The organism is Streptomyces sp. NPDC000594 (assembly GCF_040299965.1).
Classification (GTDB): Bacteria; Actinomycetota; Actinomycetes; order Streptomycetales; family Streptomycetaceae; genus Streptomyces.
In genome coordinates, this window is sequence record NZ_JBEPCY010000011.1 from 115,343 (window position 1) to 171,948 (window position 56,606).

Annotated in this window: 51 protein-coding genes (2 of these 51 running past the window's edge); 28 read left to right on the forward strand and 23 right to left on the reverse strand. The window is 73.4% G+C overall.

Annotated elements, in window-relative coordinates:
* The 3 genes from ABT354_RS17855 to ABT354_RS17865 form a co-directional block, all read right to left on the reverse strand.
* Positions 1-435, reverse strand: the beginning of a protein-coding gene (locus ABT354_RS17855) for a helix-turn-helix transcriptional regulator (protein ID WP_351494673.1). The gene continues 792 nt to the left of window position 1, outside the view; 435 of the gene's 1,227 nt are visible here — the first part of the coding sequence; it begins with the start codon at positions 433-435; the stop codon falls past the left edge of the window.
* 131 nt (positions 436-566) lie between these two features.
* Positions 567-842, reverse strand: coding sequence for a DUF4190 domain-containing protein (locus tag ABT354_RS17860; protein WP_351494675.1), 276 nt, complete (start codon positions 840-842; stop codon positions 567-569).
* A 144-nt stretch (positions 843-986) separates the two neighbouring features.
* Positions 987-1,868, reverse strand: coding sequence for a universal stress protein (locus tag ABT354_RS17865; RefSeq protein WP_351494677.1), 882 nt, complete (start codon positions 1,866-1,868; stop codon positions 987-989).
* A 319-nt stretch (positions 1,869-2,187) separates the two neighbouring features.
* Between ABT354_RS17865 and ABT354_RS17870 the strand changes: the two genes are divergently transcribed.
* Both ABT354_RS17870 and ABT354_RS17875 read left to right on the forward strand, forming a co-directional pair.
* Positions 2,188-3,207, forward strand: a complete 1,020-nt coding sequence (locus ABT354_RS17870) for a polyprenyl synthetase family protein (RefSeq protein ID WP_351494680.1) — start codon at positions 2,188-2,190, stop codon at positions 3,205-3,207.
* Between the two features lie 159 nt (positions 3,208-3,366).
* A complete protein-coding gene (locus ABT354_RS17875) occupies positions 3,367-4,527 on the forward strand; it encodes a terpene synthase family protein (RefSeq protein ID WP_351494682.1) in 1,161 nt (386 codons plus the stop codon).
* 70 nt (positions 4,528-4,597) lie between these two features.
* On the opposite strand, the gene ABT354_RS17880 is transcribed toward ABT354_RS17875, so the two are convergent.
* A complete protein-coding gene (locus tag ABT354_RS17880; protein WP_351494684.1) occupies positions 4,598-5,080 on the reverse strand; it encodes a GNAT family N-acetyltransferase in 483 nt (160 codons plus the stop codon).
* Positions 5,081-5,235: 155 nt separating this feature from the next.
* Here ABT354_RS17880 and ABT354_RS17885 point away from each other — a divergent pair, with 155 nt between their 5' ends.
* Positions 5,236-6,672, forward strand: a complete 1,437-nt coding sequence (locus ABT354_RS17885; RefSeq protein WP_351494686.1) for a PLL family lectin — start codon at positions 5,236-5,238, stop codon at positions 6,670-6,672.
* Positions 6,673-6,761: 89 nt separating this feature from the next.
* Here ABT354_RS17885 and ABT354_RS17890 read toward each other — a convergent pair whose 3' ends face one another.
* On the reverse strand, positions 6,762-10,052 hold the full coding sequence (locus ABT354_RS17890) for an ATP-binding protein (RefSeq protein ID WP_351494687.1): 3,291 nt from the start codon (positions 10,050-10,052) through the stop codon (positions 6,762-6,764).
* A gap of 261 nt (positions 10,053-10,313) precedes the next feature.
* On the opposite strand from ABT354_RS17890, the gene ABT354_RS17895 reads away from it, so the two are divergent.
* A complete protein-coding gene (locus tag ABT354_RS17895) occupies positions 10,314-10,481 on the forward strand; it encodes a hypothetical protein (protein WP_351494689.1) in 168 nt (55 codons plus the stop codon).
* Positions 10,482-10,597: 116 nt separating this feature from the next.
* A complete protein-coding gene (locus ABT354_RS17900) occupies positions 10,598-11,944 on the forward strand; it encodes an FAD-dependent oxidoreductase (RefSeq protein ID WP_351494691.1) in 1,347 nt (448 codons plus the stop codon).
* A gap of 594 nt (positions 11,945-12,538) precedes the next feature.
* Here ABT354_RS17900 and ABT354_RS17905 read toward each other — a convergent pair.
* Positions 12,539-13,375 (reverse strand): class I SAM-dependent methyltransferase, encoded by an 837-nt coding sequence (locus ABT354_RS17905; RefSeq protein ID WP_351494693.1) that lies wholly within the window; start codon positions 13,373-13,375, stop codon positions 12,539-12,541.
* Between the two features lie 181 nt (positions 13,376-13,556).
* Positions 13,557-14,183, reverse strand: a complete 627-nt coding sequence (locus ABT354_RS17910; RefSeq protein WP_351494695.1) for a TetR/AcrR family transcriptional regulator — start codon at positions 14,181-14,183, stop codon at positions 13,557-13,559.
* Between the two features lie 84 nt (positions 14,184-14,267).
* Between ABT354_RS17910 and ABT354_RS17915 the strand changes: the two genes are divergently transcribed.
* Positions 14,268-15,311, forward strand: a complete 1,044-nt coding sequence (locus ABT354_RS17915) for a saccharopine dehydrogenase family protein (RefSeq protein WP_351494697.1) — start codon at positions 14,268-14,270, stop codon at positions 15,309-15,311.
* Here the strand turns inward: ABT354_RS17915 and ABT354_RS17920 are convergent.
* Positions 15,308-16,024, reverse strand: a complete 717-nt coding sequence (locus ABT354_RS17920; RefSeq protein WP_351494699.1) for an NAD(P)-dependent oxidoreductase — start codon at positions 16,022-16,024, stop codon at positions 15,308-15,310. The two genes, ABT354_RS17915 and ABT354_RS17920, sit on opposite strands and share 4 nt — an antisense overlap.
* Before the next feature lie 103 nt (positions 16,025-16,127).
* On the opposite strand from ABT354_RS17920, the gene ABT354_RS17925 reads away from it, so the two are divergent.
* Positions 16,128-16,826: a TetR/AcrR family transcriptional regulator gene (locus ABT354_RS17925; RefSeq protein WP_502983441.1), complete on the forward strand. Its 699-nt coding sequence runs from the start codon at positions 16,128-16,130 to the stop codon at positions 16,824-16,826.
* Positions 16,827-16,889: 63 nt separating this feature from the next.
* On the opposite strand, the gene ABT354_RS17930 is transcribed toward ABT354_RS17925, so the two are convergent.
* The gene (locus tag ABT354_RS17930; protein ID WP_351494701.1) at positions 16,890-17,195 is read right to left on the reverse strand and encodes a barstar family protein; all 306 of its coding nucleotides are present in this window, start codon (positions 17,193-17,195) and stop codon (positions 16,890-16,892) included.
* Between the two features lie 92 nt (positions 17,196-17,287).
* Between ABT354_RS17930 and ABT354_RS17935 the strand changes: the two genes are divergently transcribed.
* The 14 genes from ABT354_RS17935 to ABT354_RS18000 all read left to right on the forward strand — a co-directional run bounded on the left by ABT354_RS17935 (position 17,288) and on the right by ABT354_RS18000 (position 35,419).
* A complete protein-coding gene (locus tag ABT354_RS17935; RefSeq protein ID WP_351494703.1) occupies positions 17,288-17,749 on the forward strand; it encodes a ribonuclease domain-containing protein in 462 nt (153 codons plus the stop codon).
* A gap of 763 nt (positions 17,750-18,512) precedes the next feature.
* Complete coding sequence (locus ABT354_RS17940; RefSeq protein WP_351494705.1) at positions 18,513-19,778, forward strand: hydroxymethylcytosylglucuronate/cytosylglucuronate synthase; 1,266 nt, start codon at positions 18,513-18,515, stop codon at positions 19,776-19,778.
* A 49-nt stretch (positions 19,779-19,827) separates the two neighbouring features.
* A complete protein-coding gene (gene blsE / locus ABT354_RS17945; RefSeq protein ID WP_351494707.1) occupies positions 19,828-20,853 on the forward strand; it encodes a cytosylglucuronate decarboxylase in 1,026 nt (341 codons plus the stop codon).
* Entirely contained in the window at positions 20,841-21,833 is a 993-nt protein-coding gene (gene blsF, locus ABT354_RS17950; RefSeq protein WP_351494709.1) for a CGA synthase-related protein, read from the forward strand. Before blsE ends, blsF begins: the two co-directional genes overlap by 13 nt.
* A gap of 11 nt (positions 21,834-21,844) precedes the next feature.
* Entirely contained in the window at positions 21,845-23,179 is a 1,335-nt protein-coding gene (gene blsG / locus ABT354_RS17955) for an arginine 2,3-aminomutase (RefSeq protein WP_351494711.1), read from the forward strand.
* Positions 23,176-24,354 carry a DegT/DnrJ/EryC1/StrS family aminotransferase gene (locus ABT354_RS17960; RefSeq protein WP_351494712.1) on the forward strand — a complete coding sequence of 393 codons (1,179 nt, stop codon included), beginning with the start codon at positions 23,176-23,178 and terminating at the stop codon, positions 24,352-24,354. Before blsG ends, ABT354_RS17960 begins: the two co-directional genes overlap by 4 nt.
* 59 nt (positions 24,355-24,413) lie before the next feature.
* Positions 24,414-25,655: an ATP-grasp domain-containing protein gene (locus ABT354_RS17965; RefSeq protein ID WP_351494713.1), complete on the forward strand. Its 1,242-nt coding sequence runs from the start codon at positions 24,414-24,416 to the stop codon at positions 25,653-25,655.
* Positions 25,656-25,780: 125 nt separating this feature from the next.
* Positions 25,781-27,013, forward strand: coding sequence for an MFS transporter (locus tag ABT354_RS17970; protein ID WP_351494715.1), 1,233 nt, complete (start codon positions 25,781-25,783; stop codon positions 27,011-27,013).
* A 75-nt stretch (positions 27,014-27,088) separates the two neighbouring features.
* Positions 27,089-29,008 carry a hypothetical protein gene (locus ABT354_RS17975; RefSeq protein WP_351494717.1) on the forward strand — a complete coding sequence of 640 codons (1,920 nt, stop codon included), beginning with the start codon at positions 27,089-27,091 and terminating at the stop codon, positions 29,006-29,008.
* A gap of 38 nt (positions 29,009-29,046) precedes the next feature.
* The gene (locus ABT354_RS17980; RefSeq protein ID WP_351494719.1) at positions 29,047-29,742 is read left to right on the forward strand and encodes a class I SAM-dependent methyltransferase; all 696 of its coding nucleotides are present in this window, start codon (positions 29,047-29,049) and stop codon (positions 29,740-29,742) included.
* A gap of 9 nt (positions 29,743-29,751) precedes the next feature.
* Entirely contained in the window at positions 29,752-30,789 is a 1,038-nt protein-coding gene (locus ABT354_RS17985) for a thymidylate synthase (protein WP_351494721.1), read from the forward strand.
* The gene (locus ABT354_RS17990; protein WP_351494723.1) at positions 30,786-31,313 is read left to right on the forward strand and encodes a nucleoside 2-deoxyribosyltransferase; all 528 of its coding nucleotides are present in this window, start codon (positions 30,786-30,788) and stop codon (positions 31,311-31,313) included. Before ABT354_RS17985 ends, ABT354_RS17990 begins: the two co-directional genes overlap by 4 nt.
* An 81-nt stretch (positions 31,314-31,394) precedes the next feature.
* Entirely contained in the window at positions 31,395-31,754 is a 360-nt protein-coding gene (locus ABT354_RS17995; protein ID WP_351494725.1) for an NUDIX domain-containing protein, read from the forward strand.
* Positions 31,745-35,419 (forward strand): CHAT domain-containing protein, encoded by a 3,675-nt coding sequence (locus tag ABT354_RS18000; RefSeq protein ID WP_351494727.1) that lies wholly within the window; start codon positions 31,745-31,747, stop codon positions 35,417-35,419. Before ABT354_RS17995 ends, ABT354_RS18000 begins: the two co-directional genes overlap by 10 nt.
* Positions 35,420-35,465: 46 nt before the next feature.
* Here the strand turns inward: ABT354_RS18000 and ABT354_RS18005 are convergent, their stop codons facing one another.
* A complete protein-coding gene (locus ABT354_RS18005; RefSeq protein ID WP_351494729.1) occupies positions 35,466-35,654 on the reverse strand; it encodes a hypothetical protein in 189 nt (62 codons plus the stop codon).
* 220 nt (positions 35,655-35,874) lie between these two features.
* On the opposite strand from ABT354_RS18005, the gene ABT354_RS18010 reads away from it, so the two are divergent.
* Positions 35,875-36,318 carry an NUDIX domain-containing protein gene (locus tag ABT354_RS18010; RefSeq protein WP_351494731.1) on the forward strand — a complete coding sequence of 148 codons (444 nt, stop codon included), beginning with the start codon at positions 35,875-35,877 and terminating at the stop codon, positions 36,316-36,318.
* Positions 36,319-36,339: 21 nt separating this feature from the next.
* Here the strand turns inward: ABT354_RS18010 and ABT354_RS18015 are convergent, their stop codons facing one another.
* Together ABT354_RS18015 and ABT354_RS18020 are read right to left on the reverse strand one after the other, a co-directional pair.
* Positions 36,340-37,368 (reverse strand): S66 family peptidase, encoded by a 1,029-nt coding sequence (locus ABT354_RS18015; RefSeq protein WP_351494734.1) that lies wholly within the window; start codon positions 37,366-37,368, stop codon positions 36,340-36,342.
* 112 nt (positions 37,369-37,480) lie between these two features.
* Complete coding sequence (locus tag ABT354_RS18020; RefSeq protein ID WP_351494736.1) at positions 37,481-37,912, reverse strand: DUF3291 domain-containing protein; 432 nt, start codon at positions 37,910-37,912, stop codon at positions 37,481-37,483.
* Between the two features lie 271 nt (positions 37,913-38,183).
* Here ABT354_RS18020 and ABT354_RS18025 point away from each other — a divergent pair, with 271 nt between their 5' ends.
* Positions 38,184-40,952, forward strand: a complete 2,769-nt coding sequence (locus ABT354_RS18025; protein WP_351494738.1) for an alpha/beta hydrolase family protein — start codon at positions 38,184-38,186, stop codon at positions 40,950-40,952.
* 107 nt (positions 40,953-41,059) lie between these two features.
* On the opposite strand, the gene ABT354_RS18030 is transcribed toward ABT354_RS18025, so the two are convergent.
* The 3 genes from ABT354_RS18030 to ABT354_RS18040 all read right to left on the reverse strand — a co-directional run bounded on the left by ABT354_RS18030 (position 41,060) and on the right by ABT354_RS18040 (position 43,766).
* Positions 41,060-42,139, reverse strand: a complete 1,080-nt coding sequence (locus ABT354_RS18030) for a HEAT repeat domain-containing protein (protein ID WP_351494740.1) — start codon at positions 42,137-42,139, stop codon at positions 41,060-41,062.
* A 90-nt stretch (positions 42,140-42,229) separates the two neighbouring features.
* The gene (locus tag ABT354_RS18035; protein ID WP_351494742.1) at positions 42,230-43,024 is read right to left on the reverse strand and encodes a tyrosine-protein phosphatase; all 795 of its coding nucleotides are present in this window, start codon (positions 43,022-43,024) and stop codon (positions 42,230-42,232) included.
* 97 nt (positions 43,025-43,121) lie between these two features.
* Positions 43,122-43,766 (reverse strand): dihydrofolate reductase family protein, encoded by a 645-nt coding sequence (locus tag ABT354_RS18040; RefSeq protein WP_351494744.1) that lies wholly within the window; start codon positions 43,764-43,766, stop codon positions 43,122-43,124.
* Positions 43,767-43,928: 162 nt separating this feature from the next.
* Between ABT354_RS18040 and ABT354_RS18045 the strand changes: the two genes are divergently transcribed.
* From ABT354_RS18045 to ABT354_RS18055, 3 genes are all read left to right on the forward strand, one after another.
* Positions 43,929-44,624 (forward strand): VC0807 family protein, encoded by a 696-nt coding sequence (locus ABT354_RS18045; RefSeq protein WP_351494746.1) that lies wholly within the window; start codon positions 43,929-43,931, stop codon positions 44,622-44,624.
* On the forward strand, positions 44,621-45,823 hold the full coding sequence (locus ABT354_RS18050; protein WP_351494748.1) for an aromatic ring-hydroxylating oxygenase subunit alpha: 1,203 nt from the start codon (positions 44,621-44,623) through the stop codon (positions 45,821-45,823). Before ABT354_RS18045 ends, ABT354_RS18050 begins: the two co-directional genes overlap by 4 nt.
* Positions 45,824-46,140: 317 nt before the next feature.
* Positions 46,141-46,875 (forward strand): polysaccharide deacetylase family protein, encoded by a 735-nt coding sequence (locus tag ABT354_RS18055; protein ID WP_351494750.1) that lies wholly within the window; start codon positions 46,141-46,143, stop codon positions 46,873-46,875.
* Positions 46,876-47,016: 141 nt separating this feature from the next.
* Here ABT354_RS18055 and ABT354_RS18060 read toward each other — a convergent pair whose 3' ends face one another.
* From ABT354_RS18060 to ABT354_RS18090, 7 genes are all read right to left on the reverse strand, one after another.
* Positions 47,017-47,991, reverse strand: a complete 975-nt coding sequence (locus ABT354_RS18060) for a GNAT family N-acetyltransferase (RefSeq protein ID WP_351494752.1) — start codon at positions 47,989-47,991, stop codon at positions 47,017-47,019.
* Between the two features lie 219 nt (positions 47,992-48,210).
* Complete coding sequence (locus ABT354_RS18065; protein ID WP_351494754.1) at positions 48,211-48,948, reverse strand: DJ-1/PfpI family protein; 738 nt, start codon at positions 48,946-48,948, stop codon at positions 48,211-48,213.
* A gap of 99 nt (positions 48,949-49,047) precedes the next feature.
* Positions 49,048-49,824 carry a hypothetical protein gene (locus ABT354_RS18070; RefSeq protein WP_351494756.1) on the reverse strand — a complete coding sequence of 259 codons (777 nt, stop codon included), beginning with the start codon at positions 49,822-49,824 and terminating at the stop codon, positions 49,048-49,050.
* Positions 49,825-50,026: 202 nt separating this feature from the next.
* On the reverse strand, positions 50,027-50,878 hold the full coding sequence (locus ABT354_RS18075) for a hypothetical protein (RefSeq protein WP_351494758.1): 852 nt from the start codon (positions 50,876-50,878) through the stop codon (positions 50,027-50,029).
* The gene (locus ABT354_RS18080) at positions 50,875-52,773 is read right to left on the reverse strand and encodes a GMC family oxidoreductase (RefSeq protein ID WP_351494760.1); all 1,899 of its coding nucleotides are present in this window, start codon (positions 52,771-52,773) and stop codon (positions 50,875-50,877) included. Before ABT354_RS18080 ends, ABT354_RS18075 begins: the two co-directional genes overlap by 4 nt.
* Positions 52,770-53,156, reverse strand: coding sequence for a hypothetical protein (locus tag ABT354_RS18085; protein ID WP_351494762.1), 387 nt, complete (start codon positions 53,154-53,156; stop codon positions 52,770-52,772). The genes ABT354_RS18080 and ABT354_RS18085 overlap by 4 nt, the downstream gene beginning before the upstream one ends.
* Positions 53,157-53,381: 225 nt before the next feature.
* On the reverse strand, positions 53,382-54,344 hold the full coding sequence (locus ABT354_RS18090; protein WP_351494764.1) for an alpha/beta fold hydrolase: 963 nt from the start codon (positions 54,342-54,344) through the stop codon (positions 53,382-53,384).
* Positions 54,345-54,625: 281 nt separating this feature from the next.
* On the opposite strand from ABT354_RS18090, the gene ABT354_RS18095 reads away from it, so the two are divergent.
* Positions 54,626-55,369, forward strand: a complete 744-nt coding sequence (locus tag ABT354_RS18095) for an alpha/beta hydrolase (protein ID WP_351494766.1) — start codon at positions 54,626-54,628, stop codon at positions 55,367-55,369.
* A 183-nt stretch (positions 55,370-55,552) separates the two neighbouring features.
* The gene (locus tag ABT354_RS18100) at positions 55,553-56,275 is read left to right on the forward strand and encodes a hypothetical protein (RefSeq protein ID WP_351494768.1); all 723 of its coding nucleotides are present in this window, start codon (positions 55,553-55,555) and stop codon (positions 56,273-56,275) included.
* An 8-nt stretch (positions 56,276-56,283) separates the two neighbouring features.
* Here the strand turns inward: ABT354_RS18100 and ABT354_RS18105 are convergent, their stop codons facing one another.
* Positions 56,284-56,606, reverse strand: partial view of a DUF5825 family protein gene (locus ABT354_RS18105; RefSeq protein ID WP_351494770.1) — the 3' end only. 328 nt of this gene lie beyond the right edge of the window; only the last 323 of its 651 coding nucleotides appear in the window; its start codon lies off the right edge, out of view; it ends in the stop codon at positions 56,284-56,286.

Here is a 56,606-nt window from a genome sequence, read left to right on the forward strand (position 1 = left end):
GAGCATCAGCGCGCCCCAGACCCCGTACCGGTCGCGCAGCAGGAAGCGCAGTTCGTCCGCGAGACCGAGGGGGCGCATGATGTCCCGGTACCGGGGGCTGCGCTCCCGTACCCCGCCGATCGCCTCGCCGAGCACCCCCACCGGCACCGGCCGCCGGGCCAGTTCGGCCAGCCCGTTGACATCGCCCTCGCGGTACTCGATGTCCAGCATGCGTGGCAGATACCGGAGGGGAACGGCCTGCCGGTACTGGCCGCCGGTGTTCATCAGGGTGTCGGGGTCGAGGGTGACCCCCGCCCAGACCTCGGAGCGGAGCACCGGGCGCATCGCCCGCAGGACCCCGTCGAAGAACTCGTCGACTCCGGCCGCCCCCGCCGCCGCCCGTACCGCCGCGTCCACGACCCCGCCGGGACCTGTCGCTCCCCCGTACCGCACCATGGCCGCACGGTAGACCGGGTTCCCCGGCGGCGCGGCATGGTTGGACGGTGTGTCGTCCCTGGTCGTCCCCGGTTGTCCCGGCCGGTGCGGCCGGGGGGCGGTCACCGGAAGCGGGCGGCGGCGCCGGGTGGTCAGGCGCGGGTGACCAGGAGCAGGGCGTAGATGACCAGGATCGAGCCGCCGAGGACGATCCCGGCCCTGGCCGCGGTGGTACGGCGGCGGTCCCCCGGGGCCGTCCTGTTCCCCTGGCGCAGGGCCAGATACCCCGTGAGGACGGCGAGCGGCGCCATGAGGAGGCTGAGGAAGAAGAAGCCCAGCACACCGCAGAACAGGCTGAGGAACGCGAGCCCTGTGGCGAGGGCGGGGGAGTGGGTACCGGCCCGGGGCAGGCTCTTGGAGGCGTACACGATCTGACTCCTGTCGTCGATGTGTGTCCTTCCACGGATGCGGCTACCCGCTCCCCGCGGGGGTACGCCTTTGCCGGGCCGGGTCGAGCCGAACGGGTGGAGCACGGATGGGCCGGCCGGTCCCGACCGGCCGGCCCGGGCGGATCAGGGCCTGTCGCCCCGTACCACCGCCACCGGGCAGTGCGCGTGATGCAGCAGCGCCTGGCTCACCGACCCCAGGAGCAGCCCGGTGAAGCCGCCGCGCCCGCGCGCACCCATCACGATGAGCTGCGCGTTCTCGGTCTCCGCGATCAGTGCCTGACGGATCCGCCGCTCCACCAGCCGCCGGTGGACGGTGACATCCGGGTGCCGGTCCTGCCACCCGGCGAGTGCCTCCGCCAGCAGCCGTTCCTCACCCGCCCGGATCCGGTCGAGCCCGTCGACCAGATTCTGCGGATGTCCCGGGTCGTCGTCCCCGCGCTCGGTCCAGGTGTTCCACGCGTGCACGGCGACCAGCTCCGCGCCCCGCGCCGACGCCTCGGCGAAGGCGAACCCGACCGCCGCGTCGGACTCCGGCGAGCCGTCCACCGCCACCACCACGGGCCCGGAGGCCCGTGCGTCGCCCCGGACCACCAGCACCGGGCAGCGCCCGTGCGCGGCCAGATGCACCGCCGTCGATCCGACCAGGAGCCCGATGAACCCGCCCATCCCGCGGCTGCCGACGACCACCAGGGACGCGTCCCTGGACTGCGCCTCCAGCACGCTCAGCGGCTCCCCGGTCACCAGATCCCCGGTGACCTCCACCCCGGGCTCGGTCTCCCGGGCCCGGGCGACCCCGTCGGCCAGCATGCGCTCGGCCGCGTTGCGCAGCCCTCCCTCGCGCGGGCCGGAGGGGGAGGGGCCCAGGGACACATGCATCGTCGGCCAGATGAAGGCGTGCACCACATGGAGCCCCACCCCGCGCAGCCGCGCCTCCCGGGCCGCGACCTCCACCGCGGTGAGCGCCGACTCCGAGCCGTCCACACCGACCACGACCGGACCGTTCATCACAGCACTTCCGTTCTTCCGCGTGCTTTCCACGTGTCTTCCGCAGGTCTTCCGCGTGTCTCGCGTGGGTGCGGTACCCGTGGCACCGCCCGCCCCCAGTCTCGGCCCGGGAACGGGGGCCCGCACGGGCCGAACGTCCATACCGCGCGGGACGAACAGCCCGGATGGCGGATGACGCAAGCAGTATTTCGGACAACGGGGACCTGTCGGTGGTGGATGCGGTGGGGTGACCCCGCCCGGCTTTGAGCCCGTCTCCCGTGTTGCGCGTGTATCCCACCGGGGGCAGTGGCATGGTCGAGACCGGCCGGGAGGGACTGGCGTGAGGGAAACACGTGACTGGACGACCATTCGGGACCAGGCCGCCGCTGTGTCGGAGCCCCTGCTCCGTTCGCTGGTGGGAAGCCTGCCCACGGAGATCCGGCATGCCTGCGGGGTGCACTTCGGCTGGTGGACCGAGCAGGGGGCGGCCTCGGCCGGTCAGCCATCGGGCAAGGCCGTCCGCCCCGCCCTGGCCCTGCTGGCCTGTAGGGCGGCCGGTGGCGCCGCACAGGCCGCACACCCGGCGGCGGTCGCCGTCGAACTGGTGCACAACGCCGGCCTGCTCCACGACGACATCATCGACCGCGACCCCGTCCGGCGGGGCAGACCGGCGCTGTGGAAGGCCATGGGCGTCCCCGCAGCGATCCTGGCGGGCGACGCGCTCTTCTTCGCCGCCGTACAGGCCCTGACCGAAGCGCCCCGGCCCGACCGTACGGTCCCCGTCCTGCTGGCGACCGTACGGGAGCTGGTGGAGGGCGAATACCTCGACACCCTGCTGGAGAGCGAGGCCGCCGCCGACGAGGAACAGGTGCTGGCGGTCGCCGCCGGCAAGACCGGCGCGCTGCTGGCCTGCGCCTGCGAACTGGGAGCCATCGCCGCCGACGCCACCGACGAGCGCGCCGCCCATCTGCGGGCGTTCGGCCACCATCTCGGTATCGCCTTCCAGTGCGCCGACGATCTGCTCGGCATCTGGGGCGACCCCGCCGTCACGGGCAAGCCCGCCCTGTCCGACCTGCGGCGGCGCAAGATCTCCCTCCCGGTCGCCGTCGCCCTGGCCGACCGGACCCCGCACACGGCCCGGCTGCGCGCGCTCTACCGCCGGGACGCACCGCTCAGCGACGAGGACTGCCGATCGGCCGCCGAGGTGATCACCCGGACGGGGGCGCGGCGGGTCACCGAACGTTGGGGCGACCGGCACAGCGCCGAGGCCCTCCGCCATCTCCGGCTCGCCGGACCCGAGCCGGGGCCCCGCGCCGAACTCGAAGCCCTCGTCCATCTGGCCACCCACCGCGACCACTGACCCACCGCGACCGCCGACCCGTCGCGATCACTGACCCACCCATGACTGCCCCACCCATGACCGCCGACCCACCCGCGACCGGTCACCGGCCGGGGACGCCCGGGGGGACGCCCGGGGCGGGCCCGCCGTCCCGGCCGGCGCAGGAAAGGACGCTCCACCATGACCAGCGGGATAGCCGGCTTCCCCACCGCCGACAGCCAGGAGACCACCGCCGTCGCGGATCTCTGGTCCAAGCTGCGGCTCACCGATATGAAGATCTTCTGTCCCGTGCCGCTGCGGATCCATCCGTACGGGGCCGCGGAGCTGGACGCCCACGGCACCCGGTGGCTGAGGTCGCAAGGGGTCCCCCTGCCCGAGGCGTCCGGGCAGGGGGACACCCGCCTGGGTCATCTCTTCAGCGCCGGGATGCCCTACACCACCGAGGACTTCCTCACCCGCTTCATCTGCTTCAACTACTGGGGCATCCTCTGGGACGACCATCTGGACGCCCTCGCCCCCGATCTGGCCGCCGTGACCGCCCATGTCGGCGAGGCCAGTCGTATCCAGTACGAACCGGGGGGCGTCCCGGTGCCGGACGACCTCCGGCTGCGGGTGCTGCGCGCCGCCCTGGAGGTGCTCCGGCCCGGACTCTCCCCCGAGGCCTGGCAGATGTTCTGCGCCGCCGCGCTCTCCTGGTACCAGGGCCAGGTGTGGAAGTACGCCCTCCAGCACCGCTCCACCCCGCCCGGCCTGGGGGAGTGGCTGCGTATGCGATGGGCGAAGCTGGGCACCTCCATCCTGGCCGCCATGACCTGCCCCGGCGCCGGGCAGCCCGCCTCCTCCGCGATGCTCGCCGAACCCGCCGTACGCGCGTTCACCCATGCCACCTTTCTCGCCCCCGCCATGCTGAACGAACTCGGCAGCCTCACCAAGGAGAGCCCCACCGGGCAGAGCACCAACCTCGTCCTGCTGCTCGCCCGGACCCACCGCGTCGGTGTCACCGAGGCGGCCCTCCAGGTCTGGGAACTCTACGAGCGCCTGGTGGGGCTCATGCTGCGGCTGCGGACCCGGCTCCTGGCCGATCCCCGTCCGGCCGTCGCGCATTACGCCAAGGCATTGCCCCACTGGCTGCCCGCCACCCTGGAGTGGCATCTCACCAGCTCCCGCTACCGGGCCGCCGCCCCCGCCGCCGAACCCGCCCCCGCCCCCGCTGCCGAACCCGGACCGGCCCCCGCGCCCCGGCTGGTCCTCACCGACACCCCCACCCTGTGGGACCCGGACGACCACACCCCGCCACCCGTACCGGAACTCGCCTGGATGTGGCGGCAGACCCAACCCTGACGCACACCCCCGCACTTCCGCCGGTGCCCCGGTGTCCCGCCCGGGGCCCTCGGGGTACCGGTGGCCCCGGCTACAGCGGGGTCCGCAGGGTCACCGACTGCGGCCCGAAGCCGTTGCGCTCATAGAACCGCACCGCCCCCGCGTTGCCCGCGTAGGCCGTCACCTCCGCCGCTTCGGCCCCGGTCGTCCTCGCCCAGCCGAAGAACTCCGCGACCAGCCGCTGTCCTGTGCCACCGCCGCGCAGCGCGGGCCGTACATACATGCTCACCAGGGTCGCGATCCGCACCGGCCGTATCGCGGACGCCTCCCCCAGCACCCCGGTGAGATGGCCCACGATCTCCCCGTCGCGCTCCGCGACCAGCAGCAGCCGGTCCGGATCGTCGATGCCCGCGGCGAAACGGCCGGGCCCGTGCTCCTGGGGCCAGCCGAGATCGATATACGGATCCCGGACCCCGGCGTCCTCGGCGAACAGCGCGCCGCTGCATGCGACAAGGCCGTCCACATCGGCGTGCCCGGCCCTGCGGACCACCGTGCTCTCCTGTCGATCGCTCATGGTCCGCGACCCTACCCCCGGGCACTGACAACGCCCCCGGAACCGGGGGCGGGAGGGCGCCGCGTGATCGCATCCGGCCGCCGCGCGTTCCGATCTCGCGCCTTCGGGGTACGACCCCTCGCAGCGGGCGAGGGGCCAGGCTGAAGGAGCCCGGTATGGCACCCACCGCACCCGACTTCGGTCCCGCGATCGATCCGTACGCGCCCTACGAACCGCAGCGGGACTGCGACCCCGACCCCAAACCCGGCCTGCTCGGCTTCCGTGACCTGGTGCTCGCCGCCTACCCCGGCACGACCAGCATGGGCATCAGCAGGTCCTGCGGCAGCGGCGGCCAGAGCGAGCACAAGGAGGGCCGGGCCTGGGACTGGGGTGTGAGCGCGCACAGCCAGGCGCAGCTCGCCGACGATCTGATCGGCTGGCTCCACGCCACCGACCGGCACGGCAACACCCATGCCCTCGCCCGCCGTTTCGGAATCATGTACATGATCTGGAACCGCCGGATCTGGATGTCGAGCCGGCCGGCCGACGGCTGGCAGCCCTACCGGGGCTCCAGCCCCCACACCGACCACATCCACTTCAGCTTCTCCTGGGCCGGCGCCCGCCAGGAGACCAGCTGGTGGAAGGCGCCGGTGGTGCCGGACCGGCGGCAGCGGCTCGCGGTCGGGATGTCGCACGACGGCCGTCTGGAGGCCTTCCACGGGGCCGTCGACCAGATCTACCACACCTACCAGCACCAGCAGGGCGGCAGTTGGTCGGGGTGGAAGGCGTTCGGCGGTCCGGCGTCGGCGACGGTCGCGCTGTCGGCCGCCCCCGACGGGCGGCTGGAGCTGTTCGCGATGAACGGCGAGACCTTCCTCCACCGTTATCAGGTACGGCCGTCCGCGGAGTGGGCCGACTGGTACCCCTTCGGCGGAGGCGGGGACCATCTCGCCGTCGCCCCCAACCACGACGGCCGGCTCGAAGTGTTCGCCTCGAACGCGTCGGGCGTGCACCACCGCTGGCACACCACACCGGGCGGCACCTGGCACGACTGGAGCCCCCTCGGCGGCCCGCCCGCCGCCCGGCTCGCGGCGGCCCCCGCGTCGGACGGCCGTATCGAGGTGTTCGCGATGAACGACGACATCTTCCGGCACGCCTGCCAGACGGACCTCTCCGGCACCTGGCGCCCCTGGGTCGACTTCGGGCTCGGCGGCGACCAGCTGGCCGTGGGCCGGAATCACGACGGCCGGCTCGAAGTGTTTGCCTCCAACCCGTCCGGCGTCCATCACCGCTGGCAGAACGTGCCCGCCGGGGACTGGCACGACTGGCGCCCGCTCGGTGGCCCCCCGGCCGCCCGGCTGGCGACGGTCGCCTCGCACGACCACCGGATCGAGGTGTTCGCGATGAACGATGAGATCCTTCAGCACACCTACCAGACCGACACCACCGGAGCCTGGCGGGCCTGGCAGGACTTCGGCGGCGGGGGCTACTTCGTCCAGGCGCTGCGGAACCCCGACGGCCGGCTGGAGATCTTCGCCAACAACCCCGGCGGTGTCCACCACCGCTGGCAGCACCGGCCCGGGAGCGACTGGCACGACTGGCAGCCCCTGTGACCGCCCGCCGCACCGGATCGGCGCGCCACCGTACCCGGCCGGCGCGCCGCCGCACCGCGATGGCGCGCCGGGCCGTCCGGGCGGGGGCGTCACAGCCGCCAGCGGATCTCCCGGTCCGGGGTGTAGCGGCACATCGTCCCCGTGGCCACCGCGCCCCGCAGATGGGCCGCCAGACCGGGATGCCGCTCGTCCAGCCTGCGCAGGGTGTCACGGATCCGGGCGGCGACATTCTTACGGGCACGCTCCCGTGGGTCGTCCGGCCGGCGGGGGTGGCGGCCCCCCGCACCCGTACAGCGGCGCACCTCCTCCAGCAGGGCGGCGCGTTCCCGGTCGTACGCCGCCGCGCGCTCCTCCTGGCCCCGCACCACCGCCCGGTCGATCTCCGCGTCCAGCCGCTCCAGACGGCGGCGGTACCGTTCGCGGGCCTCGGCGTCCAGCGGCCCGCCGGCCCCCGCCGGGTGCGCGGCGGCGGCCGTCCCGCCGTCCGGGTCCAGCAGCCGGACGGCCGCGATGTCCTGGCCGGGCAGGCTCAGCAGACGGTGCAGATCCCGCAGGCCCTTCGCGTCGGGCAGATGCACGGTGCGGTCCTCGTAGGTCAGCCGCCACACCTCGCCGACCCGGCGGAACTCGTACCCACCGGGCGGCCGGTCCGGCACGACGGATGCCACCGGCGGCCCCGCCACGGCCCGTTCGGCACAGGCGCGCGGCCGCGCCACACCCAGTCGGCGCGCCCGCTCCTCAGCCTCGCCGAGCAGAGCGGCGAGCCGGTCGTCATCCGTCCCCCGCGCGCGCAGCACGGCGGCCAGCTCCAGCCGGGCCCGCAGCGACCACGGCAGCGCGTCCATCCGGTCGGCCGACCGGATGGCCTCCCCGAGATGACGGACGGCCGGCTCCCACCGCCGCCGCGCGGCGTCCAGCACCCCCAGCCACAGGGCGGCGGGGCCACTGATGTCCCAGCCGAGGAGGGAGACCAGCCACTGCCCGGTGTACGGGGCCAGCGAGTCCCGGATGCTGTCGCACCACTCCGGATCACCCGACACGGCGGCCGCCTGCGCCTGATAGCGCAGCCACAGCGGAGTGACACTCCGGTGGAGCAGCGTGTCCCCGCCGGCCCCCGAGCCCGGGAGCGGGACGGGTACGCCCGGACGCCCGCCCGCCTCCAGCTCGGTGAGGGCCGCCACCAGCGCCGTGTACGGATACCGCTGACTCCTCAGCACCTCCACCTGCCGCCGCGCCTCGGGGAACGCGCCCCGCAGCATCCGAAGCGCCCAGCGGTGGTGGGAGACGAAGAACGCGTACGGGTCGGTGCCCACCGATCGCAGCGCCTCCGAGGCGTCGAGCAGCTCCTCGGCCTCGGCGAAGCCGCCCGTCACACCTCCCATGACACTGCGGTCCAGCAGGGAGGTCAGACGCAGCCGGGGGGAGCCGTCGGCGTCGGCCACCGAGGCCAGCGCGGACAGATCGTCCCGGCAGCGCGGATCGTCCGCCTCCAGTGCCGCGACCCACCGCATGGACATCGCCACATGCTCCGTCCAGCGGTCGCCCCGGCGCCGGGACTCCCCGATCAGCTCCGCCGCCAGTCCACGCCGCGCACCCGCCGACCCGGGCTCCCACTCCGTCTGGAGCCGCGCCCAGAGCCCGATGTACAGGGTGTCGTCGTCGCCCGCCGCACGGGCTCCGGCCACCACCGCCGCGGCGACCCGCCGGGCCGGCTCCCAGAGGGAGGCCCGCGGATCACCCTCGCGCTCGCCTTCGTCGGCGCCCGGGTCCGGGTCCGCGCCTGGCTCCGGCCCCGCGTCCGGCTCCGGCCCTGCCGCTGCCTCCGCCTCCGGGCGGTCCGTGGTGACCAGCCGGTCCCGCGCCCAGCCCAGGGCCCTCGATGTCAGCAGCGCCGTGTCCCCGCGTTCGTCGGCGCTGTACAGGGTCAGTGCCGTCCGCCCGATCAGCAGCGGGTCGCCCAGCTCCCGCGCCCCGGCGGCGGCTTCACCGAACACCTCCCAGGAGCGCCGGTGCTCACCGGAGAACTGGAGCGCCAGCCCCAGGTCGAGACCGATCAGCACCCGCCGCACGGGGGCGGTGTCACCGAGACGCTCCAGGGCGCGGCCGTAATGTCCCACCGCCTCCTCATGGGCGAGGCGGTTCTGCGCATGGCGCGCGGCGTCCAGCATCAGCGCCACGGCCTCCTCCGCCGCCAGCTCCCCGAGGGCGCAGTGGGCATGCCGGGCCAGCTCCACGGGAAGCGGTACGTCCGGCGCGGCAGCGGCCCCCGCCGCGCCGTCCCGCAGCGCCCGTACGGCGGCGGCGTGCAACCGCCGTACCTCCACCGGGTCCAGACCGGCGTAGAGCGTCTCGCGGACGAGATCGTGCTTGAAGACCACCCGCCCCGACGGCTCCGTCTCCACCAGCTGGGCGTCCGCGGCCCGCGCCAGCCAGTGGCGCACCCGCGCCGGCGCGGCGCCGCTGACGCCCGCCAGCGTGCCGGGGTGGAAGCGCCGCCCCAGCACCGACGCGGCACCGAGACAGGCCACGACCGCTCCGTCCAGCAGCTCCAGCCGCTGCCGCAGGGAGGCGTGGAGCCCCGGCGACAACCCGCTCATGGAGTGCCCGACCGCCCACAGCCGGGTCATCTCCTGGACGAAGAAGGGATTGCCACCGGTACGGCGCAGCACCTCGGCGGTGACGGTGTCGTCCGGTTCCCGGCCGGCGGTGCGCCGCATCAGTTCGGCCACATCCGCCGTGCCGAGACCCGGGAGCGGCAGGGTCGTGGAGCGGGTCATCAGCGACAGCAACCGGTCCCGCGCGGGGTGGTCCGGCCGGTCGATCTCGGTGTCCCGGCAGGTCGCCACGGTGAGCACCCGCTCCAGGGAGAGATGCTGCACCAGGAACCCCAGCAGGGCGACCGACGCGGGGTCGGCCCAGTGGATGTCCTCCAGCACGATCAGCACCGGCCGCCGCTGCGCGGCGGTGACCAGCATGGTCGTCACCGCGTCGAAGAGCTGGAACGGGTCGGCCTCCTCGGCGCCCGCCCCACCGTCCAGCAGGATCCGTCGCACCACTCCCTCCGTCCCCGCGGTGGCCGGAGCCGACCCGTCCGGCCCGGGAGCGCACAGACCGCGGATCACCTGGGTCCACGGCCAGTACCCGGGAGTGCCGTCGGCGCCCCAGCACGATCCGCGCAGCACCGTCATGTCCCGGCTCCGGGCCTCGCGGACCGTCCAGCCGGCGAGCGAGGTCTTGCCGATCCCCGCCTCACCGGTGATCAGCACCAGACCGCCCTGTCCGGCGCCGGCCCGTACGAGACGGGCGCGCAGGACACCCAGGACTTCGTCCCGCCCCAGCAGCGCCGAGGGGGTGCCGCCCCCGTGCGGTGCCCCGCTCATGTCCTCCACCGGTCCCGGCGGAAACCTCCCCGACTCCTCATGCGCATCCCCATCGGGGGAGCGTAGAGGCTGTTCGAAATATGGATCAACTTGGTTAAACACCTGAACGACACCGGCCCGGTCCGTTCCCTCCGGGTGTACGGGGCAGGGGGCGGCCGAGGCCCCTCGGAAGGGCTGTCGGTGACGGCGCCTAGACTGGCCGGATGATCGCTCGGTGTTTCCTACGCCGGCCCCAGGGCGGGGCGCGTAGGGAAGGAAGACATGGCTCACTCACCTCATCGCCGCCGCAAGGGCTGTGGTGTGTGCAACCCTCACAAGCTGCGGGGGTACGGACGTTCGGTCCGTGACCCGTGGCCGGTCCTGCGGAAGCTGGGCCGCAAGCGCCGCGTCGGCCGCGGTGACCTGGGCGACCAGGGCCGGGAGGGCTAGGAGCCGCCCCGGCGGACCGGGCACCCCTTCGACGGCACTGTCGCACGCACCCTGTCGCCCACTTCCGGTGTGCGACATGATGCGCAGCGCAGTCGTCGGCGGAGGGGTGCGCTTTGATGTCCGAAGGGTCCGAGGGAATCGACCATGCCGTGGTGGTGGGCGCCGGGGTGGCCGGGCTGCTGGCCGCCCGGGTGCTGGCGGAGCGCTTCGCGCGCGTCACGGTGATCGAGCGGGACGACCTCCCGGAGGGGGCGGCGCCCGCGTTCCGGGCCGGGGCGCCGCAGACGCGGCATGTGCACATTCTCTGGTCGCGGGGTGTCGCGGCGCTGGACGCGCTGTTACCGGGCGTCGTCCAGGAGCTGGCGGCGGCCGGGGCGGTCCGGGTCGACGCCCCGGAGCGGATGCGCTGGCTCTCTCCGGCGGACTGGTTCACCGGTGTGCGGGGAGCGTTCTATCTGTCCGTCTCCCGCGAACTGCTGGAGACGACCCTCCGCCGCAGGGTCCTCGACCGGCCGTCGATCACGCTGATGGACCGTCATGAGGTCACCGGGCTCGTCCCGGCGCCGGGCGGAACCGCGATCGGCGGTGTACGTCTGCGCCGGCGGGGCAAGGACGGCCAGGAGTCCTCGGTGCGCGCGGGGACGGTGGTCGTCGCCACCGGCCGGGGCTCCCGCCTCGCGGACTGGCTCCCGGGGATCGGATGCCCCGCCCCGGTCACGGAACGGATCGACGCGCACCTCGGCTACTCCTCCCGCTACTACCGCCGCCCGGCCGCCGATCCGGGCTGGCAGGCGATGTATGTCCAGGGCAACCCCGGGACGCCGCGCGGCGGGGTGATCGTCCCGATCGACGGCGAGCGCTGGCTGGTCACCCTGATCGGCCAGGGCGACCATGTGCCACCGGTCGAGGAGAAGGCATGGCTCGCCTTCGCCTCCTCGCTCCGCTCCCCGGAACTGGCGGACGCGCTCACGGAGGCGGAGCCACTGTCGGACGTGGTCGCCTTCCGCGCCACCGCGAACGAGTGGACCCATGTGGAGCGGGTACCGCGATGGCCGCGCGGACTGCTGGTCATCGGGGACGCGCTCTGCCGGTTCAACCCGGTCTACGGGCACGGGATGACGGTCGCCGCGGTGGAGGCCCAGGTGCTCGCGGGCGAGATCGCGGGGTACGGCCCGGGGGAGGTCGCCGCGCGGGCGCGGCGGACCCAGCGGGCCCTGGCGGCCTGCCCACGTGCCGCCTGGGCCATCGCCACGGGCGAGGACACCCGCTATCCGGGCACCGACGGGCCGGTACCGGGCCGGCTCACCCGGATCCAGCAGGACTACATGGCCCGGGTACTGGCCGCCGCCAATACCGACCCCGTGGTGGCCGGGGCCTTCTTCGAGGTGCTGTCGCTCAACCGCCGCCCCGAGACCCTGCTGACGCCCCGGATCGCGGCCCGCGCCCTCCGCCGCCGGAGGTGACCGGCTCCCCGGGACACCGCCGGCCGGCGGCCCCGGGCCTCCCCGTGTACACCCTCGGACCCCACTCCGACCGGAGCACGGCCGGGTCCGACCCCGCCCCACGAGGGCACCACCTCCGTCCCCCCGGTCCCCGCCGACCGGGGCGACGCGGTCCGCGCACAGGCCGTCGTCCTCAGCGGCACCTCACCCGAGCGCGCCGCCCGCCTTCAGGACCGCCCACGGGCGCGTCACGGAAAGCAGCCCGGACGCTGGTCCCCGGAGGCGTACGACGCGGTGGAGTCGGTCCGGCGGGTCCTGGAGAAGCCGGCCGGCCGGGCCGGCATCGCACCGGACACCGTGGTCGGGGGCGTGTCCGGCCTCCGTCACCAGGGCATCTCCAGGACCCTCCGCTTCACCGCCGACGGCACCAACACCCCGGCCCCCGGGGCGCCGTCCTTCCTCTTCCGGGCCCAGGGGAACGGCTTCCGCTTCCTGGGACGCCACGACCGGCTCGGCCGAACGCCCCGCCGTACCGTCCCCGCGTCCGGTGCCGCCGGGAGGTACGGACGGTGCCCGGTGCCGCCGGACGTACGGCCGGTCCGGCCCCCGGGGCCGTCACCCCGCCCGGTCCGCCGTGACGGCGTAGTAGTCGAGGATCCCCCGCTCGTACGCGTGCAGGAAGTTGCGCGGCCAGGTCCCCGGCGCCCACCAGCGGCCGATCCACCGGTCCCAGCCCCGCCAGACCTGGGGGCCGATGGACTCGACCCGCACCCCGGTGAGCCCGGCCGCCGTGAAGGCGTCCGTGAGCGCCGACACCGGCCGGGCGATGTCCAGTCCGTCCGCGAAGGACTCCAGCAGCCCCGCCAGCTCCCCGGGCCTGCCGGGAGCGTCGTCCACGGTGAAGAACCCCGCCAGGGCCACCCGGCCGCCCGGCCGCAGCACCCGCGCGGTCTCCGCCGCGAAGGCGCCCAGGTCCGGGAAGTGCTGGGCGGCCTCCACACTGAGGACGACATCGAACCCGCCGTCCTCCAGGGGCATCCGTTCGGCGGCCCCCCGGACGAACCGCAGCCGGTCCGGCTCCTCGCGCAGCAGCCCGGCCCGCGCCTCGCGCGCCCGCCGCAGCTGCTCCGGATGGATGTCCATCCCGGTGACGGTGGCGGGCGCGTACTCCTCCAGGACCAGGGCGCAGCCCCTGCCGAGCCCGCATCCCACTTCCAGCAGATCCGGCCGGGGCGGCAGCCGGGCGGTGTCCAGGACATGCCGGTAGAGGTCCTCCTGGCTGCGGATCCGCTCCTCCTCGCCGACCGGTCCGTCCAGATCGATGTTCCGCCAGTAGCCGAAGTTGATGAACCCTCCGGCGAACATCGGAGCCCCGGCCAGATCGCCGGGGCCGTACACCTCCTGTACCGCGGGACGCATCGCCGGAACGGACGCGTCGTTCTCGTCTGCCACCGCCACCTCCTGAAGAGCACCTGCCCCTGTGGTGCGCACGGAGCCCCGCGAGCACCATCTCCTCGTACCCCGATCCCCGTCGCCGCACCCCCGCGCACCGGCGGACGGCGCGGGCGGCTTCAGCCGGATGGCCCTCCCCGGTGCCGGAGCGCGGCCCTCCAGGCCCCGGAGCGCGGCCCGCTCAGGGCAGCAGCTGCCGCACCAGCGCGTCCGTCGCCCACCGCTCCCAGCGCTCCGGTGTCCAGCCGCGCCCGGTGACCAGCAGTCCATAGGTCTCCGGCCCCAGCAGGGCCAGGGCCACATCGGCGGCCGAACCGGCGTCATGGCCGTCCCGCAGCCCTCCGTCCGCCTTGGTCACCAGGGCCTGGGCGAAGCGCAGTTGCACAGTGTGCCGTTGCTCCTGATTGGTCCGCCAGAGCGCGGCCAGCTCGGGCTCCGCGCTCGCCGCCGTCCGGACCACCTCCAGCAGCGGCGCGGCCCGCTCCAGGACCCGCCGGGCGCCCGCCGCCTGGCGGGCGAGCTGGGCGGCGGGGTCGGGCTCGGCCAGCACCTCATGGGCCCAGGGCCGCTCCAGGGTGGCGACCGGGTCGTCGTCCCCCGCGACGGCGATGTCCACCAGCTCCTTCAGCAGGGCGCGTTTGGTCCCGAAGGTGAAGTACACGGTCTGCGTCCCGACCCCGGCGGTCCGGGCGACCTCCTCGACGGTCGTCCCGGTCCAGCCCCGGCCGGTGAACAGCCCGGCGGCGGCGTCGAGCATCCGCAGCCGGGTACGACGGGCCTTCTCCGCCCGCGACAGCGGCGCACTCACGGCTGTCTCCCTTCCTCGCCGGGGCCCATGGTGCCGGGCCCCGGATTTTGACTGTAGTGGGACTACAGTGTATTCCCTGGGAGCATGACGAACGCACATCCCGACGCCCTGACCGGCCGGATCCTTGTCATCGGCGGCCACGGCGCCGTGGGCACCACCGTGACCGCCACCCTCGGTGAGTGGTTCCCGGACCGGGTGGTCCCCGTCGGGCGGAACGCCGCCCGGCCCGGCGCCCCGTACGGAGCGCCGGTGGACATCACCGATCCCGGGACCCTGGGCCGGGCACTGGACCACCTCGGCGACATCGCCGCCGTGGTGCTCTGCGCCGAACCCCCCGACGACGCCGTCGCCCGGATGTGCCTGGAGCGCGGCATCCATCTCGTCGACATCGGCGCCACCCCCCGGTTGCTCGACTCCGTGGCCCGGCTGGGTCCGCTCGCCGAGGGCGCCGGGGCGACGGCCGTGCTCAGTGTCGGGGTGGCGCCGGGGCTGACGAACCTGCTCGCCCGGCGGGTCCACGAGGCCGTCGGCGGCGCGGACCGCATCGATCTCACCGTGCTGCTCGGCTCGGGGGAGCGGCATGGCGCGGACGCCGTCCGCTGGACCGTCGAAGGGCTGGCCGCCCCCGCGCGGGCGCGCCCGCTCCGGGTCTCCCTGCCCGGCCTGGGTACCCGGACCGCCCATCCGTTCCCCTTCTCCGACCAGCACACCCTCCCCGGCACGCTGGGGGTGCCGGAGGTGACCACCCGGCTGTGCCTGGACTCCCGGGCGCTGACGGGGCTGCTGTTCGGTCTGCGCCGGGCGGGGCTGCGGGAACTCCTCCGGCGTCCTGTCGTACGCCGGGCGCTGACCGGGGTGTTCCTGCGGGTGCACACCGGCGGGGAGGCGTTCGCACTGCGGGCCGACGCCCGGCGCGCCGGCCGGCACGCCGTCGCCACCCTCACCGGCGTGGCGCAGAGCCGGATCACCGGCCTGATGGCGGCCCTGGTCACCCGGGAGCTGCTGACCGGGACCCTGCCCCCGGGCGTGCACCATCTCGACCAGCTGCCCGCACTGGCCGATCTGGACCGGGAGCTGGCCCCGTACGGTGTCGTCCGCCGGGACACCGAGATCCGGTCGCGGGGCTAGCGGAGGTCCCGGGGGGCGCCGCTGTGGGCGAGGGCGCTGGGGGTGCGGCAGCCGACGATCGCCGGTGCCTCCTGGATCAGGGTGTCATCGGTGAGCGCCTCCACCATGAAGAGCGCGAAGTCCACCCGGCGGGTCAGATCGCTCGCCAGCACCGGGTCGCCCACATGCCGGCTCCAGACCGGCAGGCCCTGGCTGGGGCCCTCCTCCAGGGTGCTGCCGCGCACCACGGTCCACCGGGTGTCCCCGGCGAACACCCGGCGGCACGCCTCCACCTGGTCGTCGATTTCCACGGCCCGTACCAGCCTGCCCAGTACGGCGGCGACCCGGACGCCCAGGGTGAACAGCCGTGAGTAACGGTCCTGGCCGTCACGGGTGATGTGCCAGCCGCAGGAGAAGATCAGGCGCGCGCCCGGCCGTGCGTGGTCGAGGACGGCCTGGGCGGTGCCGGACGCGTACTGCCGCACCCCCCAGGGCACCAGCACCGTGAGCACCCCGTCGCAACCGTCCACCGCCCGCCGGATCACCTCGGGGTCGTCGGTGGGGCCGGGGACGATCGTCATCCGGCCCTCGAACGCGGCCAGTTTGGGCACGCTGCGCTCCCGGCAGACGCCCACCACCTCATAGCCGCGCTCCAGCGTGTGCCGGACCATGTACCGCCCGAGTTTCCCCGAGGCTCCGATGATGCAGACCTTCTTCATACGATCCGTGCCCATGGTGCGGTCCCTTCGCCGGAATGCCGACCTTACGCTGTAAGGCACGGTAACCTTATGCCGTAAGGCAGTCAATGGCGGTCAACCGCGGGGAAGGGAAGGGCAGATGGGCGAGGGAGGGATGGGCAAGGGAGGCAGAAGCCGGCGCGGGGCTTCGGCGCGCACACCGCTCAGCCGTGAGCGGGTGATCCGCGCCGCCGTGGCGGTGGCGGACGAGAAGGGCACGGCCGCCCTCACCATGCGGGCCATCGCCGAATCCCTGGGCGTGGAGGCGATGTCGCTCTACCACCATGTCACCAACCGCGAGGACATCCTCGACGGCATGGTGGACGCGGTGTTCGGCGAGATCGACCTGCCCCCGCGCGACCTGGAGTGGAGAAGCGCCATGCGCCACCGGGCGGCCTCCGCCCGTGCGGTGCTCCGGAGCCATCGGTGGGCCGTCCCCCTGATGGACTCCCGCTCCCGGCCCGGCCCGGCGACCCTGCGCCACCACGACGCCGTCATCGGCACGCTCCGCGCCGGAGGGTTCTCCGTACGGATGGCCGCGCACGCCGTCTCGCTGATCGACAGCTATCTGTACGGTTTTGTGATCCAGGAAGTGGGTCTGCCGTTCAGCGGCCCGGCGGAGCTGGACGAGGTCGCGGGTGCCATCCTGCGGGAGATGCCCGCCGACGCCTACCCCCACCTCGCCGAACTCGCCGTCGAACACGTCCTGGTGCCCGGCTACGACTACGCGGACGAGTTCACCTTCGGGCTCGCCCTCATCCTCGACGCCCTGCACCCGGACGAGCCCCCCGGTCCATGACCCGATCCCGATCCGGTGCCGGGGCGCTCCGGTGCTCCGGCACCGGGCCCGTGTGACAGCCGGTCAGGCCCGGTCGGCCGGCGGATGGACGACCAGGCGGTGCCGCTCGCCGTCGAAGACCTCGGCCAGGGCACGGCCCCCGGCGTTCTCCCCGGCGAAGAGCCCCCGGCGGCCCACCCGCACGGTCAGAGTGTCGTACCGGTCAAGGATCTCCGCGACACCCCCCGATTCGAGGGCGTCGGCCCAGGCGTCCAGATTCCGCCCGAACCAGTCGGGCAGTCCGCAGGGTTCGGCGACCGCGTCCCAGAAGTCCTCCAGCGTCCCGATGCACCGCCCCCGCAGATCGATCACCAGCTCGCTGTTGGCCATCGCGGCTCCCGGATCTGTCGTGTGCCCGGTGGGCACGGAACATCCATGGACCCTCCCGTGTCGCCCACAGTCGGTACATCGTTGGGCGAGACATGACTTCTCTGAGCAAACTGTGCCACACCGCCGCCGCCGCGCTCCTGCTGACCACTGTCCTCCTGCCGACCGCCGCCACGGCCGCGCCCGACCGGCCCGTCTCCCACCGGACGCTACTCCCCGCCGACATCATCGGGCCCCCACTGCCGGTCGAGGCCTTTCCCGGGCAGGTGAAGGAGGCCTGCGGGATCTGGAAGGAACTCCAGTGGCCGCGAGCGGCCCGCGCCACCGACCACCCGGTCGTGAACACCCGCCTGGTCATCCGGGGCAGCAATGTCTACCGCAACCGCTCCGGCGATCTGCCGCTCGACGGAAGCTACCGTGAGTACGACGTCAACCCCCGCACCCCCGGCGAGCGCCGCGACGCCGAACGCCTGGTCCGCGACCCCGGCACCCGCGCCGTCTGGTACACGGCCGACCACTACAGCAACTTCCAGGAGATCTCCTCCGGCTGCGAGTGATCCCATCCCGACGAGTGACTCCCGGCGCTCCGGCGCCCCGGCGCCTTCGACGGAAGCCGAACCCTCGCCCAGGCCCTCCCCGCACTCCGCCGGGCGGAACCGCAAGGGCGGGTGGAAGCACTTCAGGACACACCCGCCGCCGACCGGTCAGCCCTCGGCGCCCCGACCCGGCAGCACTCAACGGCCGAGGCGTCGTACCAGGTCAGGCCGGTGAGCGCGGTTCAGCGCCCCAGCGCGCTACGGCTCATCCAGCGTCAGGGCCGCACCTCGGTGGCGCGCCGCACCCCCGCTCTTTCGGCCATGTCGGGGCCTTCACAGGGGTTCCACATGGATCCCCCGCCACCTGCCCGGGTCCATCGAGGCGGACCGGCCGGGCCATCGGGACCCGCGCCGCGCCGTACCACCGACACGGCCACGGGAACCGCCGCCCGGCGCCCGGCCGTTCCCCCGTACCCCCGCGCTCCCCGGCGGCGGCGTGTCGGCCGAGGCGGTCCGGGACTCTACGCGCGTGACCCCCCGTCCCGCGCGGCCCCGGCTTCGGTCACGCACCGTCGCCATGACCGACCCGCCCGGCTTGTCCACCCCCGCCCCCTGGGGCGACGGCGGCCCCGGGTGACACGGCTCCGGGACCGGCACCCGTCGATGGCTGGAACAGAGAGGGTTACCTTGCGCCGTTCCCTCGGGGTAAATCAGCATGAAGTCGCCCAGAAATCAGCAATTCTGTCGGCAGGCGGCCGAAGGTGACGAAGGGATTCGTCCACACATGGAGAACAGACCAACCGGCCCCCCGGGCACCGTCGCCCTCGCGGGAGCCGAGTTCGGCTGGGGCAGCACCGGCAAGCTCAGCGCGGTGATCGCTGCTCTGCGTAACCGATCCCCCCGCCCGCTGCGCTTCATCGGACTCGCCTCCGGGATCGGCCGCGGAGTGCTGGCGGAGCATGGTGTCGAACGGTGGTACGACGTCTCCGCCGACGACCGGCGGTCCGTCCTGGACATCGCCCGGCGGGAAGATGTCACCGTCGGCCTGGTGGTCCTGGAAGGGCCCGCCGCCATGGCCCTGGAAGCGGCGGGGGTGCCCACCGTCTTCGTCGACAGCCTGCCCTTCCTGTGGACCGAGGCGGACCGGGACAGCCTCCCCCTGGACGCCTCCGTCTACTGCGCCCAGCGCTGTGTCGAACTGCCGGAGGGCTCCCGGGGCGTGCTCTCCTCGATCCGGAACCTGCGCTGGGTGGAGGCGGTCGTGGCCCGGTCATGTCCCGGGAACGGCCCCGGCGACGGCAACGGCACCGGGGGCCGTTTCGGAAGCGGCCCCGGAGTCCGTCCGTCCGCCGGGCCGCCGGTCCCCCTCCCGCCGCCGCGCCGCGCCCTGGTCAGCCTCGGCGGCCTGCGGTCCCCGACCCTCCCCGACTGGACCCGCTATCCGTATCTCGTCGTACCCCCCGTACTGAGCGCCCTGGAGTCGCAAGGGGTCCGGGAGGTCCATGTGGCGGGCAACCTGCCCGGGGAGTATGTCCCCGAACCCGTCGCGACCCCCCGGACCGAGGTCACCTACGGGCCGCTGGCCCATGGCGCCTTCCTGGACCGGCTCGCCACCGCGGACATCCTGCTGACCTCACCCGGGCTCACCACCCTGCTGGAGGCGGGCGCGCTGGCCAGGCCCGCCGTCTGCCTCCCGCCGCAGAACCTCAGCCAGATCCTCAACGGCCGCTTCCACAGCCGGGCGGTCGGCACGGACGTCCGGGTCCGCTGGCCCGAGCGGGTCTTCTCCGAGACCGGGGTGCTCACCGACCGGACGGGCGCCGAGGAGTCGGCGCTGCGGGTGATCTACGGAGGGATCGCCGCCGCGGCCGAGGACGCCCCGCGTACCCGGGCGGAGATCCAGGACGGAGTGCTGGCCGCCCTGCGGCGGGCCCGCTCCGGTGCCGTCTGGACGGGCCTCACCGACACCGTCGGATCCGCCGGCGCGGCCCAGGTCGCCGACCATGTCCTGGCACTCCTCCACCGGACCCCCACCGCCGCCGCCGGCTGAGCGGCGGGTCGCACCGCGGCCTCCGCCCAGGTGACAGGAAGGCTCCTCCATGACCGCACCACCGGAGACCCCTCAGGACGAGCCGAGGCACGGCACCCGTGAGCGGTATCTGTTCATCCGCATCCTCGAAGCGTGCAACGCGGACTGCTTCATGTGCGAGTTCGCCCTCTCCCGCGACACCTTCCGGTTCTCGCCCGACGACTTCGCCGCACTGCTGCCGCGCGCCGCCGCCGCCGGGGTCGGCTATGTGCGCTTCACCGGCGGGGAACCGCTGATGCACGCCGAGGTCGTGGAGCTGGTCCGGCTCGGCACCGAGGCCGGGATGAAGATGTCGATCATCACCAATGGCATGACGCTGCCCCGCCGGATCGACCGGCTGGCCGAAGTGGGTCTCGCCCAGATCATCGTCAGCCTCGACGGCGGCTCCGCCGGCACCCACGATGTCTACCGCCGTTCCCCCGGCATGTTCGAGAACGGTCTGCGCGGTCTGCGCGCCGCCGCCGCGCTCGGCGTACTGCCCCGGGTCAACAGTGTGGTGGGCCCGCACAACTACACCGAGATGCCCCAGCTCCAGAAGGTCCTCACCGAGGCCGGAGTACGCCAGTGGGAGCTGTCCGCGCTGAAACTCGAACGCACCATCCACTACCCCGACCCGGACCATGTACGGGCGCTGTGCGACCCGATCTACGAAGCCGACCCGGCCAGGACCCTGGTCCCGCTGGGCAAGCGGTTCTACGGGGACACCCCGGAGGAACGGGACCGCTACTTCCGCCGGTCCATCACCCCGAGGGCCACCGGACCCCTGTGCCATGTCGTGGACGATGTGATCTACCTCGACGGCAAGGGCGACCGGGCCTACGCGTGCAGCTGTCTGCCCCACCGCGAGGGCGACGACCTCGGCGGCGCGCCGCTGCGCGAGAACGGGGTCATCCGGCTCGACACCCCCACCTTCCGCAGACACGCCGACTTCTTCCGCGAGGAGGGGCCGCGCCGCTGCAACGGCTGCTCCACGACGGCGGCCGGATACAGCGACGACGTCGCCCGGCTGGGGAGCGTACCGCCATGGCAGTACTGACCCCCCGTGCCGCGCCCCCGCGCAGACGGGTCCTGTTGGTGGACGACCCCCGTCGGCTCGACTCCCTGACCGCCCGCCGCCGGATCGCCGTCCATCTGCGGGAGATGGACCTTCTGGAGCCGACGGGGACCGGAGGGCCGGCGGAGCCCGGGACGCCCGAGGGGCCGGGGGAGGAGCAGGAGGAGCAGGAGGAGACGGTACGGGCCGGGTGGTACGAACCCCGTCCGCACGCCGCCCTGGTGTGCGACGACCCCGCCGTGGCCCGGCGGCTCACCGAACACGGTGTCGCGGTGGTCCATCTGCACTCCGGCCACCGCGCGGGGCGGCTGCCCGCCACTACCGCCGCCGTCCACCAGGCCCACGCCCCGGCCTGGCTGCCCGGCCCCCGGCCGTCCGGCCCCGACCCCGTCCACCCCACCGGACTCCTCGCCCCCGCCCGGCTCACCCGGAGCCGGACCCGTACCGGCACCCTGCTGCTGGTCTCGGCGTACGGCACCCCCCGCCCCGACCTCGCCCGGTTCGCCGCCACCACGCTCCGCGCCCTGGCGGCGGAGGCGGTACGCCGCACCGGCGGCTGCGAAGTGGTCTGCGACACCGGGACCCGGACCCTGCGCACCGCCCTGGAACCGGTCACCGGCGCCCAGGTGCGGCCGGCCCGCGCGGTGGACACCGACGCGCTGCACGCGACCGCGCGGGCGTTCATCGCCTCCCCGACCCTCACCGCCCTCTCCCTCGCCCAGGCCCGCCGCTCCCCCCTGGCCTTTCTGCCACCCCTGGGAGCGGACCAGGAGGATCTGGCCCGCCGCACCGCGCCGGTGATGCCCGTCCGCACCGTGGACGACCCGGCCGGGGCCGCGCTCTGGGCGGTGCACGACTCCACCGAACCCTGGCCCGACGCCCTCGACACGGACGATCTGCGCGGGGCCCAGCGCGTGGCCCGGCGTGTACGCCAGCTCGCCCTCGCCCCCATGGCGTTCTGAACGGAGACCCGATGTCCCACCCGAGCGCGCGGAGCGACGGGATCACGCCGTCCCCGCGGACCGACGGGAGCACACCGTCCCGTACCACCCGCCGCGACGACATTCCCGACGCCCAGTGGAACGACTGGCGCTGGCACATGCGCAAACGCATCACGAATCTGGAAAAGGCCAGGGAATGGATCCGCCCCACGCCCGGCGAGGAGAAGGCCATCGCGGAGACAGCGGGAAAATACCGCTGGTCCATCACCCCCTACTACGCCTCGCTGATGGACCCGGACGACCCCGACTGCCCCGTACGGCAGCAGGCGGTACCCGCCCTCAGCGAACTCATGGAATTCAGCGGCGCCGAAGTCGACCCGGTGGGCGACATGTTCTACCGGAAGACCAATCGGGTGGTGCACAAATACCCCGACCGCGTCATCATGCTCATCACCGAGGCCTGCCCGGTCTACTGCCGCCACTGCACCCGGAAATTCCACACCACCGATGTGGAAGGAACCTACTTCGAGAAGAACGAGGGCGAGGACTTCGGCGCGGATCTGCAATACATCGCCGATCACCCGGAAATCCGCGATGTGCTCCTCACCGGCGGCGATCCGCTCTCCTACCGGGACGGCAAACTGGAGGAGATCGTCTCGGGGCTCCGCGCCATCCCGAGCGTCGAGATCATCCGTATCGGCAGCCGCTTCCCCGTCCTGCTGCCCCAGCGCATCACCCCCGAACTCTGCGCCATGCTCGCCCGCTACCACCCGGTCTGGCTGAACACGCACTTCAACCACCCCAAGGAGATCACCCCCGAGGCCGAGCAGGCGGTCGACCGGCTGCTGCGCCACGGCATTCCGGTCGGTAATCAGACCGTACTGCTCCGGGGGGTCAACGACGAACTGTCCACCATGCGCACCCTCATGACCGCACTGCTGCGCATCCGGGTCCGCCCGTACTACCTTTACCACTGCGACAACGTGACCGGGGTCTCCCATTTCATGACCTCGATCGAAAAGGGCTGGGAGATCATGGAAGGACTCCAGGGCCACATCACCGGATTCGGTGTCCCGCAATATGTCCTGACCACCCGGCTCGGGAAAATCCCCATCGCCCGTCCCTATCACCGCGAGACCCCCGAGGGACTGATGCTGCGCAACTACCGGGGCCAGGAGATGCTCGTGGACGGGACCTCCTGCCCGATCGCGGAACCAGCCGCCGGACCGATCGCGGAACCAGCCGCCGGACCGACCGCAGAACCAGCCGCTGAGCCAGCCGGGAAACCAGCCGTGGAACCGGGCACCCGGAGCGCCCTCGATCCGGCGGGAAGCCGGACGGCGGCCCCGGGGGAGGCGGGACGATGACCCTCGACAAGCGACTGGGACTGCGCTTCCTGCCCTACGGCGCCAACTATCTCGACTGGTCGGACATGAGCGAACTGCGCCACGCCGTCGAGCAGGGCGTGCTGTTCCGCTATCAGACCGAGTCCGAGAGCATGGCCAGTCTGCTGGAGCGGCGGGTCGCCGAGAAGCTCGGCGCCGCCCATGTCCTCGCCGTGCACAACTGCACCGAGGCGCTGCGGCTCGCCCTGGTCTCCACCCGGCCCCGGGTCGGCGACCCCGTCCACATCCCCGCCGTCACCTTTGTCGCCGTGGCCGGGGCGGTCCTCTCCACCGGACTGATCCCGGTGCCGGTCGATGTGGACGAGACCTTCTCCCTCGACACCTCCCTGCTGCCCCCGGACACCCAGCGCGTCATCGTCGCCCATATGGAGGGCACCGTCGCCGGGCTCCCCGAAGGGGTGCCCTATGTCATCGAGGACGCGGCCCAGGCGCTCGGCGCCGCCTTCCCCGACGGCCGCCGCGCCGGTACCCGGGGCTACGCCGGCACCTTCAGCTTCCACCACAACAAGGTCCTCACCTCCGGCGAGGGCGGACTGCTGGTCACCCAGGACCCCCGGGCATGGGAGGTGATGCGCTGCTACCACGACCACGGCTCCGCCCGGGTCCCCGGCCGCTACCCCACCTGGAACGAAGGCGCCTACTACGGGGAGAACTTCGTCACCAGCGAGGAGGTCGCGGCCATCCAGCTCCAGCAGTTCCGCCATCTCGACGAGATCCTCGCCGGGCTGGAGCGCCACTACGCCATCGCCTGCGAGGAACTCCCCGACCGCTCCGACATCACCCCGCTGCCGCGCGCGGCCGGTGACGCCAAGATCAGCCTCCGCTTCCGGCTGGAGAGCCGGGAACTCCGCGACGCGGCGGTCGCCCGCCTCACCGAGCGCTCCATCGCCAACTGGACCCTCGGCAAATACCTCCTCCCCGAGCACCCGGTCCTCACCTCCCGCCGGTCCCTGTACGCGGACGGCTTCCCCTGGAACCTCGCGGACGGTGTGCCCCGGGGCATCAGCCGGGACGGCTTCGCCCGCACCCGCGCCCTGCTGGACCGCACCCTGTGCGTACCGCTCTCCCCGGAGCTGTCCGAGGCCGACCAGCGGATCGCGGCCAAGACCCTCCGGCAGACCCTGGAGACCCTGTGACAGACCCTCCGGCCCACCCAGGACGGGCCCACCCAGGACGCCCGGCACACCCGGTGACGGTGGCACCGGAGACCGTCCTGCTCGCGGACGACCGGCCCTCGTCCTTCACCCGGTACGCCGCCCGGGAGCGCGGCGACCGGCTCGTCCTGCTCCGCTTCGAGGAGGCACGCGCCGATCTCCCGCCCGCCTATCTGCGGGAGACCGACCATCTGCCCGCCTTCTGGATCCGCGAGAACGTCCCCCTGGAGGCCGAGGCCCGGCGATACCTCTCCTGGATCGCCGGACGGCCCGTCCGCCCCACCCGCTTCTGCAACCCCTCCGAACCCCGTCAGCGCACCGCCCAGCGCTTCGCCCGGCTGGCCGGACTGCCCCACCTCACCGACCAACAGGTGCGATGGGTGCGGGACAAGGCGGCCATGAAGGACAAATTCCGGGAACTGGGCCTGCGGACCGCCGCCTATGAACGGGTGAACACCGCACGGGCGGTGACCCGCTTCGCGGCGGCCCATGGCTGGCCGGTCGTCCTCAAACCCGTCGACTCCTTCGCCTGCGTCGACACCTTCCTCCTCCGGGGACCCGCCGACGCCCGCGCCGTGGACCTCACCGCCCGTAGCTGGATCGCCGAGCAGTACCTCGGCGGTACGGAGTGGGAGGCATGCGCGCTGATCCACGGCGGCGAGGTGCTGGACGTCTGGCCCAGTGCGATGCCCTGCCGGCCCCTGGACATCGTCGACGGCGCGATGAACGCCAACATCAGCGTCGCCACCGGCCCCGGCCCCGCCACGGACGTGGCCCACCTGGTGCGGCGGATCGTCCACGGCATGGGAATCGACCACGGCTACCTCCATATGGAGTTCTTCGAGACCGACGGTGCCGCCTGGGCCGGCGAGGTCGGCCTGCGGCTCGCCGGATGCGAGATCACCGCCAACCACGGCCACGCCTACGGCTTCGACGTCTTCGGCGCCACCCTCGATGTCTACGCCGGACACCGGCCGACCCTGGAGTACGGCAGGCGGCGCTGCGTCGGCGATCTGCTGCTGCCGCTCCCCGGCAGCGGCACCGTCACCCGGCTCACCCCGCGCCGGGAACTCCTGGCGCTCCCCGGAGTCATCGACGCCGTGCTGCGCACCGCACCGGGGGAGCGCGTCACCGCCCGGCGCGCCTCCCACAACTCCTGCGGACATGTCCATATCGAGGGAGCCTCGGCGGCCGAGGTGGAGCGGCGGATGCGGCAGGTGCTGGACACCTTCGCCATCGAGGTCGCACCGGCGGCCGAGGACACCCCCGCGGCCGTCCCCTGACCGGGACCCCCGATCCCCGATCCCCGAGACCTCTGATCCCCGGTGCCCGGCGGCCCGCCCCCCGGCCGGCGACACACCCCGGCCCCTTCCCCCGACAGACGGAGAGCTGAGCCACGATGACAGGGATGCCCCGACGGTTCCTGCGACTCCTCACCCGCCCCCATGTGGCGGGCCCCGCCTGGTGGAGCGTGGTGTCCCGGCTGCCCGTCTATCTGATGTCGCTCGCCATGGTCCTCGTCGTCCGCGAACAGGGCGGCAGCTACGCCCAGGCCGGACTCGTCTCCGCGCTCTACACCCTGGGCATGGCCCTCGGCAGCCCCCTCGTCGCCCGCCGGGTCGACCGCGCCGGACGGCGGGGCGTCCTCCTCGGCACCGGACTGGTCTACCCCACCGCCCTCACCGCCCTCGTCTGGGCCACCGGCCCCGCGACCCCCGCCCAACTGGCGCTCGCCGTCGCCGCGGGCGCGGCACTGCCCCCGGCCAACGCCTGTATGCGCTCCCTCTGGGCCCGTCTCCCGCTCCGTGCGGACGAGCGGGAGACCGCCTACCTCTGGGAGGCGCTCCTCACCGAACTGCTCGTCATCGGCGCCCCCCTGATGCTCGCCGTACTGATGGCCGGCGGGTCGGCGGGGCTCGCCGTCACCACCGTCGCCGTCCTCGGCGGTATCGGCGCGCTGGGCCTGGCGCTGACCCCGCCCCACCCCGACCTCGCCGAACGGGAACGCAGCGCCACCAAGGAACAGGACACACCGGGCGGCCTGTTCGGACCGCTGCGCGACCCGGTCCTCCTCGCCCTGGTCGCGGTGATGGCCGGATCCGCCGTCCCCATCGGTCTGATGACCCTGGCCATCCCCGCCTTCGTCGACCGGCACGGCACCCCCGGACACACCGGCCTGGTCTATGCCTGCTGGGGCATCGGCAGCGCGATCGGCGCCCTGTGGCTGGGCACCTCCCAGTCCCGGCGGCCGGTGCACCGCCGCTTCCCCTGGCTGGTGCTCGCCTACGCCGTGGGCACCGCCCTGCCCCTGTTCGCCACCTCCGAGACCACCCTCGCCCTCGCCCTGGCCCTGGGCGGCGCCCCCATCGCCCTCGTCTCGGCCTGCGAGATGAACCTGGTCGGTGCGGTGGCCGACAGCCGCTTCCTCACCGAGGCGTTCACCTGGGCCTCGCTCGCCACCGTCCTCGGCGAGGCGGTCGGCCAGCAGACGGGCGGCCTGCTGGTCGAGCCCATCGGACCGCACGGGGTCTTCGCGGTCGCCGTCGCCGCCGCCCTCACCACCGCGCTCGGGGCCTTCGGCTGCCGGCGCCTGCTCACCCAGGGGGTGACCCGCTCGCTCTCCACCGCCCCCACCAGCTGACCGCCCGCCCCCCGCCCCCCGACCGTCCGACCACCCCTCCGCACACTCCCCGAATCCGGACAGAGGTCACCCCTGATGCACTCCGCCGACACCGACCAGCGCACCACCGAACGGATGTCCCCCACCCCGACGGCGCTGCTGCGGCCCGTGGCTCCCGACCGGCTCCGCGCCGCCGTACAGGAGTTCCTCGGTGCCCCCGCATCCGGCGCCGCCGTACCGGACACCCCCACGGCGGCCCCGCGCGGTCCGGTCCCCGTCCTGGTGGACGGCCGCCCCGACCTGGCGGAGAGCATCGACCTCGCCTCCCCCCTGTACGACCGCACCGCCCGCCCCACCCCCCTCGACCACGGCGTGGTCCTCGGCGCCGGAGAGCTTGTCGACGGGACCACCGACCTGGCCGCACCGCTGGCCCGCAGCTGGCTGTCACCGAAGGACCTCCACCGGTGGGGCCATGAGCTGGGCGGCACCCTCCTGATCCTGGGCACCTACCGCCACCTCCGCCTCGACCCCGTCCGCGCACTCCTCCAGAGCACCTACCGGGCCGACGGACTCGGCGTCTCCTTCCTCAGCGGACGGGATCCGCGCTCCCTGCACTGGCATGTGGCCAAGCAGTACCTCGCCACCGACGGGAGCCTCACCCGCCTCGGCCTCTTCACCGACACCGACCGCCCCGCCCCCGCCCATGACGTACGCGTCTACGACGACCGCGCCTTCGAACGCGTCGACATCCGGTCCGAGATCCTCGACCACCGCTGGCGCAAGGTCGTCTTCCAGGGCCATGGCAAGGACGACAGCGTCAACCTCGGCGAGTTCACCCTCTGCGGCCTCAACCCCACCGCCCCCCGCGACCCCGCCCTCCTCGGCCCCCGCTGCGCCTACGGACTGCCCTGCTACAAACCCGAGGACAAACTCGTCCCCCTGCACCGGGTGGCGGCGGCCGAGATCGTGCTCAGCGCCTGCAACAGCGGCCCCCTCTCCGACCTCGCCCTCTACGACCCGCGCTACCAGATCCTGCTCAACGCCCTCGACGGACCCGCCCGTACCGTCGTCTCCGCCGTCTCCGTCCACGACTCCGACCGGCCCGAGAACACCGAGTGGATGCGGGCGGCGGCGACCGGGGCGGACTCCGCCGACACCCTCAACGCCAGCCTGGCCGGCTCGCACCCGTACCCCGCCTTCATGCGCTTCGGCCTGCCCCACCAGAAGGACGGCGCACCGCCCCCGCCCCCGCCCGCCGACCACCGGCCCGACGAGCTCCTCCTCACCGTCGGCACCCGGCTCACCGCCCTGCTCACCGGCGATCTGCTGCCGCACAACCATCCGCTGCGGCCCCGGCTCACCCGGCTCGCCCGGAAGACGGACCTCTGGGTGGCCCGCCCCACCTACCGCGCCGAGCGGTCCGGCGACCGGATCCGCGCCTCGCTCACGGCGGACCTCCAGTCCCTGGACCATGCCATCGCCCGGCAGGTCACCGAGAACCCCGAGACCGAGCTGATGAACTACCCCGCCCACTTCGGCGACCGCAGCCGGCTCGACCCCCGGGTCGACCAGGTGGTCTGCCACTGCGGACGGCCCGCCCAGCGGTTCACCCGGCGCGGTCTCCTTCCGCATGTCCTCGACACCGTCTGCGTGGTCTGTCTGCGCTGCGGGGATGTGACCTTCCGGGTCCCGGGGGCGCCCGGGCTGCTGGCGTACGCCGATGACACGGTCCCGGCGGGCGGGGTCCTGGAGATCCGCGCCGAGCTGACCGCCGCCCGCCCCGGACCCGTACGGCTCGGGGTCTTCGTCCCCGGCTATCTGCGCGAGGACACCGCCGTGACACCGGCGGCCGTCAGGGTCAAGGCGGCCGACCGCACCCCCCGGGATGTGACCTTCCAGCTCCGCTTCGCCCCGGACACCGCCCCCCAGGCCTACTACTTCACCGTCTTCGCCGTGCAGGACCTGGCGGTCTCCACCGCCCGCCGGCACTTCGGAGTCGTCCCCCGGACCGGCTGACACCGCCGGCCTCCACCCGTCACCCCAGGAGGACACCCATGGAGCAGACCAGCGCCGCCACCACCACCCCGGAATCCAGCGCCGTCACCGCCCCGGAGGCCGACACCGTCACCGCCCCGGGGACCACGGCCGGCCCCACGGTCGAACTCATCGAGACGGACGGCGAGACCACCCTGAGCATCGGCGGCGAACAGGCCATGCAGGCCTGGGAACGCGATCTGATGTGGGCCGGCGCCGATCTGCTCTGCCGGCACGGCCAGGACTTCTACGAGGTCGGCCTCGGACTCGGCCTCTCCGCCCTGCGCATCGCGGAGAACCCCGCCACCCGCAGCCATACCGTCCTGGAACTCTTCGGCGAGGTGGAGGACCTCTTCCGCGCCCGGCACCCCGACCCGCCCGCCAACCTGACCATCGAACGCGGCGACTTCTTCCAGCGCGTCCGGTCCCTGCCGACCGCCGCCTTCGACGGCATGTTCTTCGACCCCGCCCTGGACATGGACGTCTGGACGGACAAGGACCTCTGGGCCCGGACCATGCCCGAGGTCGTCCGGGTGCTGCGCCCCGGGGGCGTCTTCATCCCGTTCTTCAGCACCAAGCCGGAACTGCGCTGGCAGTACGTCGAGCACTTCAGCCGCATCCATGTCGAGCGCCACCCCTACCGGGCGTACGACACCACGGAGTACACCTACGGCACCAGCGGCAACGCCTACATCCAGTGCTTCTCCAAGGACTGAGGGGGCCCCGTGCGCAGCATCTACCGAACGGTCGAGGACGCGTATCTGCGGGAGCTACGCGAGACCCATGACCACGCCGCCCATGTCAACGCGCCCCGGGGCTTCCCCAGCCGGGAGCGGCTCGGGGTCTCCTTCGCGGTCCGGGACCCGGTCCAGCGCCATGTCGCCCTGCCCCGGCGGCGCGCCAATCCGGTGTTCAACTTCGCCGAGGTCCTCTGGTACCTCTCCGGCAGCCCCGACCTCGACTTCATCGCCCACTACGCGCCCAGCATCCGCGCCTACTCCGCCGACGGGGCCACCCTCGCCGGCACGGCGTACGGCCCGCGCATCTTCCGCTATCGCGGCCCGGCCCCGGGAGGCGGCCTGGACCAGTGGCGGACCGTGCGCGAGGTGCTGGCCGACGACCCGGACAGCAAACGCGCGGTCGTCCAGATCTTCGACCCGGCCGAGCTGCGCATCCCCGGCAATATCGATGTCGCCTGCACCCTCTCCCTCCAGTTCCTGATCCGCGAGGGACGGCTGCACGGCATCGGCGCGATGCGGGCCAACGACGCCTACCGAGGCATGGTGAGCGATGTCTTCTCCTTCACCTTCCTCCTCGAACTCCTCGCCCGGGAACTCGGTCTGGAGGTCGGCGGCTATGTGCACCAGGTCGGCTCGTACCACATCTACGACAGCGATCTGTGCCGGGTGACGGCGGTCCTGGACGAGGCCGTGACCCGGGGGCCGTCCCCCGGCCCCGACCTCTTCCCCGCCCTGCCGGCGGGCGACAACTGGCCCTGGATCCACGAGGTCCTGCGGCTGGAGGCGCTGCTGCGCGCCGACGCCCTGGGCCTGGGCGCCGACGACATCCGCCGGCTCCCCCTTCCGGAGTACTGGCAGGACGTGGTGGCGCTGCTCGAACTCCACCGGCGGCTGACCTACGAGGGGTCCCTGGACGGCCGTCTGATGGCGGCCCTTCCGCCGCTGTTCCGGCGGATGATGTGCCATCGCTGGCCCCGGCAGTCCGCGTCCGCCCTCTCGTCCGTTCCGGAGGTATCCCGGTGACCCTCACCAGCAACAGCAGCAACAGCACCCGGCGGCCCGCCCCCGCCGGGGTCCGCAGTGTCTTTCTCGCCGGGCCCTTCATGGGACTGGTCGACCCCGGCACCAACCGGATGGCGACCACCGCGCAACTCCCCTTCGTTCAGCTCATCGAGCACTTCGAGAGCCAGGGACTCCAGGTCTACAACGCCCATCGCCGGGAGGCGTGGGGCGCCGAGATGATCCCGCCCGACCGGTGCACGGCGCTCGACCAGGAGGAGATCGGGAAGGCGGATGTGTTCGTCGCCCTCCCCGGCATCCCGGCCTCTCCGGGCACCCACATCGAGATGGGCTGGGCGAGCGCCTTCGGCAAACCGATCGTGCTGCTGCTGGAGGACGGCAGGGAGGAGGAGTACGGATTCCTCGTCCGCGGCCTGAGGTCGGTGGCCACGGTCGAGTATGTGCGCTATACGGAGGTCCGTGACGTCCTGGGGGAGGTCGACGCCGCCGTCCGGCGCGCCGTCGACCGTCTCGGTACCTCCTCCTGACCCCTCCCGCCCCGTCGTCCTGATGTCCCGTCGTCCCGGTGTCGGACCCTCGCCCTAGGGTGATCCGATGACACGTGACACGTGACACGTTCGACGGGCGGGCGGGTCGAGCCGGGGGAGACACCCCGGGAAGGAGCCCGGCGGGAGCTCTTCGAGGAGACCGGGGTCGCGGCGGACCCGCTGCCACGTCTGCCGGTACGCGCGACGGCTGCGACGGCTTCCGGCCGGAGCCCCGGGTGGGTCGGCGGTGTCCGGTGCGGTACGGGTCCGGCGGACCGGGCGATAAGCGGGTGGCTGCCGGTCGGTTCGTGGCCGGTGCGCCCGCGGAGGTTCCGCCGGGCGGTGGCGGGCCGCACCATGGGCGGCGGGGTGTGCCGTACCGGTGTGCGGCGGTGCCCCGGTTCAGGACGGCGGCCGGAGGGGGAGCGACCATGGAGCTGAGCGGGGCGGACCGGGGGCCGGACCACGGTGGGCCGGAGGAACCGCGCGAGCGGGCCCGGCGGGCCGCCGCCGACGCCCTGCCCCTGATCATCAAGACCCTGGCGGACCGCCCGCCCGGCACCCCGTCGGACCGCCCGTTCACACCCGGCGGACCGGGCCCGGTCCGGGTCCCCCTGAAGGTCGACCCCGCGCTGCTGGACCGGACCCTGGCGGAGGTGGCCGCGCTGGAGACCGAACTCGCCGCCGTACTCCCCGACGACGACCCCGACCTCGCCCTGCTGCGGGCCAGGCTCGGCGGTCTGTGCACCACCCGCTATCTGGCCGACCCCACCGACGACGACCGCGGCCGGGGACTCGCGGCCCTGCGCGCGGCCCGCGCCTCCGGCGCGCTCGACCCCCGCGCCGAACGGTCCGCCCGGGGCCATCTGGTGCTGATCCTGCACACCCCCACCGCCCTGGGCGGCGGTCTGGACGGCAGCATGGACGGTCTCCGGAAGATTCTGGGCATGGCCCAGCAGCTGTCCCGGCGCGACCCCGAGTTGCTCCGGGACCAGCGGGAGCTGAGCGAACTGATGACCGGGATGCTGGCGGACCTGGGCCCCGGGCAGGCGCCCTTCGTCCAGGCGTACGCCCGGACACTCGACGCGCTCTCCGGGATGAAGACCTTCCAGGACATGGCGGGCGCGATGGACGTGGCCCAGCAGCTGGCGCCCTACGTCCCCGGTATCGGGGGCAGCACGTCCGGCTTCCTCCACGAGATGCGCCGGATGGCCGAGGCGTTGCCCGCCGAGGACTGGGGCCGTCCCCTCCCCGAGGATCTGCTGGAGACGGAGGAAAAGCTCCTGGACACCGCCCTCGGCCTGGTCATGCGGTTTCCGGGGCTGCTGGGGCCCGACGACATGAGGAGTGTGCAGGAGGCCTGGCGGAGCCGGGCCGGGGACGGCCCCGCGGACGCCCTCATGGACGCGCTGGCCCGGATGGGTACCGGCCTGCGTACCGGGGATTACGCGGAGCTTCCCGAGGCGGCCCGGCTGATGGGCCGGGCGAGAGCGGGGGACGCACCCGGATGGGCCCAGTGGCTCGCCGAGTTCCTCCAGCCCGCGCTCACCGCCGTGGCCGGCCGGATGGGCGGCAACCTCATGGACCGGGACCAGGCCAGGGAGTCGCTGCGCGCCCTCCTCCAGCAGGGCTCGGCCACCCTCGGCGCCCAATACGCCGCCGACTCGTACGGCCGGGAACTGCAAGCCGTCTCCCGGCTCATGCACACGGCGCTCCGGCTTGAGCAGATACGCTGGGACAGCCCCGCCGAACTGGACACCATGCTGGCGGAGCTGCTGCGGCTGAGGCAGGAGGAGGACCCGGACTCCCCCTGGGGCCACTATCTTCCGCTGGAGACCGGGATGGTCCGGCTGGCGCTGGCCGCGCGGGACGGCTCCCTGACACTCCTGCGCGACGCCCTCGCCGATCTGGACGAGGCCACGGAGCACCCCGGTGTATCGCCCGTGGTCCGTCCGCTGCTCGACGCGCTCTGGCCGCCGCTGGTCGCACTCTCCACCTGGTACGAACCCGATGCCACCCGGGTCCGGGCCGCCATCGAGCGGGCCCGGCGGAGCCTGGACGGACCGTCCCTGGTCGCGGGCCAGCAGGGGATGGTCCGGCTGTCCATCGCCTACGCGCTGACCACGTTGTACGAGACGCAGGGCGGCGCCCTCGACCTGGCGGAGGCGATCCGGGAACTGGAGCGCGCCTGGGCGGATCTCGACGCGGCCGGCTCGCCGGAGGTCGCCCAACGGGTGCTGTGGGGGCTGGCCGAGGCGTACGGGATGCGCGGCGACCGGGCGTCGGCGGTGATGGCCGCGCGGGACTCGCTGCGGATCGTCGCCGAGGACGTCCTGCTCCAACTGGGCGCGGAACACGGCCTGGAGGCGGCCCGGGCGGGGGCCAGCAGGGCGCTCTCCGCCGCCCGGTGGGCCGCCGCCGAGGGGCGCGCCGACCAGGCGGTCGAGTCGCTGGAGACCGGGCGGGCCATGGTGCTGCGCTCGGTGGCCGCCTCCACCGGCGTCGCCGCCCGGCTGGACGCGTGCGGCGAGCACGAGCTGGCCGAACGGTGGCGGACGGCCCTGCGGGAGCTGCCGTCCCGGTCGGGTGGCCTCCGTCCCGTGGAGGGTGCCCGGGAGACCGCCCGCCCGCTGCCGGGGCTGGAGCCCGGGATCCCCAGCGAACTGCGCCGCCGGGCCCTGGACGCCCTGCGGGAGGCGCCCGCGGAGCCGGGCGCACCGGCCGCCGATCCGCTCTCCGGGGTGCTGGGCGTCCCGGCCCCCGGCGAGCTGCGCGACGGAGTGCGGGCGGCCGGCGTGGACGCCCTGGTCCATCTGGTGCCGGGTACGGACAAGGAGGCCGGGCTCGTCCTGCTCGTCCCGCGTGCCGGTGAGCCGCGCACGCTCTGGCCCGATGGACTCGACCCGCTCGGGCAGGGGCCGCTGAAGGAGTATCTCGACGCCGGAGCCCACCGTTCCGCCGTCCGGGGAGAGGAAAGGGCCGTCCGGGACGCGGCCCATGAGCGCTGGGAGACCGCGCTGGAGGCGCTCTGCGACTGGGCCGGCGAGGCCGTGATGGGCCCGCTGCTCACGGCGGTGGCCGCGTGCGCCGAGGAGGCCGGAGCAGTGGCCGGGGGAGACGGCGGGGGAGGGGACAGCGGAGGCGACGGGGAGCCCGTACGGCTGGTCCTGGTCCCCTGCGGGAACCTCGGGGTCGTCCCCTGGCACGCCGCCCGGCTGCCCTCCGCCCCCGGTTCGCCGCCCCGCTATGTCTGCGAGCGCGCGGTCGTCTCGTACGCGGCCTCCGGCGGGGAGTTCCTGCGCGCCGCCGGGCGGGAGCGGCGCAGGCCCGACGAGCGCGTGGTCCTGGTCACCGACCCGACGGGGGAGCTGGAGTGGGCGCAGGACGAGGTGACCGCCCTGCGGGAGGCGCACTACCCCGGCGCGCTGCTGTACGGCTGGCACGACGATCTGCCCGAGGACGCCCCGGGGACCCCCGGCGATGTGCTCTCCCTCCTCCCGGGTGGTCTCCCCGGCGCCCGGGACGACGCCTCGCTGGTCCACCTCGTGGTGCACGGCATGGCCGGGCTCCGTCCCACCGACTCCGTGCTCCAACTGGCCTCCCCCGACGGCACGGTGGACGGCCCGGAGGGACGGCTCACGGTCACCCAGGTCCTCGATGTGCCTCCCGCCCTGCCCGGGGCGCCGGGTGGTTCCGCCCCCGCCGGCGGGCCGTTGGTGGTGCTCAGCGCCTGTGAGACGGACCTCAGCAGCCGGGACCACGACGAGGCACTCACTCCGACGACGGCGCTGCTGGCCCGGGGCGCCACCGATGTGGTCGGCTCCCGCTGGGAGGTCGTGGACGGGGCGTCCGCCGCGCTGATGGTCGTCTTCCACCACCATCTGACCACCGGTGGCCTCGCCCCGCCCGACGCCCTGCGCGCCGCCCAGCGGTGGATGCTCGACCCGGACCGCCGCCCCGTCCCCGGCCTCCGGGGCGCCCTGCTGACCCGGACCGAACGGTCCGCGGAACGGCTGGCCTCGGTCTCCTCCTGGGCGGCCTTCATCCATCAGGGCAACCCCTCGGCGACGGGCCGCACCGGGAGCCTCCCGGCCGGAACTCCCTGAGCACCGCCAGGGCCGGGCCGGAGACCTCGCCTCCCGCACGCATCGCTCAGCCGACGGCACCGTCCTCGTTGCCGTTGCCGCTCCGGCTCTTCCCGGAGCGCCCGACCAGCGCCCCGGCGGCACGCGTCACGGCCGCCACACCGTGCGTCCAGCGCGGCCCGCCGCGCGGGGCCCACACCACACACACGCACCCGAAGACCGTGAGCGCCAGGACACCGAGCAACACCAGGATCATGCTTCCTCCTCCACCCGCATCTGTTCGCGCGGCCACGGTGGCCGCCCTCCCCTGGATGAGATGCCCCGCAGACCCCGGGGGTTCATCCGCCGGGACGGAGAGTACGGCAGGCCCCGGCATCCCCGCCGGTCAGGGCCGCCGCCCCCTGGACCGTTCTAGAATGGATCATGGTGGTACGGGGATGTCCGCCCACCGGCCGAACGGGGAAGGGGTGGGAGAGATGGACGCTCAGGTGCGGACCCGTGTCTCGGCGTACGCCATCGCGGTGGAGGACGACCGGCTGCTCCTGGCCCGGCTGTCGGAGGCGTCACCGATCTTCGCGCCGGGGCTGTGGCATCTGCCGGGCGGCGGGATCGATCCCGGTGAGCAGCCCGTGGAGGCCCTGGCCCGGGAGCTGCGGGAGGAGACCGGACGCGGGCTCGCCGCCGCCCGGCTGGTCGACGCGCGGACCTACGCGGTCCGGCGGAACGCGGTGGACTGGCACCTCACCGCCGTGTTCTACGCCGTCCGTCTCACGGCGGGGGAGCCGACGGCCGCCGAGACCGACGGCTCCACCGACGCGGCGGCCTGGATCCCCCGTACCGAACTGCGGGTCCCTACGCTCTCCCCGGCGGCCGCCGACGCACTGCGCCTGCTGGAATCCGACGGAACGCCCTTCCGGTGAGCACCCGGCGCGCCCGAGCCGTCAGACCAGGGTCTGGGTCAGCTCGCTCCGGTGCGCCGAGTGGACGATCCGGCCGTAGGCGCCATTGACGATCGGCAGATGGGGCGGGACATGCCCGCACTCCACATCGGCGATGATCGGCACCTTCAGGGAGCCGAGCGCGTCGAGGACCGCCTCGTGCTGGGTGAGGGTGGCGTTGTCCGGCGCGGTGGTCCGGCCGACGAGGATCGCGTTCGCGCGGTCGAAGAATCCGGCGAGCCTCATCCCGTGCAGATTCCGGCAGATGGTGAAGGCGTCGTTGTCGGTGGCCTCGACATAGACGAGCAGTCCGTCCGGGGACTCGTCGCGGGCGAAGGCCGGGAGGTCGAGGTAGGCCGTCCCCGCGAGGTTGCACAGGGTCTCGATACAGCCGCCGATCAGCCTGCCCTCGGCCGTCACATCGGCGGTGCCGTCGAGCCGGGTCCAGCCGCCCGCCGCGTCGAGGGTGTACTCGCGCACCCCGGGGAAGTCCGCGTAGTCGTCGAAGCCCGCGCTCCGGTGGCTCCCGGGCGGGGTCTGGACGAACCGGTGCCCGGCGGGTGCGGCGACGATGTCCAGCCAGGAGAGCAGGCCCTCGGGTACGTGGTAGGGCGTGTCCATGAGGTTGTTGCCATGGACGGTCGCCATCCCCGTGAGCAGGGTCAGCGGGGTGCTGAGGGTCGAGAGGTCGGAGAAGCCGACGAGCCAGGTCGGTTCCGTCTCCCGCAGCAGGTCCCAGTCGAGCAGCGGGATCAGATCGATCGCCGTCTCCCCGCCCCACGGCGGCACGATCGCCCTGATCGTGGGATCGGTCAGCATCGACATCAGCTCGCGCGCACGGTCGGCGGCCGGGGCGCTCACATGGCCCGAGCCGTCCATGCACGCTCCGACGACGACCTCGTACCCACGGTCCCGCACCACCTGGAGGGCGAACCGGAGGCGCTCACCCAGCTCCGGGGAGACCCCGCTCGACGGAGAGGTGACACCGATACGGTCGCCGGGGCGCAGAGGACGGGGATATCGAACTGACATGCGCCGCATTCTGGCATGAGGTGCGCCGGGCGTGACACCGGGTTTCTTCGCTGGTCAGCTGGTCAGCTGGTCAGCAGGTCAGCAGGGCTGGAGGGCAGAGGAACAGCGGTGGTCAGCCGTTCACCGGGCCGGCCGGTCCCGGCCGGGCGTCGGCGACGGCCTGGGTGTCCAGCCGTCGCCGGGCGTCGTCCCAGGTCAGCGGAAGGTCATCGGTGGAGACCTCCCAGAAGGTGAAGGTCGCGGTGCGCATGGTGGGACGCATGGTCTCCATGATGTGCCGGTGGGGCTCCGTTCCCGCGAAGACGTACAGCGCGTCGCGGCTCTCCCACGCGGACAGCGTCAGAAAGGTCCCGGACAGGGGCTGGGCGACCAGGGACGCCCCGAAGGCCCCCGGCGCGGAACGTACCTGCCGCCATGCCTTCAGGGAGTTCAGGAAGAACCGCGGTACGTCCTTGCGGGACCGCAGGACGAAGCGGGACGCCATGACATACGCGGGCGTGTGCGACGGGGCCGGGTTGGGTGTCGTCCAGGGAAGCGTCGGCATGCGATTCCGCCTCTCTTCTCGGCGGTGCGGCCCCGCAGGCCCGTCGCGGGCCGGGCGACCAACCCGCGCGGGCCCGCACGACCAGCACGAAGGCGGCCCGCACGGCCCACCGCCTCATCCCTCCATTCTCGGCGCCCCCCTGGCCACCGCAACCGGGGACATACGGGTTTCCCCGCCAGGCAACCCTTGACGCTCTGTCACCGTCTCCCCGGTATGGGCCCCCAGGGATTCCCGGGGCGCCGAACATGGCCGAAAACGAGGAGACACCATAGTGAGACAGGCCTCACGCGCGCTGACGGCCGCCCTGGCGGTCGTGGCGCTGGCCGCGGGTGCGCCGGGAATGGCGCACGCGCAGCCGACCGCCGAGTCCATACCCGGCGCTCCGCCGGGAGCCTCGGCGGAGCGGCTGCCGGAGGGCTGGCGGATCCAGGGCGATCAGCTGGTCTGGAGTTCGCCGGAGCCCGTGGGCACGGGTGGTTCCCTCGTCGAGTTCCGCTCGGGGCAGCGGACCCTCGGCTTCCCGAAGCCCTCCGCCGACCACCGCACCTTCCGGCTCCGTCTCGATGAGACGAGGATCGGGCCGGTGGGCGAACTCCAGGTGGTCGCCGGTGCCCGGCGGCTGGACGCCGCGGCCGCGGACCGGGCACCCGGTCCCCGCCGGACGCCCGCCCCGGCGGCGCCCGAGGCCCCGCTGCCCGCCAACCCGGTCGACCCCGGCACCGCCGGGAAGTACCGCACCACCAGCGGTGAGTACGTCCTCAAGTCGGTGAAGCTGCCGGACTACCCCGAGCCCGTGGAGATGCGGGCCACGGTCGTCGGCCCGACGGACGCGCCGGGGAAGCGACCGCTGGCGCTCTTCCTCCACGGCCGCCACTCCACCTGCTACAAGCCGGGCACGGAGGAATCGAGTCTCCAGTGGCCGTGCGGGCCGGGTCTCAAGGCGATACCGAGCCACCGCGGCTATCTGCACGACCAGAAGCTCCTGGCCTCCCAGGGCTATGTGACGATCTCCATCTCCGCGAACGGGATCAACGGGCAGGACAACAACACGGCCGACTTTGGCGCGCAGGGCCGTTCGTCGCTGGTACGCCAGCACCTCGGCCGCTGGGCGGAGTGGGGCGCGAACCCCGCGAAGGCCCCCAAGGCGGTACGCGCGACGGACCCCGCCGACCTCTCGAAGGTGCTCCTGGTCGGCCACTCCCGGGGCGGTGAGGGCGTGAACAGGGCGGCCCTCGACAGCGTCTCCCCGCCGCCGCGCGCCGAGGACGGCTACCGGGGGCCGGTGAGCTGGCGGATCCGCGGCACCGTACTGGTCGGCCCCACCGTCTTCGGCCACAACCCCGCGCCCGATGTGCCCTCCGTGACCATCCTGCCGGGCTGTGACGGCGATGTGAGCGACCTCCAGGGCCAGTTGTACCTCGACGCCGGCCGGGGCATCGGCCGGGGTACCGCACTGCACAGCGCGGTGTACATGACCGGCGCCAACCACAACTTCTTCAACACGGAGTGGACGCCCGGCCAGGCCGAGGCCCCGGCCATCGACGACGTCTGGGACGACCAGAGCCCGGTCTGCTCGGCGGGCGCCAAGCACCGGCTGACCGCCCAGCAGCAGCAGAAGGCGGGCACCACCTATATCGCCGCCGCCGCGCGGCTCTTCGTCGCCGGCGACGACAAGGTCCGTCCCCTGCTGGACGGCTCCGGCCGGCGCGCGCCCTCGGCGGGTCCCGCCCGGGTGCTCACCCATGCCGTCGGGGGCAACCGCACCCCGGCGATCCTGCCCGACGCCCCGCTCTCGGTGACGAACGGGCGGGTGTGCGACCAGGTCACCACCAACGACACCCGGGCCTGTCTGCCGGCCTCCGGATCCGACCGGTCGCCGCACTTCGCGGCGTGGATGGTCGCCGACAACGAGCCGGGCCGCAAGGCGGTCACGGCCCGCTGGACCAAGGCGGGCACCCCGGTCCGGCTCACGCCGGAACGATCCTTCTCGCTGGCGGGCTCCGAAGCGCTCGCCCTGCGGGTGGCCGTGCCGCCGAACACCCGGGGTACCCGGTTCGATGTCGCCGTCACCGACACCTCCGGCAAGCGGGTGAAGCTCGGTCAGGTCACCGCCGACGGCCTCCCCGGCACCGAGACCACGACCGCGAACTGGGCGCGTGAGCTTCGCGTCCCGCTGAAGGCCGCCACCGCCGCCGGTGTCGACCTGAAGCGGACGAAGTCGCTGGAGCTGACCCCGCGCAGCGGTTCCGGCAGGCTCTGGCTGATCGACGCCTGGGGCTGGCGCCCCGGCACCCCGGCGGTACGCCCCGCCGCACTGCCGCGGATCGACATCGACCAGGTGAAGGTCAAGGAGGGCGACTCCGGGTCCCGGACCCATCGGGTGAACATCCGGGCCACCGGCAAGGGCACCGGCGTGGTCAAGCTCGCCGTCCTCGACCCCAAGACCTGGAAGTCCACGGTCCGTACGGTGTCGGTGAAGTCCGGTGACCCCGAGACCGTTTCGATCACGGTGAAGGGCAACACCGCGTACGACTACGACCTGTACCACATGATCGCGGCCAAGGCGGTGCGCGGCACGGCGGTCGGCGGCGCCTTCGGGGGTGTGATGGTCGAGAACGACGACCCCGCGCCCACGGTCACCGTGACCCCGGTCGCCGACTCGATCACCGAGGGCTGGGCACTCACCTGGAGGGTGAACCTCTCCGCGGCCGTCGACATCGATCTGGAGACGCCGTTCTATCTGCTGCCGGTGAGCGAGGGTACGGAGCTGTCCACGAAGGACGTCGCCCCGGAATGGCTCGCCGATCAGCTCGGCGGCACCCCTGACCCCGAGCGTGCCCTGTCCGGGGGCGGCTCCTTCCTGTGGGTGCAGGTCCCCGCGGGTGCGACGAGCACCGAGTTCTCCGTGCCCACGATCACCGACACGGTGACCGAGCCGGAGGAGCTGCTGCGGATCCAGGTGCTCCTCTACACCGAGGACGGCGAGTGGTCCGAGGGTCCGCTCCTCACGGGCCGGGTCAAGGACGCGCCCCGGCGCTGACCCTTCCGCACGGCCCGGCACGGCACAGCACAGCACGGGTGATGGCACCGGTTCCCAGCACGGGGGCCGGTGCCATCGGCGTTCCGCCGTCCGGTACCGGCGGTACGTCAGCCGGCCGCCGGATCCGATGGCGCCGGGTTCCGCGTCCGGTACCTCCGGAGAGCGTCCGCACGGGGATCGTGCCCGAAGCCGGCATCGAGCGGACCGACCCGCTCATAGGCCTCCTCGGTGCGCGGGTCGTCCCGGAGGGCGAGGGCGTACGCCGCTTCCAGCCGCAGCAGTACGTCCTCCTCGTCGAGCAGCTCGGCGAGGGCGTCGGTGACCACCGCCCTGTGCTCGTCCGCGAGACCGAGGGAGCCCGCGGCGGGGATCCTCACCTGGGGTACGGGATCCTGGACCAGGGCGAGCAGCATCTCCCGTGAGGCGGGGGTGAGACCCCTCGGGATGCCGAGGGCCTGGGCGACGGTGCGCCGCACCAGGGTGTCGGGGTCGCGGGCCAGGCGGGCCAGGGTGTCGCTCGCCGTCGCGCTCAGTGGCTCCCCCGCCCTGACCAGGCAGTACGGTACCTCCCGCCGCACCTCCGGGTCCGGATGTCCGGCGAACCGGACACCGATGGCCTCCTGCTGGGGGTGGTCCTGGGAGGTGTAGACATCCAGGACCCGGGCGAGCACCTGCCCGTCCGGCTCGTCGAGCGCCCAGGCGGCCAGGAAGTCCGGGTCCCGCCGGGTGTCCGGGCGCTGCTGGAAGCAGGCCAGGGACTGCCGGTTCCCGAGGACATCGGCGAGGAACCGGCGGTGCGCGGGATCGGGATGGTCGCGCAGGGCCGCCAGCTCGGACCAGTCCCGCGGACTCCGGCGGCCGACGAGGACATGGCTCACGGTGGACCGGTTGACCTGAAGGGCGTTCGGGTACGGCACGGCGCGCGCCACCAGCTCCGCCACCGGCGGCCGGATGCCGAACGCCCATTCCAGCGAGGTGAGGACGGCACTGTGCCCCGCGCGGACGGTCACCCCGCCGAGCGTGACCTCCTCGACCTCCGTGTACGCGTCGTCCTCGACCGAACGCCGCCGTACCGGGCCGGGATCCCCGGTACGGCGGCGCAGCTCCTCGGCCGCGCCGGTCGCGTACCAGTGCCGGGCGAGACCGAGCAGCCGTTCGCCCAGGTCCTGCTGGTGTACCGCCGCCATCTGCCCCCCCTGAAGATCACCGGTCGGTACGGTATCCCGGGGCCTGCCGCGCGATGATTCAGGGGGTCTGGGCCGCCGGCGGCGTGGAACTCAGGGCGTTTCCGCCGTGAGCAGCCGGTCGCGCAGGGCCTGGACGGTCGTGGGGGAGACCCCGACCCGGTCGGTGAGATAGCCGGGGACCGAGCCGTAGCGGGCGGCGAGGTCGGCCAGGACCAGGCGCATCACGGTGGCAGGGGCGCGACCGTAGCCGGGCCAGCGCAGGACGCGTCCCGGGTGGGCCCGGTGCCAGTCGGCGATCAGCCGGTCGGTGGCGCGTTCGGTGAGGGCGAAGTCGGCGAGGATCTGTTCGTCGTCCACCTCCAGCAGGGTGAGGACGAGGGCGGCGATCAGGCCGGTACGGTCCTTGCCGGAGGCGCAGTGGAACACCACCGGCCCCTCGGTGTCGGCGATCACCTCGATGACCTGGCGTATCTCCCCGGCGCCGTCCTCGGTGACCTCGCCGAAGCGGTCGGCGAGATACCGCCAGGGGTCGATGTCCGGGTCGATCTCGGCCTGGTCGTAGGGCCGGTGCTCGATGCTCAGATTCTCGTACCGGAAGGGATGGGTCTCGGGTACCCGGCCCTTCGCCTCGATCTCCCAGGGGTAGCGCAGATCGATGACGGTCCGGATCCCGAGGCGCCGGAAGCGCTCCCGGTCCTCGTCCCCGTCCCCGAGCTTGGCCAGGGAATCCGCCCGGTAGAGGGTGGACCAGGCGACGGTACGGCCGTCGGCGGACCGATAGCCGCCCAGGTCGCGGAAGTTGTGCAGATGGTCGAAGGCGATATGCCTCCCGGGCGGTGTCTCCCGCGTCTCCCGTGTCTCCCGCGGGGACGTGCTGTGCCGCATCGTGCTCTCCCTCGTGTCCCGCCGCCGCCGTCCGATCGGCGCGGCCCCGGGTACCGTACTCGTCCGCACGGTGCCCGGGGCCTGCCTCGCGCTTCGGTCACCTGCGCCAGAACAGGTGGTGGCTCACCCCGCTCGGGCTGGGCACGACCTCCAGGTGGAACCGGTCGAGCAGCTCGTCGGGGGAGTCCCAGAGCCGTAGTCCGGTCCCCAGCTCCACCGGTGAGACCGCCACATGCAGGGTGTCGACCAGATCGGCTGCGAGGAACTCCCGGATGGTGCTCACCCCGCCGCCGAGCCGGACGTCCTTGCCCCGCGCCGCCTCCCGGGCCCGATCGAGAACGGTGGCCGGATCGCCGCCGACGAAGTGGAAGGTGGTGTCGGAGAGCGTCAGCGAGGGGCGCTCGTGGTGGGTCAGGACGAAGACCGGGGTGTGGAAGGGGGGTTCGTCGCCCCACCAGCCCTGCCACTCATGGTCCTGCCAGGGCCCGCGCTGGGGCCCGAACTTATTGCGGCCCATGATCTCGGCGCCGATGCCCCGGGCGTAGTCCCGGGTGAAGTAGTCGTCCAGGCCCCGGCTGCCCCCGGGGTCGGTCCGCATGGGCCAGCTCGCCGTGGCGCCCGCCCAGGCGAACAGCCTCTCGGGCTCGACATGGCCGAACGGCCGCTCCAGGGTCTGGTCCTCGCCCGCGCCGATTCCGTCGCTCGACACATTGAAGTTCTGGACCCTCAGTAACTGACCCATGTGTTCCTCCCGTGGTGGTGCGCAGTGCGACAACAGGGTGAGCCTAGCCGGGCCGGCGCTCGCCGCCCGCTCGGACGGCCGACCCGTACATCAAAGGATGTACAGGGCATATCGCCCCTTGTGGCGATGAGATGATCTCCACCGGTTCCTACCGTTATGGGTATGGAAACACCGAACGGCCGGACCGGAACACAGAAACCGCCCCCCTGGCGGACCGTGGCCGCTCCGATCCTGTTCACCCTGGTCCTCCCCCTGGCCGTGTTCCACGTTCTGCGGTCACAGGGGTTCAGCCAGTGGCTGGCCCTGACCCTCAGCGGGGCGGTCCCGGCGGTGCGCATGGCCGTCGAGGCCGCCACCCGGCGCCGGATGAACAGCTTCGAAGCGTTCATGATCGGCATGCTGGCGGTACGCGTCGCGACCTCCCTGCTCACCGGCAGCCCACGGGTCGTCCTCGTCAAGGACGCCGCACTCGCGGCCGCCGCCGGACTCTGGATCCTGGCCTCCCTCCGCGTCGCGAAGCCCTTCGCCTTCCAGGCCGGCCAGTATCTGCACGGACCCGCCGCCGCACGCGCCCGGGAAGCCGCCTGGACCGTCTCATCGACGCTGCGCGGCGGCCTCACCCGGCTCACGGCCCTGTGGGGCTGCGCCCAACTGCTGGACTGCGCCGCCGGAGTGCTCGTCGCCCTGCTGCTCCCGGTGGAGGCGGTCCCGGCCCTCAACCGTGCGAAGGGACTCGCCCTGCTGGGCGCCGTCGCCCTGGTCAGCATCGCCTACAGCCGCCGCTACGGACGACGGCACGCCCTGTCCCTCTTCGGGTCGCCACCTCTGATCGCCAGAAGGGAAGGCCGATCACCATGACTCCCCACCGCACCCGTGCCGAGGCCCCCTCGCCCCCCGGGGCACTGCGCGGGACCCTCGCGGAGCTGCGCCGACTGGCCGCGCTCCCGCTCGAACAGGGGCAGACCCTGCCACCCGATGCCTACACCTCCCCCGAGCTGTACGCCTGGGAGACCGAACGGATCTTCCGGCGGGAGTGGCTGTGCGTGGCACGGGCCGAGGAACTGCCCCGGCCGGGAAGCTATCTGCGCCTCGATGTCCTCGGCACGCCCCTGGTGCTCACCCGGGACGAGGAGGGCGAGCCGCATGCCCTCTCCCGGGTCTGCCGCCATCGGTTCATGGACCTCCTGCCGCCGGAGACCACGCCCGAGCACGGCGATCTCCAGCGGCTGATCTGCCCGTACCACACCTGGACCTACCGCCTGAACGGACGGTACGCGGGGCAGCTCGTCGGTGCCCCGCTGATGCGGGGGGTCGACTTCGACCGGGCGGGCTGTCGGCTCCCGGCCCATCGCGTGGAGATCTGGAACGGTTTCGTCCTGCTCAACCTCGACCCCGGCGCGGCACCGGCGGCGCCCGCGCTCCACGGGCTGGACCGGCGGCTGGGCGGCCGGGGCATCGCCGACTGGGTGACCGTCCACACCCAGGACTGGTACGGCGTACCCGCCAACTGGAAGGTGGCGGTGGAGAACGGCTCGGAGAACTACCACCACATGGGGACGCACGCGGCGACCCTGGACCCGGTGCTGCCGGGCCGGGACACGGAGGTCGACGCGACCGACGGCCGCTGGTTCACCCTGTTCACCCCGCTGGCGGACCCCGGGCGGGGCACCCCGGTCCCGACCACCGCGGCCGCTTCCGGCACACCCGTGCGGCAGCCCCGGCCCGGGATGCTCATCGCGGGAATCTTCCCGCAGTTCGTCCTGGCGGTCCTTCCCGACAGCGCGGTCGCCATCCGCTGGCTGCCCACCGGCCCCGTCACCCATGACACACGGATCACGGTCCTGGTCCCGCCCGGAGCCCCCGACGCTCCCGGGTTCGCGGAGCGGCTGGACGGTCTGCGTACCCAGGTCGGCCGGATCCAGGAGGAGGACCTGGTGGCCATCCGAGGCGTCCAGCGGGGCCTGGCCTCCCGTCCGGCCCCGTCCCCCGGCCGGTTCTCCCATCTGGAGCGCCCGCTCTGGCAGTTCCAGCGCTATCTGGCGGAACGCCTGCTGTGACCCGGCCCTGGTCCGCCTGGCCCCGGTCCGCCTGGCCCCGGTCCGCCCGGGTCCGGGCGACCCCGCCGGCCCGCCGGCCCGGCTCCGGAATCCGCCGGGCGTCTCGTATCGCGAGACCCTGGGCGGATTCCGGCATTACCCCTCTGCGGCGACGCCCGCTCGCGTTCAATGGTGTCCGGCCACCGCTCGTACACCTGTACGGGCGGTTCCGGCCGTGCGCGCGAGGGCGGCCGGGGAGCGGCGGGAAGGCCGGGCACCCCGGCCGCTCCCGGACCACCCCTGCCGTGGCGATCCACCCATCGAGAGGGGACAACGGAATGCGTGGACAAGGCAGATCCAGATCGAGGACCTGGTTCGGGGCGGCCCTGGCGCTGCTGATGTCGGCCTTCGCCCTGACCCCGGGGGCCGCGCGGGCCGACGACGACACCCCGCGCCGCTGCTCCGCCGGATATGTGGCCCTCACCTTCGACGACGGCCCCACGGAGCTGACCCCCGCGTATCTGAAGGCGCTGCGGGACGCCGGACGGGTCAGGGCCACCTTCTTCGTCACCGGGAGCTTCGCCCAGGCCCGGCCGGACGGCACCCGGCGGATCGCCGCCGAGGGCCACCACCTCGGCAACCACTCGTACACCCACCCGAATCTCGTCCAGCTCGACGAGGCCGCCGCCTTCGCGGAGCTGCGCGACACCAGCCGGGTGGTCCGCGCGCAGACGGGCCGTGCGCCGAAGCTCTTCCGGCCGCCGTTCGGGAGCACCGACGCCCGGACCCGCGAGCAGGCGGCCCGGCTCGGGATGACCGAGGTGATCTGGACCGCCGACACGGTCGACTGGAGCGGCATCCCCGCCGAGACGATCGTGGCGAACGCGCTCACCGTGCGGGCCGGTGGCATCGTGCTGCTCCACGACGGCCTGCCCGCGACGCTCACCGCGATCCCGGCCATCGTCCGGGGGCTCGCCGAACGCGGGCTCTGCCCCGGCCGGATCGTGCACTCCCCGACGCCGGTCGAGGCATGGCCGGGTCTGACCTTCCACGCCAAGGCCGCACGCTGGTGACCCGACGGCCCCGGACCGCGCCCCGGTCGGTCATCTGAGTGGTCGGGCGACCGCGTGTCCCGGGCGGGCGGGGGAACGGCAGGGTGGTGCCGTCCCCCGCCCGCCCAGGGGTCCGTGCCGCGCCCGGCGGCCCGGCAGGGCTCAGCCGAGGACGCGGTGCTGCCGCACCTCGCTGCCGCAGATCGCGTACCCCAGCCGTTCGTTGATCGTGAGCATCGCCGCGTTCCCGGTCTCGACGGCGGTGAACATCTCCCGCACCCCGCGCTCGCGGGCCAGCAGCAGAGCGGCCTTCTTGGCGGTGGTGGCGTGCCCATGGCCCCGGTGCTCCGGCACGGTGGCGGTCACGGCGCTCATCCCCCGCCCGGCGCGGTCCGACTCCACGAAGGCGAGCGCCACGATCCGGCCGTCCCGGAAGACAAGGGTGGACAGCTCCCGGTCGAACAGCGGGTCGTTCCAGGTGTGTTCCAGCCACTCCTCGTACTCGGCGTATCCGGCCTCGATATCGGCCGGGTCGATGGTGGTGGCCTCGACATCGGCCCGGTGGACGGCACGGACCGCGCGCGGATCGGTCGTGCCCCGGGCGGTGGCGTCCTGGTTGGTGGTGTCCTGGTTGGTGGTGTACTGGGCGACCGTGCGCACGGTGACCCCCGGCGGCGGTACGGACGGCTCCGGCGGCGGCCCGTCCGCCAGCGCCAGGCGCTGGAAGTGGGCGGTCTCCCGGGACGCGTAGCCGTGCCGCCGGGCGAACGCGCGGGCGCGGGGCTCGTCCTGGGCCCAGCCGGAGATCTCCCGCGCCCCCACGGCCCGCAGATGCTCCTCGGCCGCGCGCAACAGCCCGCCGCCGACACCCTGGCCGCGCCGGGCGGGATCCACCCGGACGGAGAGCGCGGCCTCCCCGGGCTCATGGGCGTCGGGGAGGAGGAACGCGTCCGCGACCCCCACGACGGCGCCGTCCTCCTCCGCGACCAGGCGCAGATGCCGCTCGGCGGGGTCGGCGGTGCGCAGGGTGTGCAGCACGGAGTCGGGAGTGGCCAGTTCGCTGGGGACGGCGGCACGTCTGATCTCGGACACCAGGGCGGCGTCCTCCGGGCGAAAGGTTCGGACGATCACGGTCATGGCAGGAAGGCTATGCGCCCACTCTTCGCGCCGCGTCTGATTTTTGTGCCCATCGGCGCAGGTGAGAGGGGTGACGCACGGTCATCGCGGGGGCGGGCCCGCCGGGGAGGCGGCTGCCGGGCCACCGGACCGCCCCGTGCCGGATCGCCCCGCAGGGCGGCGGCGGCCACCGCTGCCGGGGACGATGGACCGCTCACCCCGCACGGCGACGGGCGTCGGCTACGCGGGGGCCGATGACCAGACCGTGCCCCGGGCCTCGTACTCCAGCATGGTCTCGATCCTGGTCGCGGCGTCCGCGCCGAGTTCACGGCGGACGATCCACAGGGCGAGTTCCAGCCCCGAGGTGATGCCCCCGGCGGTGACCAGATCACCGTCGTCCACGACCCGGGCGGTCTTCAGCACCCCGCCCTGCCGCTCCAGATCGGCGCGGGCCCGGTGATGGGTGGTGCAGGGCCGGCCGCGGGTCAGCCCGGCGGCGGAGCAGAGCATGACACCCGTACACAGGGCGGCGATGGTGAGCCCCGGGCGGGCCGCCTCCGCCAGTGCCCGGGGGAGGGTGCCCCGGGCGATCTCGGCCCACACACCGGGGCTCTCCCGCCGGGCGTAGCCACCGCCCGGTACGACCAGCACATCGGCCTTGTCGGGTGCCCAGGGGCCGATGCCCTGGACCCGGGTGCCGAAGGCGGCGGTGACGGCGGGCGGTCCGGAGGCCCGGACATAGCCGACCTCCACCGGCCGTGAGGTGAAGAACCGCGCGGCGGAGAAGACCTCGTACGGTGCGGCGAAGTCCAGCTCCTCCACCCCGTCGAAGAGGACGACCTGCACCCGGAACGGTCCGGTCCGCTCCTTGGCCGTGCTCCGCTGCCGCGCGGCGGCCGGTGCGGCGCCCGCCAGCACGCCGGCGGCGCCCAGCGCGGTGGAGGCACGGAGTACGTTCCGTCGGTCGACAGGGGGCATGCGGGTCTCCTCTTCGGTGTACGGGCGTTCTCCTCGACATGTCGCCCCCCGGGCCCCCGGAGTTCCCGCCGTTCCCGCCGTTCCCGCCCTGGTCGGTTGTCAGGAGAGAGGCGGACGCATCAGCGCCAGATCCTCGCCCCAGGCGTCGAGCACGGCACCGAGCCCCGCCTCGCGTGCCACCGCCTCGACCCGGGCGAAGAGGCTCCTCTGGGCGCCCGTGTCACCGGTCCCCGCGATCCGCCCGATCGCCGCCAGCAGCGGCCCCGTCTCCCAGCCGGGCAGCGGAAACCTCGCCAGCTCCCACTCCAGATACTTGTTGTACGGGCGCGGCCGGCGGTCCAGGGCGAACAGCAGCTCCAGCAGAAAGCCCAGGCTGTCGGTGGCGTCCAGACGGGCGGCCAGCGGCTGGCCGTCCCGGGTGTTCTTCAGGGACCGGTAGAGGGAGTTCGCATAGGCGTCCAGCCAGTCGGCCGCCGCCGTGGCCGCCTCGTGCCGGTCACGCCGTCCCTTGGCGGCGACGATCGCGGCGATCCCGCCGTCGAGCCGGTCGATCACGACCCGGGCGCGGGAGAGCGCGTAGTCCTCGTATCCAGGGAGGCTGCGGAACCCGTCGACCGTGGTGACCAGGACATCCAGCTCGGCGGAACGGTGACCGTGGAGGTCGGCGAGAGCCCCCGGACCGGAGCCCGCACCCCCCGTGTCCTCTGTGTCCCCCGTGCCCTTCGTGTCCTCCGCGACGACGACATACACATCGTGGTCCGCGTGCTCGGTGGCCATGCCGTCGTGGGCGTGGGAGCCCTTGAGGACCAGCCCGACGACGGCCGGGTCGTTCGTGACGCGGGCGAGCAGCGCCGCATAGGTCAGCTGGGCAAACATGCCGTGATCTCCTGTGGGATGGACGGAACACACCGGCCGGCCCTCGCCGCCGGGCCTCAGGGAGAGGCCTGCGGGAGGGCGGTCACGCCGTCTGCGGCGGCCGTGGTGCCGCCGCACGGGAGATCAATGCACGGTCAGGACGGTAACGGACCCGGCCCGCCGCCGCAGCCCCCTTTTTCCCGCCCGGTGCTGCCCTGAGGGCTCACCCGGCCGACAGATAGTAGGGCCGGTTGTGGGCCGCCACCGGAGGCGACTGGAAGCTCCAGGCACCGGCGGCCGGGGTGTCGCCGAGGAGCGCGCACACCTCTCCGCCGGGCTCCCCGCCGGGGTGACGCGAGGTCAGCCGCACCCGCCCCGCGTGTTCCGGCGCGCCGAGGTCGTACCAGCGGTAGGGCTGGTAGACGTTCATGGGACCGGCGAGCAGACGGCCGTCCGGGTCGGTGCCGTAGCCGGTGACGGGGGCGGAGTTGGCGGGGACGGCGGCCAGCCCCGCCAGCTCCACCGTGAGGCCGAGCAGAGGGTCACCGCCCTTCTCCAGGGTGCCGTCAGGACCGGTGGTCGCCGCGTTGCACCGTACGGTCCAGGTCTCGCCGGCGGGCCCGTTGAGCGACGGCAGATCCACCTCGAACCAGCCCGGTACCTTCGGCTCCGCGTACAGCTCACGCCCGGCCGTGATGGCGTACGGGTTGTCGCACACGACATGGATCCGGGCGATGCCGAGCAGTTTCGTCTGGTCCCAGCCCTGCGCGTACTCCGGGTAGCTCAGCCGGGGCAGCCGGGCGCGCTCGGCCGTCGGGAAGGCGACGATGTTGTACTCGATCTCCTGGGTGACGCCCCCGCCGAACGGGTACTGCGCGAAGTACAGCTGGTAGTTGAGCGAGACCAGCGCCCGCCCGTCGAACACGGCCGCCGACAGACCGGGGTGGTGCCGGGCGAGCAGCGCGCCCACCGGTTCCGGATCCACCAGCCAGTCGACGCCGACCTGGTGCAGCGCCCCGTAGTGGAAGGGGAGCCGGAAGGGCTCGGCGACCGGCGGCAGGGGCAGCGGGTTCATGCGGGTGCTCCCGGGATCTGTGGTGTCTGTGGTCTCTGCGGCGTCTGTGGTGTCCATGGCGCCGTCGGTGGCGTCGGTGTGCTCGGGGTGAGGACGGCGGGCCGGTCGCGTGCGGCGAGGTCGGCCTCGACGCGTTCCGCGCTGCGCAGGGCGAGCGCGGCCATGGTGAGGGTCGGGTTGGAGGTGGCGACCGAGGGCATGCTCCCGCACCCCACGGCGTAGAGGCCGGGATGGTCCCAGCAGCGCTGCCAGGAGTCGACCACCGAGGTGGCCGGGGAGTCGCCCATCACATGGGTGCCCGCGGCATGGCCCGCCCCCCGGTAGCCATGGGCGCGTCCGGCGCTGTCCTCGAACCGGCCCGGCCAGGCGGCGGGGGAGGAGTGGTCGGTGTGGTCCTCGGCACCGAGCAGCGAGAAGATCTGATCGGAGACGGCCCGCGCCGCGGCCATCCCGTCCTTGACATGGTCGTCGAGGTCATAGGTGATCAGGGGCCGGGGCAGGCCCAGCGGGTCGCGCTCACGGGGATGGAGGGTGACCCGGTTGGCGGGGTCGGCACCCTGCTCCATCTCGAACTGGAGGGCGAACTGACGGCGGAGCCGGTCGCCGACGGCCCGGCGCAGCTCCGCCCCGAACCGGCCCTCCCCGGAGAGGAAGTGGGCCACGTCCGCGTCGGCGGAGCCGGTGGCCCAGACCCACCCCCAGTTGCCGATCTCGATCCGGAACGGGGCCCGTCGGCGGCGGGCGGCCCCGGCCCGGAAGCCCTCGAAACCGGAGGTGGAGCCGGGCCCCCGGTACGGACCGACGGCCTCCGGCATCAGACCCCAGGTCAGCAGGACCGGGTGGTCCATCAGATTGCGCCCGATCTGGCCGCTCCGGTCGGCGAGCCGGGAGAGCAGCAGCAGCCGGGCGTTCTCGACGGTGTGGGCGGCGAGCACGACGACATCGGCGCGGGCGACGGAGACCGTACCGTCGTAGGAGTGGTATTCGACCCCGGTGGCGCGGCCGGTGCCGTCCACCAGGACCCGGGCGACCACCGACCGGTCCTGGAGGGTGACCGTGGCGCTCCACCGGCCCTGGGTCTTGAGCGGGGTGTACTTCGCGTACGAGGGGCAGTGCGGGATGCAGCTCGCGTTGCCCGCACACCGGCTGCCGGGGTCGGGCCGCCCCTCCCGGCCGCGCGGGACATAGCCGCGCCCGCCGTCGTACCGGGGATCGGGGACGCCGTTGCGGGCGTGCGGGGTGGTGACGACCCGCAGCGCGACCTCGCACCCGGCGACGGGGTCGGCGACCCGGTGGCCGTCGAGGCGGGCCGCGAGAAGCCGGTCGAGATGGCTGGCGGGGATGGGCCGCATGGGGAAGACATGGCCCCGGGGGAGCGGCAGCCCGACGAGGTCCCGCTGCTCGTCGGCGTCGGCGGCCACACCCAGCTCCTCCTCGGCGGCCCGGTAGTAGGGCTCCAGCTCCGCGTAGCCGAGAGGCCAGCGCCGTCCGTACCCGAAGACCTCGGTGTCGAAGTCCTCCGGCAGCATGCGCGGCGCCAGCCCGGTCCACACATTGCCGGTGCCGCCGTTGACGCGGACATAGCCGCTGGCGTACGGCAGCGGGCCGTCCTGGAGGAGATGGCCCGAGCTGCGGTAGCCGGGCGTCCCGGGGACACCGCCGACATCGGTCACCTCGGGCCAGGGGACGGCGGGATGCGGCCGGTAGGCGGAGCCGGGCACCTTGGCGGAGGCGGCGAGATAGGTGGTGAGCGGCCCGGCCGCGCCCGGTCCGAAGTCGGCGGTGCGCTTCCCGGCCTCCAGTACGAGGACCCGCCGGCCGGCGAGGCCGAGCCGGTGCGCGACGAGGGAACCGGCGATGCCCGCGCCGACGACGATCACGTCGTACCGGGTCATGGGCGGTTCACCCCGGCGGGCGGGCCGGCCCAGCTGCCGTATCCCCCGGGGCCGGTGGCGGGGGCGGCGAGACCGGCCGCCTTCCAGACGAGTCCCTCGGCATAGGCGCGGGGCGACACCAGGAACGGCGGCGGACCGGGCCAGCTGCCGGTGTACCAGAGGAAGGTCAGGGCGCGGGCCGCCGCCGTCGGCTCCCCGTCCGGCTCCCCGCCCAGCGGGTCCCCGGAGCCGAGCAGCCGCGCGAACCGCTCCTCACCGAGCTGTTCCCGGGCGACCGCGCGGTACTCCCGGACGAGCCCGGTCGCCTCCAGGGCCACCTGGTCGAAGCCGGTCAGCCGTGCGGAGAGCGCCAGGAAGCGGCCGAGGTCATCGGTTGTGGGCACGGGGACAACCGTGCCCCGCCGACGAGTCGCCCATGCGGCCGGCACCGGGATGGCTTGATTCCCGCGTGGATCACACCACCGGGCGCGCGGGCGTACGCGGGCGGGCGCTCCGGGGACAGCGGTTCCGCCGTGGACAGCGGGTCCGCCGGGGATATGAAGGGAGCGCCCGCACGGACGGTGCCGACCGGACCCGGCTCACCCGGTCCGGTCGGCACGGTCCGGTTCTCAGGGGCGGGTGCGCCGGGTGAGGGTGAGGGTGGTCCCCGTGGCGATCAGGACGGCGGCGACGGCTCCGGCGGCGGCCAGCTGCCGGGTGCGGGAGCCGGTGTCGGCGAGCGCGGCGGGGTTCCCTTCCGTACGGGTGCGTGCGGCGGCGTCGCGGAGCTGCTCGGTCACCACATCCGGGTGGGACATCATCGACACATGGGAGGAGTCGATCTCCACGGTGTGGGACTTGGCCCGGCGGGCCTCGAAGCGTTCGAGGTCGGGGGCGATGGCCTTGTCCTGCTTGGAGACGACGAACCACGAGGGGATCGTCTTCCAGGCGGCGGCGGTGGCCTTCTCCGCGAAGCCCGCCTGGGTGACGGGGCGCTGTTCGACCGCCATCAGCCGGGTCTGGGACTCGGGCAGATCGGCGGCGAAGACGGAGTGGAACTTGTCGTTCTTGATGTACAGGTCGGTGCCGCTGCCGGTGGCGTCCGTGTACGGGACGGGGTTGAGCGCCGGGCCGAGCTCGCTTCCGGTGAACTTGGTGGAGAGCCCCGCCGGGGACTCGCCGACGTCCGGCATGAAGGCGGAGACGTAGACGAGGGCCTTGACGTTCGGGTTCCCGGCGGCGGCCTGGGTGATGACGGCACCGCCGTAGGAGTGCCCGGCGAGGACGATCGGGCCCTTGATGCTCTTGAGTACGGACGCGACATAGGTGGCGTCATTGGAGAGGCCGCGCAGCGGATTGGGCGGCGCCACCACCGGATACCCCCGGTCGAGGAGGCGCTCGGCGACGGCGTTCCAGCCGGAGGCGTCGGCGAAGGCTCCGTGCACCAGGACCACGGTCGGCTTCACGCCGCCCTCGGTCCGGGACGCGGCGGCGGGTGCGGACGCCCCGGTGGTGGCCAGGGCGGCGGTGGCGGTGGCCAGGACCACGACGGTGGCCGACGCTATCCGGCGGTGGGCAGGCAGCAGGCGCATAGGGGTCTTCCTCCTTGGTGGGGGCGGATGAGTGCCGTCGCCAGAGTGAGCCCGGCGGGCCGCCGTCTGCGCGCCACGCCGGGCGTCCGGGTGAAGCCGTTCCCCCGGACGGGCGGGTGGCACGCCCATCTGCCGTACCGCCGGACCCCTTTGGACGGCCGCCCGCAGGCCGGAGCGCACATGGCGGCCGGACCGGTGTGTGCGGTCGCGGGCTCCGGCCGGTGCTCCTACGGTGAGGAACGCGAACCGCAACCATCTCCAGGGAAGCTGGTGGGTGTCTGATGTCGGACAAGCCGTCGATCGTCCTCGTGCACGGTTTCTGGGGCGGGGCCGCCCACTGGGGCAAAGTGATCACCGAGCTGCGCTCCCGGGGGTACGGGGATCTGCACGCGGTGGAGATGCCGCTGACCTCGCTGGCCGACGACGCGGAACGGACGCGGAAGATGGTCGCCCAGATCGACGGGCCGGTGATCCTCGTCGGCCACTCCTACGGCGGCGCGGTCATCACCCAGGCCGGAAACCTCGACCAGGTCCACGGCCTGGTCTATGTCGCCGCGTTCGCCCCCGACGAGGGGGAGAGCCCCGGGAAGATCAGCCAGGACAGGCCCCCGGCCGCGTTCGAGAACCTCGCGCCCGACTCCGACGGCTATCTGTGGATCAAGCAGGACAAGTACCACGAGAGCTTCTGCCAGGACCTCACCTCGGACGAGGCCGACATCATGGGCGTCACCCAGAGGGCGCCCCTCGCCTCCACCTTCGGCGACACGATCACCGACCCGGCCTGGCGCCACAAGCCCGTCTGGTACCAGATCTCCACCGACGACCGCATGATCCACCCCGACAACGAGCGGATGATGGCCGAGCGCATGAACCCGCGCCGGACCATCGAACTCGACGCCTCCCACGCCTCCCTCGCCTCACGGCCCCGGGAGATCTGCGACCTCGTCGACCACGCCGTCCACGACACCCGCCCCAGCTGGACCGAGCGCCTGTCCAACGCCCTTCATCACAAGAGCGGGGCCTGAGGAACGGGGCCGAACCGAACCGGACCGGTGCCGGAGCCCGGGCCCCCGGCGTTCTTTCGGCATGGTCATGAGGACCACCTCCTCGGCTACAGTGAGGATCTTGGCGCTGTTTCACGACCGGGCGGAGTGTCCCGGTCGAGCAGAGCGTCACGACCGAGCGGAGCCGGGCCGGAGGACGACGCGATGTCCCTGCATGAGATCGAGGACCTGGTCGCGGAGTCGGTCCGCGTCCTGGACGCCCGCACCGGGCCGGACGACCCGCGCGTCCGGGGCTGGTTCGCGGCGCTGTACACCTTCCAGAGCGGATACGACTGCTCGTTCACCCACTTCCGCGTGATGGACATCCTGCTGCGTCGCCGATACACCTACCGCTTCCCGGTCGACCGGCACCCCGACTACGCCGAGCGGCCCGCCCACTTCGACGCACTCACCGACTTCACCGGATTGCGCGTCCTCGACGAGGACGCCCCCGACTTCGCGGGCCATGACTCCTGGCTGGAGGACGGCTATGTCGATCCGCCGTTCCTGTACTGCGACGCCGGTACCGCACTCTGGCGCCGGCTGGCCGCCGCCGGTGAACTCCAGGGCCCCGACGCCGTCCCGCCGCACCGCACCCCGCTGATGGAGGCGGTCCGCCAGGTCGCCGTCGCCGCCGAGCGCGAGCGGGACCACGACCTGATCGCCGGGTGGTACGCGTTCGGTGGTGAGACCCTCCTCGCCGGGCCCGCCGGCTGCCCCTTCGATGTCGCCGAGATCGCCGAGATGCCCGCCGTGCGGGAGCTGCGCGCCGTGGTCCGCCGCACCGGAGCCCTCCCGGCCGCACGGCGGTCGCCCTTCGCGGTCCCCGTGGAGTTCGCCGACGACCACGACCTCGCGTCCTGGTGGTGGCAGCCCCAGGCGCATTGACCACGGCGCTAGGACACCGTCGTACTGAGCGGCCAGCGCCGGAGCCGGTAGGGCGCCCACCACAGATGGCCCCCCACCCGGTGGAGCAGGCCGGCGCGCTGGTAGCGGGTGGACACCGCCTCCGCCAGATCGGTCGCCGGGACACCGCGCAGCAGGGGTTCGACGATCTGCTCGTGCCGGGGATGGCGGATGACCAGCCGCCGGAAGGTGTCCATACGGTGGTCGCGGACCTCGATGAAGCCGGGGCCCCGGCGGTAGCCGCACTTCGCGGAGTGGAAGGTGTCCCGCCACGCGGCCGTGACCTCGTCGCCCCCGCCGAGTACCTCCGCCG

Bases quoted from the DNA above. Each gene is read 5' to 3' on its own strand.
- ABT354_RS17960 (WP_351494712.1), top strand. From the start codon at position 23,176: ATGACCCTCGACAAGCGACTGGGACTGCGCTTCCTGCCCTACGGCGCC.
- ABT354_RS18020 (WP_351494736.1), bottom strand. From the start codon at position 37,912: ATGCCGACGCTTCCCTGGACGACACCCAACCCGGCCCCGTCGCACACG.
- ABT354_RS18035 (WP_351494742.1), bottom strand. From the start codon at position 43,024: ATGCGGCACAGCACGTCCCCGCGGGAGACACGGGAGACGCGGGAGACA.
- ABT354_RS18060 (WP_351494752.1), bottom strand. From the start codon at position 47,991: ATGACCGTGATCGTCCGAACCTTTCGCCCGGAGGACGCCGCCCTGGTG.
- ABT354_RS17890 (WP_351494687.1), bottom strand. From the start codon at position 10,052: ATGAGCGGGGCACCGCACGGGGGCGGCACCCCCTCGGCGCTGCTGGGG.
- blsG (WP_351494711.1), top strand. From the start codon at position 21,845: ATGTCCCACCCGAGCGCGCGGAGCGACGGGATCACGCCGTCCCCGCGG.
- ABT354_RS17880 (WP_351494684.1), bottom strand. From the start codon at position 5,080: ATGAGCGATCGACAGGAGAGCACGGTGGTCCGCAGGGCCGGGCACGCC.
- ABT354_RS18040 (WP_351494744.1), bottom strand. From the start codon at position 43,766: ATGGGTCAGTTACTGAGGGTCCAGAACTTCAATGTGTCGAGCGACGGA.
- ABT354_RS17885 (WP_351494686.1), top strand. From the start codon at position 5,236: ATGGCACCCACCGCACCCGACTTCGGTCCCGCGATCGATCCGTACGCG.
- ABT354_RS18070 (WP_351494756.1), bottom strand. From the start codon at position 49,824: ATGTTTGCCCAGCTGACCTATGCGGCGCTGCTCGCCCGCGTCACGAAC.
- ABT354_RS17930 (WP_351494701.1), bottom strand. From the start codon at position 17,195: ATGGCCAACAGCGAGCTGGTGATCGATCTGCGGGGGCGGTGCATCGGG.
- ABT354_RS18030 (WP_351494740.1), bottom strand. From the start codon at position 42,139: ATGGCGGCGGTACACCAGCAGGACCTGGGCGAACGGCTGCTCGGTCTC.
- ABT354_RS17865 (WP_351494677.1), bottom strand. From the start codon at position 1,868: ATGAACGGTCCGGTCGTGGTCGGTGTGGACGGCTCGGAGTCGGCGCTC.
- blsE (WP_351494707.1), top strand. From the start codon at position 19,828: ATGACCGCACCACCGGAGACCCCTCAGGACGAGCCGAGGCACGGCACC.
- ABT354_RS17920 (WP_351494699.1), bottom strand. From the start codon at position 16,024: ATGGGCACGGATCGTATGAAGAAGGTCTGCATCATCGGAGCCTCGGGG.
- ABT354_RS18005 (WP_351494729.1), bottom strand. From the start codon at position 35,654: ATGATCCTGGTGTTGCTCGGTGTCCTGGCGCTCACGGTCTTCGGGTGC.
- ABT354_RS18065 (WP_351494754.1), bottom strand. From the start codon at position 48,948: ATGCCCCCTGTCGACCGACGGAACGTACTCCGTGCCTCCACCGCGCTG.
- ABT354_RS17970 (WP_351494715.1), top strand. From the start codon at position 25,781: ATGCCCCGACGGTTCCTGCGACTCCTCACCCGCCCCCATGTGGCGGGC.
- ABT354_RS18095 (WP_351494766.1), top strand. From the start codon at position 54,626: ATGTCGGACAAGCCGTCGATCGTCCTCGTGCACGGTTTCTGGGGCGGG.
- ABT354_RS18010 (WP_351494731.1), top strand. From the start codon at position 35,875: ATGGACGCTCAGGTGCGGACCCGTGTCTCGGCGTACGCCATCGCGGTG.
- ABT354_RS17900 (WP_351494691.1), top strand. From the start codon at position 10,598: ATGTCCGAAGGGTCCGAGGGAATCGACCATGCCGTGGTGGTGGGCGCC.
- ABT354_RS17895 (WP_351494689.1), top strand. From the start codon at position 10,314: ATGGCTCACTCACCTCATCGCCGCCGCAAGGGCTGTGGTGTGTGCAAC.
- ABT354_RS18100 (WP_351494768.1), top strand. From the start codon at position 55,553: ATGTCCCTGCATGAGATCGAGGACCTGGTCGCGGAGTCGGTCCGCGTC.
- ABT354_RS18015 (WP_351494734.1), bottom strand. From the start codon at position 37,368: ATGTCAGTTCGATATCCCCGTCCTCTGCGCCCCGGCGACCGTATCGGT.
- ABT354_RS17940 (WP_351494705.1), top strand. From the start codon at position 18,513: ATGGAGAACAGACCAACCGGCCCCCCGGGCACCGTCGCCCTCGCGGGA.
- blsF (WP_351494709.1), top strand. From the start codon at position 20,841: ATGGCAGTACTGACCCCCCGTGCCGCGCCCCCGCGCAGACGGGTCCTG.
- ABT354_RS17935 (WP_351494703.1), top strand. From the start codon at position 17,288: ATGACTTCTCTGAGCAAACTGTGCCACACCGCCGCCGCCGCGCTCCTG.
- ABT354_RS18090 (WP_351494764.1), bottom strand. From the start codon at position 54,344: ATGCGCCTGCTGCCTGCCCACCGCCGGATAGCGTCGGCCACCGTCGTG.
- ABT354_RS18080 (WP_351494760.1), bottom strand. From the start codon at position 52,773: ATGACCCGGTACGACGTGATCGTCGTCGGCGCGGGCATCGCCGGTTCC.
- ABT354_RS18075 (WP_351494758.1), bottom strand. From the start codon at position 50,878: ATGAACCCGCTGCCCCTGCCGCCGGTCGCCGAGCCCTTCCGGCTCCCC.
- ABT354_RS17925 (WP_502983441.1), top strand. From the start codon at position 16,128: ATGGGCGAGGGAGGGATGGGCAAGGGAGGCAGAAGCCGGCGCGGGGCT.
- ABT354_RS18050 (WP_351494748.1), top strand. From the start codon at position 44,621: ATGACTCCCCACCGCACCCGTGCCGAGGCCCCCTCGCCCCCCGGGGCA.
- ABT354_RS17975 (WP_351494717.1), top strand. From the start codon at position 27,089: ATGCACTCCGCCGACACCGACCAGCGCACCACCGAACGGATGTCCCCC.
- ABT354_RS17980 (WP_351494719.1), top strand. From the start codon at position 29,047: ATGGAGCAGACCAGCGCCGCCACCACCACCCCGGAATCCAGCGCCGTC.
- ABT354_RS18045 (WP_351494746.1), top strand. From the start codon at position 43,929: ATGGAAACACCGAACGGCCGGACCGGAACACAGAAACCGCCCCCCTGG.
- ABT354_RS17875 (WP_351494682.1), top strand. From the start codon at position 3,367: ATGACCAGCGGGATAGCCGGCTTCCCCACCGCCGACAGCCAGGAGACC.
- ABT354_RS18055 (WP_351494750.1), top strand. From the start codon at position 46,141: ATGCGTGGACAAGGCAGATCCAGATCGAGGACCTGGTTCGGGGCGGCC.
- ABT354_RS17915 (WP_351494697.1), top strand. From the start codon at position 14,268: ATGACGAACGCACATCCCGACGCCCTGACCGGCCGGATCCTTGTCATC.
- ABT354_RS18000 (WP_351494727.1), top strand. From the start codon at position 31,745: ATGGAGCTGAGCGGGGCGGACCGGGGGCCGGACCACGGTGGGCCGGAG.